Origin of the sequence: Nocardioides daedukensis (genome assembly GCF_013408415.1) — a bacterium.
GTDB classification, from domain to species: Bacteria; Actinomycetota; Actinomycetes; order Propionibacteriales; family Nocardioidaceae; genus Nocardioides; species Nocardioides daedukensis.
Window position 1 is genome coordinate 2999869 of record NZ_JACCAA010000001.1, and the last position, 57671, is coordinate 3057539.

The window sequence follows — 57671 nt, forward strand, 5'->3', positions numbered from 1 at the left end:
TGCCCAGCGACATCGAGCAGAGCCCCAACATGGAGCCCGGATTCACCCGGCTGCTGAAGGCCAACAACCTGGGCCGCGAGCTGGGCATCGACAACCTGTGGGTCAAGGACGACTCGACCAACCCGACCAACTCCTTCAAGGACCGCGTGGTCGCCTGCGCCCTGAGTGCCGCCCGCGAGCTCGACGCGAAGGTCTTCGCCTGCCCCTCCACCGGCAACCTGGCCAACGCCGTCGCCGCAGCCGGTGCCCGGGCCGGCATCAAGACCGTGGTCTTCATCCCGAGCAACCTCGAGCAGCCCAAGCAGGTCAACTCCGCGATCTACACCGAGAACCTGATCGCGGTCGAGGGCAACTACGACGACGTGAACAAGCTCGCCTCCGAGATCGCCGGCGAGGAGGACGGATGGGCGTTCGTGAACGTCAACGTCCGCCCCTACTACGCCGAGGGATCCAAGACCCTGGGCTATGAGATCGCCGAGCAGCTCGGCTGGCGCCTGCCCGACCAGATCGTCATCCCGGTCGCCTCGGGTTCCCAGCTGACCAAGGTCGACAAGGCCTTCCAGGAGCTGATCAAGCTCGGCCTCGTCGAGGACAAGCCCTACCGCGTGTTCGGTGCCCAGGCTGAGGGCTGCTCGCCGGTCTCGGCGGCGTTCAAGGCCGGGGTCGACGCGATCCGCCCGGTCAAGCCCGACACCATCGCCAAGTCGCTCGCGATCGGCAACCCCGCCGACGGCATCTATGTGCTCGACGTCTGCAACCGCACCGGTGGTGCGGTCGAGGACGTCACCGACGACCAGGTCCGCGACGCGATCGTGCTGTTGGCCCGCACCGAGGGTGTCTTCACCGAGACCGCCGGCGGCACCACGGTCGGCGTGCTCAAGAAGCTCGTCGAGACGGGTCAGCTCGACACCTCGCTCGAGACTGTGGTGATCAACACCGGCCACGGACTCAAGACCCTCGACGCGATCTCTGACCGGGTCGGTGCCCGGGCCACGATCGCGCCGTCGTACGACGCCTTCGTCGCCGCCAAAATCATCTGATCACCGCAGCAAAGGAATCCCATGAGCGTCTCCGTCCGCATCCCCACGATCCTGCGCACCTACACCGGTGGTGAGTCCGAGGTGAGCGCCCAGGGCGAGACCCTGTCGGCGGTCCTCGACGACCTCGACGCCAACCACGCCGGCATCAAGGCGCGCATCCTCGACGACAACGGTGCGCTGCGTCGCTTCGTCAACGTCTACGTCGGCAACGAGGACGTCCGCTTCCTCGACAACCTCGACACCCCGACCCCGAACGGCGCGCAGGTGTCAGTGATTCCTGCCGTCGCCGGCGGTTGCTGATCTCGACCTTCGAGCGCCGCTCACCCGGACCGGGTGGGCGGCGCTTCGCATTCCCGGGCGCTCCGGCGCTACGACTAGGCAGGTGCTCGCCGCGTTCGTCCCAGGTCCCGAGGGGCATGAGGACTGCAACCGCGCGACTCAACTGGCCGCGAGGTGCTGGGCGAACCGTCCCGGAGTCTCACCGAACTCGCGGGTGAATGCCGCCACGAACGAGGACGCGCTGGAATAGCCGACGAGGTGAGCGGTCTCGGTGACCGAGTGGCCGTGCAGGAGGGCCGCGGCCGCCTTGAGCCGGATCCGGGTGCGCAGGGCGGTGAACGACGCATCGAACTCGCGCTCGATGTCGCGTTGCAGGGTCTTGGTGCTGACGTGCAGGCGAGCTGCCCAGTCGGCCAGGCCGGTGCAGTCCGCCGGATCCGCAAGCAAGGACCTGGCCACCGAGTGGGCCGGCGACTGCCAGGACCCTGCGTGCTCGATCTCTCCGGCCGGGCAGGCCGCGAGCGCATCGAGAATCGCGACTCGCGCTCGTAGACCCTCCGCCTCGCTGATGCCGGGGCGGGCCAGCGAGAGCAGGGTCGCGCGGGCCTCCTCGCCCGGGGCGAGGACGGCCGCGTTGAGATCCGTCAGTCCGCTCGGAGCCTGCCGCACGCACGTGCGCAGGATGGTCTGCACGCCCAGGCCCCGCACCTCCGCCACGACGCCGCGCCGGAGCCAGAGCATCTCGGTGGGCGCCAGGAACCGTGAGGTGGTGCCTCGCCTGACCATCAGGACCCCGTCGGGCGACCAGAACACCTGGTGCAGGAAGTCGTCGCGATCCTCGGGGAAGTCCGGCACCGTGGAGCTCGCGGGATAGCGAAGGACCAGGATCCCGGTCGGGGGACCGAGGCCATAGCCGAACTCCTCGATCGCGATCTCGCCCGAAGACGTCGCAGTGCGCGGGACCGACAGGGACCGGGCCTGTCCTCTCGGCGACACCATCTGACTCCTTCACGACACAGCGACAACGTCCACTAAGGGTAGCCTCACCTAGCGTCGGACGTGGGGGGATCCCGTCCTGCGAACCACTCTGCCCGCGCTCGGGCAGGAGTCACGGCCGCCCCGGTCGTCGTACTCCCAGAACACGAAGGAACACCGCCATGCGTTCACGCTCCACCCTCCGCCGCGCCACTGCCGCGGCCGCCGCCGCCACCCTCGCCCTTGCCCTGAGCAGTTGCTGGGCAGGGGAGAGCGAGGCAGAGGCCTCCGGTGAGACGGTCACCTTCAGCGCCGACAACGGCGAGGTGGAGATCCCCAAGAACCCCGACCGCGTGATCGCCACAGGCTATGCGGTCCCGGTGCTCCTGGAGGCGGACGCGCCCCTGGTCGGGATCTCGGAGTGGGGCCGCGGCACCGCGATGATGTCCGAGGAGGACCTCGCGACCTATGAGAAGACCGAGAAGATCATGGGCGAGACCGCGGACACGATGAACTACGAGGCCGTCGAAAAGGTCGACCCCGACGTGATCATCCTCGGTGTCCCACTGCCGGTCCTGGGCGATGTGAACATGGACCGCTTGGAGAAGATCGCCCCCGTCGTGGTGCTCGGTCCCTCCCTGCCCGATGACTGGAAGAAACTCGGAGGCCGCCAGGCCGAGGCTGCGGGCGTGCTCACCAACTTCGAGGAGCAGAAGGCGACCTACTATGCCAAGGCCGACGAGCTGAAGGCGAAATATGCAGAGGGCGTCGAGGGTCTCGACTTCGCCCACCTCGGAGCCTACGGGGACGTGGGTGCTGGTGAGTTCCAGCGCGAGTTCGGTGGCTCCTACGGCACCCACATCGTGGGCGACCTCGGCGTCACCTACTACGGCAAGGTCAAGGACGCCAGTGACGGCGGCGCAGCCCAGGTCAGCGAATATTCTTCGATCGAGGAGGTGCCCGAGACCTTTGCGGACGCCGACTACATCACCTACACCCTCGGCACGGACGGCAAGATCTCACCCGAGGTGCAATATGTCCTCGACTCGAAGCTGTGGAAGAACCTGCCCGCGGTAAAGGCCGGTCACGTGATCCCGGTCCAGTTCAGCGAGGCGGCGACCTACGAGTCGGCCCTGATCACCCTCGACGCCATCGACAAGGCCTTTGCCAAGGCCTTCGCCGACGAGCTCAAGTGACCCAGGACCGCGCCAACCCCGGACCACTGGTCCGCGCCCACCAGTCCGGTGGGCGCGGCACCGTCCGGGTGCCCTATCCGGTCGGGATCCGCACCGTTCGGGTGGTCTCGCGCACCGAGGTCACCCCGCGGATGCTGCGGTTGACCCTGTCCGGCCCGGAGATCGCGCATCTGCACTCCCACGCGTGCGACGACCACGTGGGGGTGGTCTTCCCGCTCGGGGACGGCACGCGCAACGACCCGACGTACAACCCCGAGCGACTCATGCTCGACTGGCACCAGCCGATGCCGCCGATGCGGAAATACACCATCCGGCGCCACGATCCGGCCATCGGGGAGCTCGACCTCGACATAGTGCTGCACCCCGGCGGGCTTGCCTCGGACTGGGCCGTCGGCGTGCAGCCCGGCGAGGACGTGGTGCTGGCTGGGCCGCCCGGGTCACTGGCCTTCCCGAACACCTACGGCCACTACGTCTTCGCGCTCGACACCACGGCACTGCCGGCGTTCGCCCGGTGGCTGGACGAGGCTGACTGGCTCGAGGAGCGCGGTGTGACGGTCCAGGTCGTGGTCGACCACGACCACGACGAGGAGACGGCCTACCCACTCGCAGTGCGGGCCGGCGTGAGCATCGAATGGCTCTGTCGCGCAGGTGGATCGCAGCTGGCAGACACGGTCGCCGAGCTCGATCTCGGTGGTCGCGACGCCAGCGACGTGTTCCTCTTCGCCGCCGGAGAGGCCGGTGACATCAAGCCGTTGCGCCGCTGGTCCAAGGAACGCGGGATCGACTCGCTGGTCACTGGCTACTGGAAGCGGGGCGCGGTCGAGCTCGACCACGAGGACGAGGGTGCCCCGGACCATGACCAGGACCACGAGCACGACCACGACCACGACCACGAGCACGACACTGACCACGACGACCACGACCACCGTCACGACGAGTGATCACGACGCCCCACCGGGTCCCGACCCTTGCCCTGGTCGGCGGGCTCGCGCTCCTCGTCGCAGCTCTGCTGCTCAGCCTGACCGTGGGGAAGGGCGATGTCGGCGTTGCCGAGTCGCTGCGGGCCCTCCTCGCGCCTGACCCCACCGACAACGCCCACATCACCGTGCGCACCGTGCGGGTGCCACGGGCGATGCTCGCGGTGTTGGTCGGGGCTGCGCTCGCGCTCTCGGGCGCACTGGTGCAGACACTGACCCGGAACGCCCTGGCAGAGCCCGGCCTGCTGGGTGTCACCGCGGGCGCCTCGTTCGCGGTCGTGGTGGCCACCCAGTTCTTCGATGCTTCCGGCCAGGCAGTCATCCTGGTCGTCGCGTTCGCCGGTGCGACGCTCGCCGCCTTCGCCGTCCAGGCCGTCGGCGGGGCGGACCCGCTCCGCCTGGTGCTGGCCGGGGTCGCCCTGACGGCGGTGCTGGCCGGATTCTCGATCGGGATCCGGCTGATGGACCCCGAGACCTTCGACGTCTATCGGTTCTGGTCGGTGGGATCCCTGGCCGGCCGGGAGCAGGCGCCTCTGCTCGTCCCGTGCGTCGTGCTGCTCGTCGCGCTCGGCGCAGCCCTCCTGCTCGGCCCTGCGTTGAGCGCCGTGATGCTCGGTGACGACGTGGCCCACGGGCTCGGCGTCTCCGTCGCCCAGATCCGGGTGCTGACCCTCCTGGTGGCCACGGTCCTGGCCGCTACGGCAACGGCGGTTGCCGGACCGATCATGTTCGTGGGCCTGATCGTCCCCCACGTCGTACGCCGTGTCGCGCAGGGCTCCATCACCTGGCTGATGGCGCTGTGCCTGATCGTCGGACCGCTGCTGATGATCGTCGCCGACATCCTCTCCCGCGTCCTGCTGGAGACCGGCGAGGTGCCGGTGGCCATCCTCACCGCGGTCATCGGGGGACCGGTCCTGATCTGGGTCGTACGCCGGCACGGGGCGGTGGGCGTGTGAGTTCGCTGTCACTGCCGCTCGGCACCGGTCGCTCGTTGCGCGTCGACGTGCGCACATCCGTGGTCTGCCTTGTCCTGCTCGTGTTCTCGCTCATCGCCGCGATGGCCTCGCTCTGCTATGGCAGCGGCTGGGATCGACCCTCGGACGTACTCGCGGCCCTGCGCGGAGAGGGGCCGATCCAGGTCTCGGTGACCCAGTGGCGGATGCCACGCATCGTGGCCGCGATCTTCTTCGGCGCAGCCCTGGGCCTGGCGGGCGCGATCTTCCAGAACATCACCCGCAACCCGCTCGGAGCCCCCGACATCATCGGCCTCGACGCGGGCGCCTACACCGGTGTGCTGCTGGTCTTCACGATGACCGTCGCCACCGAGGCCTCGATCACGCTGGCCGCCATCTGCGGGGGCCTGATCGCTGCGTTGGTGGTCTATGCGCTCTCCGCCGGCGCCGGTTTCTCCGGACTCCGGCTGATCGTGATCGGCATCGGGGTCCAGGCGGTCCTCACCGCCGTGAACTCGTGGATCATCCTGCGTGCCGAGCTCGACGTGGCGATCTCGGCCAGTGTCTGGCAGGCGGGCTCGCTCAACGGCCTGGACTGGGTGGACATCGACGGCCCGGTGACGATCATCGTGGTGCTCGCCCTCCTCCTGACGCTGCTGTCGCGGCCGATGCACCAGGCAGCCCTGGGGGACGAGCTGGCGATCTCCTCCGGGGTCGGCCTGGGCCGGCTGAGGATCCTGCTGGTGCTGATCGGCGTCGGCCTCTCGGCGACCGTCACCGGCGTCGCCGGCCCGATCGTCTTCATCGCCCTCTCGGCGCCCCAGATCGGGCGCCGCCTGACGGCTGCGGCCGGCGTACCACTTCTGCCTGCGGCGCTCACCGGCGCCTTCCTGCTCACCGGCTCGGACCTGCTGGCCCAGTGGCTCCTGGCACCGACCATGCTGCCCGTGGGGGTGGTGACCACCGGGGTGGGTGGCCTCTACCTGTTGTGGTTGCTGACGAAGGAGATCCGCCGATGAACCGCCTGCGTGCACGCGAACTGAGCCTGGGCTATGGCGACCGCCTGGTCGTGGAGGGCCTCGACCTGGAGCTGCCGGACGGCGCCTTCACCGCCATCGTCGGGCCCAACGCCTGCGGGAAGTCGACGCTGCTGCGATCCCTGGTGCGGCTCCAGCCGGCCCGAACCGGGAACGTCGAGCTCGACCAGCGGCCGATCACGTCGTGGAAGGGCAAGGAGATCGCCCGGGAGCTGGGCTTCCTGCCGCAGTCCACGGTCAGTCCGGAGGGGATCCGCGTCGCAGGCCTCGTGCGGCGCGGGCGCTTCGCGCACCAGGGGCTGCTCGGTGCGTGGACTCCTGCGGACGAGGAGGCGGTCGCGTCGGCAATGCAGTCCGCAGGGGTGGCTGACATTGCCGACCGGCCGCTGGCCGAACTCTCGGGCGGCCAGCGGCAACGGGTCTGGATCGCGATGGTGCTGGCCCAGCAGACGCCCTATCTGTTGCTCGACGAGCCGACCACCTTTCTCGACATCGCTCACCAATATGACCTGCTCCGCCTGCTCCGGCGCCAGGTCGAGGAGGGTCGCACGGTGGTCGTCGTGCTGCACGACCTGAACCAGGCCTGCCGTTTCGCCGACCACGTCGTGGCCATGCGCGCCGGCCGGATCGTGGCCTCGGGTCGGCCGGCCGAGGTGGTCACCGCACCGTTGGTGGAGGAGGTGTTCGGGATGGAGTGCGTCGTGGTTCCCGATCCGGTGACCGGCACGCCGATGGTGGTTCCCGCGCACTGACCCCTGCCCCTGTGACGCGGGGTCCCTGTGGCTGGACACGGCGTGCAGGGGCGAGCCGTCCACAGACCGCACGAGTGGCCCGGTGGGTGAGGATGGGGCCATGGATCACACCTATGTGCTCGACCTGAGTTGGCAGGGCAATCGCGGCACCGGCACCAGCGGCTATCGCGACTACGGCCGTGAGGTGCTGCTGAGGGCCGCGGGCAAGCCCGACCTGGCGGGCTCGGCGGACCCGACCTTCCGTGGTGACGCGTCCCGGTGGAATCCCGAGGAGCTGCTGCTGGCGGCTCTGGCGCAGTGCCACCTGCTGTCCTACCTGCACTCGGCGGTGCAGCACGGCGTCGTGGTGACGGCGTACGACGACTCGCCCGTCGGCGCGATGGTGACCTCAGGCCAGGGCGGTCATTTCACAAGCGTCGTACTGCGTCCGCAGGTCACCGTTGCCTCCGCCGACCAGGTCGAGACCGCGTTGGCCATCCATCGAGAGGCCAGCGAGAACTGCTTCATCGCGGCCTCGGTGAACTTCCCGGTCACCCATGAGCCGAGCGTCCACGTCGTCGCCGGCGCAGAGTAGAACTCGCCGACCCGGCAGTTGTTGACGCCGCAGCGAGGGCTACCCCCGCATATCGATCGCCGACCCGTCAGTTGTTGACGGATTGGGCGTCAACAACTGCCGGGTCGGCGGAGTGCGGGTGTCAACAACTGCCGACTCGGTGGGGTGCGGGTGTCAACAACTGCCGGGTCGGGGGATCAGGTGAGGAGTTCCTTGGCCAGCTTGCTGCTGGCCGGGTAGTCCACCTTGCTGACCGGAGTGCGCGGCACCTCAGGCACGAAGAAGATCGTCTTGGGGACCTTGTAGTTGGAGATCAGCGACCGGCAGTGGGCGCGCAGGTCGTCCTCGGTGACCGTCGAGTCCTCACGGCGCTGGACCAGGGCAGTCACCTGCTGGCCCCACCGCTCGTGGTCGGTGCCGACGACCACAGCGTCGAAGACGTCCTCGTGACGCAGCAGGACCGCCTCGACCTCCTCGGGGTGGACCTTCTCGCCGCCGGTGTTGATGCAGACCGATCCGCGGCCCAGCACGGTGACAGAGCCGTCCTCCTCGCGCCGGGCGAAGTCGCCGGGGATCGACCAACGGACCCCGTCGATGACCTTGAACGTTGCGGCGGACTTCACCTCGTCCTTGTAGTAGCCCAACGGCACCGCGCCGGAACGCCCGAGCATCCCGTCCTCGCCGACCGCGGCCGGCTTGAGGTCGGGGGTGAACACCTCCACGTCCGGGCCGACCCCGAACTTCGGCGCGCCCAGTGGTCCGCCGGTGCCGTCGTCCATCGCCGAGCCGGTCGCGCCGGACTCGGAGGCGCCATAGGAGTCCAGGATGAATCGGCCCGGGAGCGCTCGACGGATCTCCTCGCGCACGCCCTCGGAGAGGGGAGCGGCGCCGTTGGAGACGGCCATCAGTGAGGACAGGTCCCACCGATCCGGCTCGGCAAGGATCGCCTCTGCGACCGGACGGCCCATCGCGTCGCCGAGGAACGTCAGCGAGACCACCTGCGCCTTCTGTACGAGGTCGAGGATCTTGTCGGCCTCGAAGTGCGGCTCGGTGTAGAGCGCGACGGAGAAGCCGGCCACGTGCCCGTTGCCCAGGATCCACTGGCTGCCGCCGTGCATCATCGGGCCGCCGGCGAGCAGCGTCATCGGGTTCTCGTTGGCGGCGGCCTCGGCCGCCAGCTGCTCGACCGAGTCGAAGGGCGCGCCGAACCGGCTGGCGTTCAGCGCCGCCCGAAGGATGTCCTCCTGGCGCCAGACCACGCCCTTGGGGCTGCCGGTGGTGCCACCGGTGTAGATCACGTAGAGGTCGTCGGCCGACCGACCGGCGATCTGACGCTCCGGCGACGCCGCGGCCAGGGCGGCGTCGTACTCGTCGCCGAGCACGATCAGGGTGCGCAGCTGCGGAAGGTCGAGCGCGCGTACGGCGTCCACGTAGTCCGGCGCCACGATCGCGGCCACGCAGTCGGCGTTGTCGTAGAGGTAGGCCAGCTCGTCGTGGAGGTACTTGAAGTTGATGTTGATCGGCACGGCGCGGGCCTTCATCACGCCATAGAAGGCGTCGACCCACTCGATCCGGTTCATCGAGTGCACGGCCACGTGGTCACCCGGCTTGACCCCGATGGAGATGAGGTGGTTGGCCAAGCGGGTGGATCGCTCATCGATCTGCGCAAAGGTGAACTCGTCATCGATCGTCTTGACGGCGACGCGCTCAGGAATCGAGTCGGCCATCGCCTCGAGGACATCGGCGACGTTGATCGGGCGGGCGGCGGTGGTGGCAGTGTTCTGGGTCACACGCACAGGATCGCCCCTAGAACGTGTTCTCGTCCAGCGTTTCCCGATCAATGGATCCCCGAGCCCGTCCGCGGGGAGTCTTCACGCCCGCGCCATCCGCGATTGGCCGCCTCGTCACGTGCGGATGGTTCAACGGAGCGTGGGCGGATCCGCACGCGTGGACGCCGAGGAGAGAGGGTGCGATGTCGAGGAGCAGGCCCGGTGGCGGGGCGATCGTGACGGCGGCGGGCATCGCCGGAGCGGCGGGATTCGTGATCGGCTCACGGCACCTCCTCTCGCGCCAGGCAGCCAAGGCGCGCGCGGTGATCGGCAAGCCGCTCGGGGAACAGGCGCTGCAGGCCGACCGGGTCTACAAGAAGCGCTTCGGGTCCGAGGTGGACCTGCTGATGCTCGGCGACTCGATCGCGGCAGGACTCGGCGCCGACCTGCCCAGTCACACCCTCGGTGCCCGGCTCGCGAAGTATGTCGCCAAGGCCACCGAGCGCTCGGTCCGGCTCAGGAGTGTTGCCGTCGTCGGCTCGGAGAGCAGCGCACTCGCCGGCCAGATCGAGTCCCTGCCGCCGTCGTACCGTCCCGACGTCGCGGTGGTGATCGTCGGCGGCAACGACGTCACCCACCGGATCCCGGTCGCCGACTCGGTCCGCCAGCTCACCGAGGCGATCGTGGCGCTGGCCGAGCGCGGCGCGGCCGTGGTGGTCGGCACCTGCCCGGACCTGGGCATGCTCCGCCCGGTGCCGCAGCCGTTGCGCGCACTGGGCTCACGAGCGTCGAGGCAGCTCGCGTCGGCGCAGCAGGCCGCGGCGCTGGAGCAGGGGGCGTACGCCGTCTCGCTGTCCACCGTGGTCGGTCCGTTCTTCATCACGAACCCGGACGAGATGTTCAGCCTGGACCGCTTCCATCCCTCGTCGACCGGCTACAAGCGCACGGCCAAGGCGATCCTGCCGTCGGTGCTCGTCGCGCTCGGTGTCACCGAGGAGTCCCCGTTGGGCCACCATGCGCCGGTGACTCCCCAACGACCTATCCAGTGACCTGCCGGCGCTGTGGGGACGGGATCACTCGGCAGTGGGCACCGGCAACGTGAGCAGGCAGGCACCCGGCTCGGCGAACGGGACCAGCTCGGTCCCGTTCGCCCGTACGCCGTGCTCGGCGTAGGCGCCCTCGATGATGCCCAGGTGCACTCCGCAGACCACCTCGGGATGCTGGTGTGCCGCCTCGAGCAGGGGGCAGCGGGTGAGGTGCAACAGGTCGGGAGTCTCCGCGTCGGCCTCCGGCGCGAAGCCGAGGTCGCCGAGCAGGCGCACCATCTCCTCCCGGGCGACGGCGCCGGAGGACTCGGTGGCTCCTCGGTCCCGGGCCAGACGTCGGCCCCAGGCGATCCCGGCCTCGGTGCCGGCGCGGGCGGGGTCGTCGCTGTTCGCGGCCAAGGAGGCAGCGAGCACGGAGGCGAGGGCGGCGTACTCGCCGGTGGCCGCCTCCTCGCCGGTCGTCTCGTAGAGCCAGGCCGGCCTGCCCCTGCCCGAGGGCAGTGCGCGATCGCGGCGGACCAGGCCGTCGGCGACGAGCGCGTCGAGGTGCTCGCGCACGGTGTTGGTGTGCAGGCCCGAGAGTCTCACGAGAGCCGCGAGAGTCGTCGGTTCGGGCTGGCCGCGCAGCTGCTCGAGGATGCCTCGTCGCGAGGGCGACATGGGGCGACGGGGGGAGCGGGGCCGAGGGCCGAGACGCCGATTATTTTCCACGGACCTAAGTGTAGTTAATATGAGGCATCGACCGCCAGTCGGGCGGTCCGCATCGAAGGGAACGGCCATGGAAAATCTGGTCCTGGCTTCAACGCAAGCGGATGCGAAGGCTGCCGAGCTGATCGTTCGACACCACGCCGAGATGGACGCGACCCTCGGCCTCAAGACCGAGCTGGTCGCCACTGCCGCCCGCACCGCGGCGCACGACCCGGCCGAGGAGGCCCGGATCGGGTTGCACCGCTGGTGCCGCGACGTCCTGGTCCCGCACGCCATGGCCGCCGAGGCGACGCTGTGCCGCGCTGGCGGAGACCTCCCCGAAGGTCGGCTCCTGGTGGAGGCGATGGTGGTCGAGCACCGGATCATCGGTGACCTCGTCGAGACGATCGCCCAGTCGGACGACGCGATCGACACCGCGCTCGCCGCCTCGGCGCTGCGCCACCTGTTCACCGCGCACCTGACCAAGGTGAACGACCAGCTCGTCCCGCTCCTGGTGCGCGAGCCGAGCACGTCGTTGCGCGAGCTGCTCGACGAGCTCGAGGCGCGCTTCGCAGCGGCTGGCGAGAAGACCGAGAAGGACACCGATGACGGCTACGGTCACCCGGTGCACGCGCCCGGTGAGTGCGGCTGCGGCGAGCGCGACGTCTCCGCTCACCCCGAGCTCGACGCCCGTGCCGTGCCGCACGCGATCCGGCACGCGACGGTGTTCGGTGCCCTGGACGCGGTCCGGCCGGGCAGGTCGATGGTCCTGGTCGCGCCGCACGACCCGCTCCCCTTGCTGCGTCAACTCGAGGGTCGCCAGCCCGGAGTCTTCGAGGTGGACTACCTGCAACGAGGACCGGACGCCTGGCGGCTGCTTCTGACACGTCGGGACAGCTGAGTCCCTGCACGATCCCGACGACTGTGCCAATGTGGTGCCAGCAACACCGTGCCCGACCTGGAGGACCGATGGCATTGAGCTCGACCAAGTTGCCGAACACTGAAGTTCGTGTGGGATCACCCATGCTGATGCTGATCCTGGCAACACTGGGTTTCGCGGTGAACTTCTGGGCCTGGGCACTGCTCAGCCCGTTGGGACCGAAATTCCGCGACACGGGTCAGGTCGGACAGCTCACGGAATCCGACGTCGCGCTGATGGTGGCCGTCCCGGTCCTGGTCGGTTCCATCGGCCGGATCTTCGTCGGGGCACTGACCGACAGGTATGGCGGGCGGGTGATGTTCCCGCTCGTCTCGCTGATCACGGTGCTTCCGGTGCTCTTCCTGGCGTTCTTCGCCCTTGACTCGTTCTCGCTGATCCTGGTCGGGGGCTTCTTCCTCGGCATCGGTGGGACCACCTTCGCGATCGGCGTACCGTTCGTGAACGCGTGGTTCCCCCCGGAGAAGCGGGGCATGGCCACCGGCGTCTTCGGGGCCGGGATGGGTGGCACCGCGATCAGTGCCCTCACCACGGTGCAGATCTGGGACGGACTGGGACAGCGGGCGCCGTTCCTGATCACTGCGGCGATGCTGGCCGTCTATGCCGTGGTGGCCTGGTTGTTCATGCGCGATGCCCCGGGACGGCAGGTGCCGACCACGAGCCTGGCTTCGCGGCTGAAGTCCAACGCGATGCTCCCGATCACTTGGCAGGCGGGCATCCTCTATGCGGTCTCCTTCGGCGGGTACGTCGCCTTCTCCGTCTATCTGCCGGCCTATCTGAAGACTGGACACGGTCTCGCGGCCTCCGACGCGAGCGCCCGGATGGCCGGCTTCGTCGTGGTCGCCGTGATCATGCGCACCGTCGGCGGCATCCTGTGCGACCGGTTCGACGCGATCCACGTCCTGGCCGTCTGCTTCGCACTCGTCACGGTGTGCGCCGCAGTCGCCGCCACCCATCCTCCACTCGACATCCGCGGCACCACGGCGTTCCTGCTGATGGCAGCAGCCCTCGGCGCCGGCAGCGGTGCGACCTTCGGCCTCATCGCCCAAGCCACCGATCCGGCCAAGGTCGGTGGAGTGACCGGCCTGGTCGGTGCCGCCGGTGGCCTGGGCGGGTTCGTGCCCCCGTTGTTGATGGGCTACATCTATGGCCGCACGGACTCCTATGCCATCGGGCTCTTCCTGCTCGCCGGCACGGCACTGCTCACTCTTGTCCTGACCATGACCGTCGTGAAGCGAACCAAGCAGGAGGCAGCAAGTGACCGCTGAGCCCGGACTCGACGACGCCCTGACCAATGCACTGGTCGGAACGCGAAGATTCTTCACCAAGGGAAAGGTGAGCTCGGACCGGCGCACGCTGCAGCTGTCGGGTGGCCGTGACTCCGACAGCTTCTATCGTGATCGTTGGAGCCACGACAAGGTGGTCCGCTCGACGCACGGTGTGAACTGCACGGGATCGTGTTCGTGGAAGGTCTACGTCAAGAACGGGATCATCACCTGGGAGACGCAGCAGACCGACTATCCCTCGACCGGTGCCGACCGTCCGGAGTACGAGCCCCGCGGTTGCCCGCGGGGTGCGGCCTTCTCCTGGTACACCTACTCACCGACCCGGGTCCGCTATCCCTATGTCCGCGGCACGCTTCTGCAGATGTTCCGTGAGGCCAAGTCACAGCACGGTGGTGACCCGGTCAAGGCGTGGGCGCACATCGTGGAGAACCCGCAGCGCGCCGCGGCCTACAAGAAGGCCCGTGGCAAGGGTGGACTGGTCCGCGCGAGCTGGGAGGAAGCGGTCGAGATCGTCGCCGCGGCCCACGTGCACACGATCAAGGAATGGGGCCCGGACCGGGTCGCGGGCTTCTCGCCGATTCCCGCGATGTCCATGGTCTCCCACGCCTCGGGCGCGCGCTTCATGCACCTGATCGGTGGCTCGATGCTGAGCTTCTACGACTGGTACGCCGACCTGCCGGTCGCCTCCCCGCAGGTCTTCGGCGACCAGACGGACGTGCCGGAGTCGGGGGACTGGTGGGACGCCGGCTACCTGGTGATGTGGGGTTCCAACGTCCCGGTCACCCGCACCCCCGACGCCCACTGGATGACCGAGGCCCGTTATCGCGGACAGAAGGTCGTCGCGGTCTCACCGGACTATGCCGACAACGTGAAGTTCGCCGATGACTGGCTGGCGGTGAACCCGGGCACCGATGCCGCGCTGGCACTGTCGATGGGCCACGTGATCCTCAAGGAGTTCTTCCTCGAGCGACAGGTGCCCTACTTCACCGACTACGTGAAGAAGTACACCGACCTGCCGTTCCTGGTGAAGATCGAGGAAGGGCCCGACGGTGCACGGCCCGGCAAGTTCCTCACCGCCGAGGACCTGGTGGAGCAGTCCGGCCAGGAGAACGCAGCCTTCCGCACGGTCCTGCTCGACTCAGCGACCGGTGAGCCGGTCGTGCCCAACGGTTCGCTGGGCCACCGCTACGGCCCGGACGGTGAGGGCAAGTGGAACCTCGACCTCGACGGCGTCGACCCGGCGTTGCGACTCGAGGGCGAGGGCACCGAACAAATCGAGGTCGAGTTGCCCCGATTCGGCGAGATCGACGGTACGCCGACCCACACGATGGCCACCGTGAACGCACGGCGGGTCGGGGGCCACCTGGTCACCACCGTCTTCGAGATGATGATCGCCCAGTTCGCCGACTACACACCGGAGTGGCAGGAGTCGATCACCGGCGTGCCGGCCAAGGCTGCGGCCAGGGTGGGCCGCGAGTTCGCACAGAACGCAGAGGACTCCAAGGGTCGCTCGATGATCCTGATGGGCGCCGGGACCAACCACTGGTTCCACTCCGACACGATCTATCGCGCGTTCCTCACCCTCACCACGCTGACCGGTTGCCAGGGCGTCAACGGAGGTGGTTGGGCGCACTACGTGGGTCAGGAGAAGGTCCGTCCGCTCACCGGCTACAACCAGGTCGCCAACGCCCTGGACTGGAGCCGTCCGCCGCGCAACATGAACCAGACCGCCTACTGGTACCTGCACACCGACCAGTTCCGCTACGACCAGTTCGGCGCGGACACGCTCTCGGCCACGACGGGCCAGGGCCAGCTGGCCGGACTCTCCACGGCCGACGTGATCGCGAAGACTGCCCGGATGGGCTGGTCGCCGTCGTTCCCGACCTTCGACCGCAACCCACTCGAGATCACCGATGAGGCCGAGGCCGCAGGCAAGGCGGTCGCCGACCACATCGTCTCCGAACTGAAGGAAGGTCGCCTCGGCTTCGCAGGGGAGGACCCAGATGCGCCGGAGAACTTCCCGCGGATCCTCTCGATCTGGCGTGCGAACCTGCTCGGCTCGTCCTCGAAGGGCAACGAATACTTCCTCAAGCACCTGCTCGGCACCGACTCCTCGGTGCGCGCCGAGGAGACGCCCGAGGCGGTGCGGCCGCGTGACGTGGTCTGGAAGGAGAAGGCGCCCGAGGGAAAGCTCGACCTGCTGCTGACACTCGACTTCCGGCAGACCTCCACCACACTCTTCTCCGACGTCGTGCTGCCCGCTGCCACTTGGTATGAGAAGCACGACCTGTCGACCACGGACATGCACCCGTTCGTGAACTCGTTCAACCCGGCGATCGCGCCGCCTTGGCAGACGCGCACCGACTGGGAGATCTGGAAGACGATCGCGGCGAAGTTCAGCGAGCTCGCGGCCGAGCGACTCGGCGTACGTCGTGACGTGGTGGCGGTGCCGCTCTCGCACGACACTCCCGACGCGATGGCCAACCCCCATGGGGTGGTCCGTGACTGGCGTGCGGGTGAGTGCGAGCCGGTGCCCGGCGTGACCATGCCGAAGCTGGTCGAGGTGGAACGCGACTACGGCGCGATCTACTCCAAGATGACCTCGCTGGGTCCGTTGGCCAGCAAGCTCGGCGCCACCACCAAGGGAATCACCTTCGACCTGACCAAGCCCCTGGAATACCTTGCCCGCAAGAACGGTGCAGTGCGCAGCGGGCCGGGCGCCGGACGCCCGGCGCTGGTCAGCGACGTACACATGTGCGAGGCGATCCTGGCGATGTCCGGCACCACCAACGGACACCTCGCCACGGAGGGTTTCAAGCAGCTCGAGAAGCGGGTCGGCAAGATGCTGCACGACCTCGCCGCCGAGCACGAGGGCAAGCAGGTCACCTTCGCCGACACCCAGGCGGCCCCGACTCCGGTGATCACCTCACCGGAGTGGTCCGGCTCCGAGTCGGGTGGGCGTCGCTACTCGCCGTTCACCGTCAACATCGAGCGGCTCAAGCCCTTCCACACGCTCACCGGGCGCCAGCACTTCTACCTCGACCATGACTGGATGCTCGAGCTGGGCGAGGGACTCCCGGTCTATCGACCACCGTTGAACATGGCGGCGCTCTTCGACGAACCGACGATCGGTGACGTCTCCGACGGCACCGGTCCGCGGGTCGAGGGGGTGACGGTGCGCTACCTGACCCCGCACAACAAGTGGTCGATCCACTCCGAGTACCAGGACAACCTGTTCATGCTCTCGCTTTCGCGTGGTGGGCAGAACATCTGGATGAGCGAGGCGGACGCCGCCAAGGTCGGGGTCAAGGACAACGACTGGATCGAGGCGGTCAACCGCAACGGTGTCGTGGCTGCCCGCGCCATCGTCTCCCACCGAATGCCGGAGGGCACCGTCTACATGCACCACGCACAGGACAGGTTGATCGACGTGCCGATCACCGAGACGTCCGGCAAGCGTGGCGGCATCCACAACTCCCTGACCCGATTGTTGATCAAGCCCAGCCACCTGATCGGTGGCTACGCCCAATTGACGTGGGCGTTCAACTACATCGGCCCGACCGGCAACCAGCGTGACGAGGTGACCGTGATCCGCAAGCGGTCGCAGGAGGTTCAGTACTGATGAAGGTCATGGCCCAGATGGCGATGGTGATGAACCTCGACAAGTGCATCGGGTGTCACACCTGCTCGGTGACGTGCAAGCAGGCCTGGACGAACCGGGCCGGCACCGAATACGTGTGGTTCAACAATGTCGAGACCCGGCCCGGCCAGGGCTACCCGCGGCGCTATGAGGACCAGGAGACCTGGAAGGGCGGCTGGAAGCTCAACAAGCGCGGCAAGCTCACCCTCAAGGCAGGTGGCCGGACCAAGAAGCTCTTCACCATCTTCTCCAACCCGAAGATGCCCTCGATCGACGACTACTACGAGCCGTGGACCTATGACTACGCCACGCTCACCGATGCCCCGGCCCAGGAGCACACCCCGGTAGCGCGGCCGCGGTCGCTGATCAGCGGCAAGACGATGAAGATCACCTGGTCGGCCAACTGGGACGACAACCTGGGTGGTTCGGAGGCGGTCTACGCCAACGACCCGATCCTGCAGAAGGAGAGCCTGGGCAAGGTGTCGAGTGAGGTGAAGCGCTCACTCGAGGACACGTTCATGTTCTACCTGCCGCGGATCTGTGAGCACTGCCTCAACCCCTCGTGCGCTGCCTCCTGCCCCAGCGGCGCGATCTACAAGCGCAGTGAGGACGGCATCGTCCTGGTCGACCAGGACAAGTGCCGCGGTTGGCGGATGTGCATCTCGGGCTGCCCCTACAAGAAGATCTACTTCAACCACCGCACCGGCAAGGCCGAGAAGTGCACGTTCTGCTACCCGCGGATCGAGGTCGGCCTGCCGACCGTCTGCTCGGAGACGTGCGTCGGCCGACTGCGCTACCTCGGCCTCGTGCTCTACGACGCGGACGCGGTGCTCGAGGCTGCCTCGACCGAGGACGACAAGGATCTCTACGAGGCGCAGCGCTCGGTCCTCCTCGACCCGAACGACCCCGAGGTGATCAAGGCCGCCGAGCGCGACGGCATCCCGCACGACTGGATCGAGGCGGCCCAGAAGTCACCGATCCATGCGCTGATCAACGTGTTCAAGGTGGCGCTCCCGCTGCACCCGGAATATCGCACGATGCCGATGGTCTGGTACATCCCGCCGCTCTCCCCGGTCATCGACGTGGTCCGCGAGACCGGCGAGGACGCGGAGGACGACACCAACCTGTTCGCCGCCATCGACGCGTTGCGGATCCCGGTCGAATACCTCGCCGAGCTCTTCACCGCGGGGGACACGGTGATCGTGGACCGGGTGCTCAAGAAGCTGGCCGCGATGCGCTCCTACATGCGAGACATCAACATGGGCCGCGAACCGAACGCCAGCATCCCCGAGGCCGTCGGCATGACCGAGGAGGAGATGTATGACATGTATCGCCTCCTCGCGCTCGCAAAGTACGACGAGCGCTACGTCATCCCGGCCGCTCACGTCGAGCAGGCGCACTCCCTCGAGGAACTCGCCACCGAGTGCTCGCTCGACTTCGACGGGGGCCCCGGCATGGGCGGCTCCGGTCCGTTCGGTGAGGGCTCCGGCGGCCAGGTGGTGCCGGTGGCGGTGGAGAACTTCGCGGTCCTCCAGGCCCGCCAGACCAGTGACTCGGTCGCGGCGCCACCGGACAAGGGCAGCCGGGTCAACCTGCTCAACTGGGACGGCAAGGGGGCGCCCGACGGGCTCTTCCCGCCACGCGAGGAGAACCAGCCATGAAGTTCTGGCGGCGCGACGCCCGCCTCGATGACGACGCGGTCCGGGCGACCTGGCAGTGCGTCTCGCTGCTGCTGGACTACCCGGCCGACGACATCGGGTCCGTCATGGAGGTGGTGCCCCGGTTGCCGGCGCGGTTGCGTGCTCCGCTCGAGGAGTTCCTCGCCCACCGTGCCGCCACCGGGCTGGAGGAGCTGCGCGCCGACTATGTCGAGACCTTCGACACCCGTCGCCGCGGGAACCTGTTCCTGACCTACTTCGTGCACGGGGACACCCGCCAGCGCGGCATGGCGCTGCTCCGGTTCCAGGAGACCTTCCAGGCCGCGGGCGTCGACCTCGATCCGGGCGAGCTGCCCGACCACCTGTGCGTGGTGCTGGAGTTCGCAGCCACGGTCGACCTCGAGTCCGGCCGGAACCTGCTGCTCGACCACCGGGCCGGCTTCGAGGTCCTCCGGCTCCACCTGCGCAACACCGGATCGCCGTGGGGTCCGCTGCTCGACGCGGTCGCCGAGACCCTGCCCCAACTGGCCGGGGACGAGCAGGACGCCGTACGCCGCCTGGTCGCCGCCGGGCCACCGAAGGAGGAGGTTGGCCTGACCCCCTATGGCACGCCTGCCTTCGACGCCAAGTTGATGGAGCGCACGGCTGCTGGAGCCGTCGACCTGCCGATGCCGACAGTGAGGGGAGCCTGAGATGGAAGCAGGGACGATGGACACACTGCTGTGGGTGGTCATTCCGTATGTCTGCCTGACCACGTTCGTGCTCGGCCACGTGTGGCGCTACACCTATGACAAGTTCGGTTGGACCACGCGCTCCTCACAGCTCTATGAGTCGCGGTTGTTGCGGCTGGGTTCGCCGCTCTTCCACTTCGGCATGATCGGAGTCTTCTTCGGCCACGTGATGGGACTCGGCATTCCGCAGTCGTGGACCGACGCGGTCGGGATCAGTGACGAGATCTACCACGCGTTCGCCGTCGGCGGTGGTGTGCTGGCCGGTGCCGCCACCCTCGTCGGTCTGGCGATCCTGGTCTATCGACGACGCACGGTCGGCCCCGTCTTCTCGGCGACCACGGTGATGGACAAGGTCATGTACGCCGTCTTGGCCGTGGTGATTCTGTTGGGTATCTGGAACACGATTGCCGGGGGAATCCTCAACCTTGGCGGACACTACAACTACCGCGAGGGCGTCTCGGTCTGGTTCCGCGGCATCTTCCGCTTCGACCTGCACCCCGCCCTGATGGGTGAGGCGCCGCTCGGTTTCCAGATCCACGGGATGGCGGCGATGTTGCTCTTCGCGCTGTGGCCCTTCACCCGACTGGTCCACGTGTTCAGCGCGCCGCTGGGTTACCTGACCCGGCCCTACATCGTCTATCGCTCACGCGACCAGAAGCGGTCGGGAGCGCGGGTCACGCCACGCGGTTGGTGAGCCGGAATGAGTGACCGAAATGAGTGAGCCCGAATGAGTGAGCCCGGGCATGTGTGAACACTGCGGCTGTCGCGGAGTGCCGCCGATCGCGGAGCTGATGGACGAGCACTACGCGCTGCTCGAGGACGCCCACGCGATCCGGCGAGCACTGGCCACCGGCGACCGCGCCGGCGCGATGGAGCTGGTACGCCGACTGGCCGGTCACCTCGAGGTGCACACCCGGCGCGAGGAAATCGGCATCTTCGCCGCGATGCGCGAGCAGGGCGACTTCGTCGACGAGGTGGACCTGCTAGAAGGGGAGCATCGTGATCTCGACGGTGCGATCGAGGACGTCGACCCTGCGTCACCCGAGTTCGACGACCGGCTCCGGGAGCTGCTCCGCGACCTCTCCGAGCACATCGACCGGGAGAACCTGGGCATCTTCCCGGTCTCGGTGGTCTCGCTCGGTGGTCGTGGCTGGGACCTGGTCGAGGAGGCCCGCACCGCACTGCCGACCTTCATGACGGGTGCGCCCGACACCGGGCCCGGGGCACCCCGGTAAGCACCCGGGTGATGCGCCGCCGGGAACATTGCCCGGCAGTAGGCTCGGCCACGTGACCGACGTACTCCTCGCCAGCTTCTCCCTCCTGCCCGACGGTGAGCCGGGAGGTGAGGTCCTCGTCAGGGCGCTGGCCGAGCGGGGCGTCACCGCGCGTTGGGTGAGCTGGGACGACCCCGAGGTCGACTGGGCATCGGCCGACCTGGTCTGCGTGCGGGCCACCTGGGACTACCACCGCCGGCTCGAGGAGTTCCTTGCCTGGGCCCGGGAGGTGGACCGGGCGGGCGGGATGCTCAACGGCGCGGAGGTGTTCGCATGGAACGCGGACAAGTCCTACCTGATCGAGCTGGCCGCGCACGTGGACGTCGTTCCCACCAAGCTCCTGGACGACGCCGGCCTGGTCGCCGGACTGAGTGAGGCGATCGAGGACTACGGCAGCGTCGTGGTGAAGTCGCGAGTGGGGGCTGCGGGCCTGGGCGTGGTGGTCGCCGAGAGCACCGATGACCACCGTCTTGCCGGGCTGACCGCCGGACCGTGGATCGTGCAACCGCTGGTGGGCTCGGTCCGCACCGAGGGTGAGACGAGTGTCTTCGTGATCGATGGCGAGGTCGTCGCCCAGGTGCACAAGCTTCCCTCAGGTGGCGAGATCCGGGTGCACGAGCAGTTCGGCGGGGCATCGCGCGCGGTGGCCGTGGCCGAGGAGCACGCCGCTCTCGCCGGGCGTGCGGTGCGGGCGGCCGCCGAGATCGTCGGCGTGCCACTCGACTATGCCCGGGTCGACATGATGCGGTTGGCCGACGGCACCTTGGCGGTCAGCGAGGTCGAGCTGATCGAGCCCGGCCTCTATCTCGACGTGAGGCCCGCCAACGCCGCCCCGTTCGCCGACCTGGTCGTTGCCCGACTGGCCTGAACGGCTTGCACTCTCAGGGGTCGAGTGCTAAACATGAGGCTGGCACTCTCGACATGAGAGTGACAACAACGGGACCGGTGAGTTGAGGTCCGAAGCGTCGGCGGGAAGGGTCCGTCGGGTCAGCCGGATCGTCCGTCGCGGGCAGCTCTCCGACTCCGTCCAAACTCTTAGCATCAAGGAATCGCAGGAGTTATGCCGAAGCTGATTGCTTTCAATGAAGAGGCGCGCCGCGGTCTCGAGCGGGGCATGAACACCCTCGCCGACGCCGTCAAGGTGACGCTTGGTCCCAAGGGCCGCAACGTCGTCCTGGAGAAGAAGTGGGGCGCCCCCACGATCACCAATGACGGTGTCTCGATCGCCAAGGAGATCGAGCTCGAGGACCCCTACGAGAAGATCGGTGCCGAGCTCGTCAAGGAGGTCGCCAAGAAGACTGACGACGTCGCTGGCGACGGCACCACCACGGCGACCGTGCTCGCCCAGGCGATGGTCCGCGAGGGCCTCCGCAACGTGGCCGCGGGTGCGAACCCGATGGGCCTCAAGCGGGGCATCGAGGCCGCCGTGGCGTCCGTCTCCGAGCAGCTGCTCTCGATGGCCAAGGACATCGAGACCAAGGAGCAGATCGCCTCTGCCGCCACGATCTCCGCCGGTGGCGACACCACCGTCGGTGACGCCATCGCCGAGGCGATGGACAAGGTCGGCAAGGAAGGTGTCATCACCGTCGAGGAGTCGAACACCTTCGGGATCGACCTCGAGCTGACCGAGGGCATGCGGTTCGACAAGGGCTACATCTCGGCCTACTTCGTGACCGACCCCGAGCGCATGGAGACGGTTCTCGAGGACGCCTACGTCCTGATCGCGAACCAGAAGATCTCCAACGTCAAGGACCTGCTGCCGGTCCTCGAGAAGGTCATGCAGTCCGGCAAGCCGCTCGTCATCCTCGCCGAGGACGTCGACGGTGAGGCCCTCTCGACCCTGGTCGTGAACAAGATCCGTGGCACCTTCAAGTCCGTCGCCGTCAAGGCTCCGGGCTTCGGTGACCGCCGCAAGGCCATGCTGCAGGACATCGCGATCCTGACCGGTGGCCAGGTCATCTCCGAGGAGGTCGGCCTGAAGCTCGAGTCGACCGGCATCGAGCTGCTCGGCCAGGCCCGCAAGGTCGTCATCACCAAGGACGAGACCACCATCGTCGAGGGCGCTGGCGACCAGGCCCAGATCGAGGGTCGGGTCAACCAGATCCGTGCCGAGATCGAGAAGTCGGACTCCGACTACGACCGCGAGAAGCTGCAGGAGCGCCTGGCCAAGCTGGCCGGTGGCGTTGCAGTGATCAAGGTCGGCGCGGCCACCGAGGTCGAGCTCAAGGAGCGCAAGCACCGCATCGAGGACGCCGTTCGCAACGCGAAGGCCGCCGTCGAGGAGGGCATCGTCGCCGGAGGTGGCGTGGCGCTGGTTCAGGCTGCCGCCACCGCGTTCGACAAGCTCGAGCTCGAGGGTGACGAGGCCACCGGTGCGAACATCGTTCGCGTCGCGACCGAGGCCCCGCTCAAGCAGATCGCCATCAACGCCGGCCTCGAAGGCGGCGTCGTGTCGGAGAAGGTCCGCAACCTCACCTCGGGTCACGGCCTCAACGCCGCGACCGGTGAGTACGTCGACATGATCGCCGCCGGCATCATCGACCCGGCCAAGGTGACCCGCTCTGCCCTGCAGAACGCGGCCTCCATCGCGGCCCTGTTCCTCACCACCGAGGCTGTCATTGCCGACAAGCCGGAGAAGGCCGCCCCGATGGGCGACCCGACCGGTGGCATGGGCGGCATGGGTGGCATGGACTTCTGATCCGGAGCGACGAGGGCGCCCCGCGAGGAACGAGCGGGAGTGCCTGAGGAGTGAAGGGGAAGAAGTCCGATGAAGAGGGACTTCTGATCCACCGCACCACAACTGAACGGCCTCGGGCGACTGCCCGGGGCCGTTCGGCGTTCCGGGATACGGATTGGCTGTTCTGGGCTCGAAAACCAGCCAATCCGTATCCCGGAAGGTCCTGGTTCGAAGCCCGGCGAACGTTGGGGGCACCGACCTACACTCAATCCATGCGCAAGTCACTCGCGGTTGCTCCACTGCTCCTGATGGTCCTCGTCGGCGGTTGTGGGGACAAGAACACCCAGATCGACGCCACCTCCGCCGAGCCGACGCCGACCACTTCCGGCTCGGGCACTCCAGCGCCGGAGCAGAGCTCCGCGATCACCGAGCAGGACTTCTGCGACAACATCGTCGAGATCTTCAGCATGCACGACAAGAAGAGCGGCACGGACCCGCTCACCGACCTGATGGCGGACGGCGTACCGGCCGAGATGCCGCAGGACGCCAAGGACGGCGTCCAAGTGATCATCGACAACTCCGCCAAGCTGAACGACCCCAAGGCGATGGTGGAGGCCTACCGTGCGCTTCCCGAGGCCGACCGGGCGTCGGTCAACGCGCTCGTGACGTACGTCGGCACCGCGTGTGGCACCGACATCGTCAAGGGGCTCGTGGCGTTCCTGCCCGAGACCGTTCCTGAGGGGCTGAGGTCGCTCGGCCCCGAGGACCTTCCCTCCGAGCTGCGTGACCTGCTGCCCTCCGAGCTCCCCTCGGCCCTCGAGGGAGTCATCCCCGACGACCTCGCCTCGCTGATCCCCGAGGAGTGGCGCTCGCTCATCCCTGAGGAATACCAAGGTCTCTTCGAGTCCCCGAGCGCCTCACCCAGCGTCTGAACCGCGCCCGTCGAGCCCGCCCAGCGGGGCGATGACGGTCCCGGAGTGCTCGCAGACCCAGTGCGGGTCGGGGCCACCCAGCTCGGGCTGGATGTAGAGCGGGTGGGTGTCGTCGTCCTCGCACTGCGTGCACAGCGGCCAGCGCCCGACCTTCTCCAGGAGCGCGTCCTGCACGTCCTGGGCGACCAGGCCGCCGACGTACACCGCGCCCTGGGGCCACTGCTCGGCCCACCATCGACGCTCGGAGACGGCGTCCTCGAGGAGGGAGACGATCTCGGCGGAGGCGATTCCGGTGGCCTCGAGATCGCGCATCACGGTGGCGCGGGCAGAGAGGAGTTGGTCGGTCACTCTCTCATTGTGCGTCGGGCGTGGTTGCCCGCCTTACCGGTGGAGTGGTCGCAGTCGTGGCCACGACGACCATCACCAGCCCGCCGCCGAGGAGACCAGCCGGGACTGACCAGGGCAGTGTCGCGAGCAGGGTCAGTGGCAGGGCGAGCAGCACGGTCACCAGTGCGATCACCCGGTTGGCCGCCAGGACCCGGCGCAACGAGCGGAGCAGCGTGAACGTGTCTGCGACCAGCGAGACGTCGAGGTCGCGCATGGTGAGGTCGGCCTCGGGGCCGTCGCCGACGCTGAGGTCTGCCTGGGCGTGCGCCTCGGGTTGGGGTGCGCTGGGACCGACCATGGCGATCACCCGGCCCTGCTCCTGCAGTTCGGCCACCAGTCGGCCGCGCTTCTCCGGCGCGGTCGCACCCCAGCGCGACGCGATGCCGGCCGCATCGGCGAGACGGTCGGTGTCGCGGCTGGGCTCGTCGGCGACCAGGAAGCTCTCGATGCCGAGGTCTACAAGGCGGCGTACGGCGTCCGCAGCGTCGTCACGCACGCTGGCCGCGACGGTGATCCGGCCAAGAAGCCGTTGATCGACCTCGACCGCGACCCGGTGGCCGAGGCCGCCGGTGTCCTCGACGCCGATCCAGTCCGGGTGCCCTACTCGCACCGGGTGCCTGTCGACGGACCCGGCGATGCCTTCTGCGCGGATCTCGACGTTGCTCAACCGTCCGCGTGCGGCCAGTTGCGCCACGGCACGCCCGACCGGGTCGGGCAGGGCGTGGGCCAGCGCGCCGGCGAACCAACGCAGGTTCTGTTCGTGCTCGGGCTCCACCGGGTCCAGGCCGATCACATCGAGCTCGCCGTCGGTGACGGTTCCGACGGCGTCGAGGAGCACGGAGTCGATTCGGTGAGCGGCGCGCCGGGCGCGAGTCGTGCCGAGGTCGACTCCCCGGGCGGATGCCCAGCGGGAGGCGAGGAAACGGGGGGCGAGTTCGCCGATCCCGGCCAACAGGAGGAGGCCGAGCAGGACGAGCAGGACGGTCATGGTCATCCGCCCTCGTTGGCCCGGAAGCGCTCGAAGTCACTCTGGTCGCCGGCGATCCACATCGGGACGCTGGCCTTGAGCAGCATCGTCATCTGCAGCACGAACTCCGGATCGTGCAGGTCCTCGCCGAAGAGCTCGTTGATCCTCTTCCAGCGATAGCGCACGGTCTGTGGGTGGACGCCCAGGCGGGCGGCGATGGCCGGCGCACTGTCGCGTGTCTCGAGCCAGACCAGCAGCGTCTCGGAGAGGATGTCGCGCGAGTTCGGGGTTTCGTTGAAGAGCGGCTCGAGAAGCTCCTGGGCCAGCTGGCGCCGGAGCACTGGCTCGGCGTGCAACCAGATCTCCGAGCGATGCCGTAGGCACTCGATCACCGGGCGGGCCGGGATGATGCCTGCATCGACCAGCGCCAGGGCCCGGTTGACCCACACCCAGGCCGACGGCACGTCGGCGGCCGGCACGGGCCAGCAGGCCACCACCCGAGGCGCCGGTGAGAGTGCCTTCAGGGCGTCGATCACTGCTGCCGCGCGCTCGGAGGCGCAGAGGACGACCATCGGTGAGCGACCGGTCCGGGCCAGGGCGTCAGGCCCGGCCATGGCGGCCTCGAGCGCGGCGCCGGCAGCCGGTTGTACGGCGAGCACGGTGACCAGGGCAGGCACGGGCCACTGGGCGATGGCTGCCTGGGTCTCGATCTCGTCGTCGTCCGCACCGGCCAGGAGATGATCCAGGAGGCGGGCCCGTGCCACGCCCTGGTCCTGGTCGCGCTCGGCTGAGCCGGTGGCGAAGCCGATCCGCACCTGACCCTCGAGGTGTGCCACGAAACCGGTCAAGGCCTCACTCAGCGAGTTGAGGGCACTGGCGGACAGCTCGTTCTCCGCGGCACGCACGCGCAGCTCGTCCCAGACCTCGGAGAGCGCGATCGCCACGGCGCCGTCGATCACCTCGTGGTTGCGACCGCGTGCCGCCTGCCGATAGCCCAGCCTGCGGAAGTGGTCGTCGACCAGGGAGGGGGACGTCGGCCGGTCGAGGGCGCGGTCGAGGAACAGTCGCATCGCGTTGTGGGTGGCGGTGAGGATCAGCTGGTGCAGACTCACGTCGCGCGGCTCGTCGGGAGCACTGGTCGAGGTCTGGATCTTGTGGGCGATCCGCTCGGCAACCGGTCGTACCTGGGTCTCGAGGCTCTTCAGCATCCACACGGCCGAGCCGGGCAGGTTGAGGGCTTGGGGGACCACGTCTCCCGCCGCGTCTCCGCGGGAGGCGGCGTCCTTGGCTGCCGCGCCGGTCACAGTCTCACCTTCAGGGCCTTCCCTCACTCGTCATCGTCGGCTCGTCGTGCGCCGCGGAGGATCCGGGACCCGTCCGGTTGCCGAGCCCGACGATCGGGAGTGCACTGACCCCTCGACCCGTCACGCTCATATGCTCCAGAAGACCACGACACAAGTTTGTTCGACTGATTGCACCCGGGACTGGCGATGGACGGCAAGGGTATCCCGCGACCGGGGGCCCTCGGAGACCGAAGTTGTCACCCCGGTGACAACTTCGAAGCACTCGTGCCGGGCAGCGCCCCACATCGATTGACAGTGCTCGGGCCAGGTCCCATGTTCATGATCATGCCTAACCGATTCCGTGCCGCCGCGCTGAGCGTCGTGCTCCTGCTCCTGGGCCTGTTCCTGTCCCCGCAGGTCGCTGCGGAGGAGGATCCCACTTGGCCCGGCCTGCCCAAGCTGAGGGAGCCGACCGACGGTGGCGCGCTGTGGCTCGGGCTGTCGGTCTCCGGCGCACAGGAGATCGCGATGGCCAAGCAATGGTTCCAGATCCCCAAGACCATCATCGCTGCTCAGTCGCTGGTCAGTTCGGACCCTGTCAACCAGGTGATGGAGAACTTTGCCTACGTGGTCTCCCCGGAAGGGGCGCCGGCCCCCTACGGCTACTTCGCGCCGATCCGCGTGCGCACCGTAGCGTTCGGAGTGATCCCGGCGTCCTTCACCGTCCACCTGAGTCAGCCGCGCGACGCGGAGGACCTTCCGATGCCGCTCTACTCCAAGACTGACCAGACAGTGCTCCCCGGGTACGTGTTCAAGTTCGAGGACTCGACCATCACCGGTGAGCTTCAGGCGCGGATCTCTGACATGACCGTCGACGGTGTGCCGATCCCGCTGGGCGAGAACTGCCGCACGGCCGAGAACATCGAAGTCGTCCTCGACGGGCGCGGCTACACGAGCGAGATGCCGCCCAACCCGATCCATCCCGAGCCCGAACTGAACACCTGGCACACGAGCGAGTTCTACACGTCGATCAACGGCGGCAAGATGGTCGGCAACTCATCGATGCCTCAGTTCGTGGGCTGCGGTGCAGGCGCCGAGGACCTGAGCGCCCTGATCTCGGGGATGTCCTCCTCGCCGGAGAACAAGACCATCCAGAGACAGAGCGGAACCATGTCGTGCTGGGGTTGGTACCTGTTCTACCCCTGCGATGACCACGAGGTCCCTCTGCCGACACGTCCCTGATCAACCTGCCTGGGTCCACGGCACAGGGCCATCGGGCCCGTGGCCCGGAGGACCAGCACGCCTGCACTACTTCATCTCCAGCTTCAGTCACGTCATCACGAACCCGACCGGGTTCACCCCGATTCCACGAGGGAGCAAGCATGGGCGGAACAGTCGAAGTCACCGGCCTCACCAAGAGCTTCGGTCGCCAGAACATCTGGCAGGACGTCACCATGACGTTGCCCCCGGGGGAGATCACTGCCCTGCTCGGGCCATCCGGCACCGGCAAGTCGGTCTTCCTCAAGTCGGTGATGGGGCTGATCGATCCCGAAGCCGGCTCCATCCTGATCGACGGCGTCGACATGGTGACCGCGAAGGAGTCGAGGCGACTGGCCCTGCGCAAGAAGTTCGGCGTGCTGTTCCAGGACGGTGCACTGTTCGGGTCGATGAACGTCTATGACAACGTCGCGTTCCCGCTGCGTGAGCACACCAGGCTCAGCGAGGCGCAGATCCGCGACATCGTCTTCGAGAAGCTCGACCTGGTCGGCCTCCTTGGCACCGAGCACAAGCTCCCCGGGGAGATCTCGGGCGGCATGAAGAAGCGCGCCGGCCTGGCCCGCGCCATGGTCACCAACCCCGAGATCATCCTCATCGATGAGCCCGACTCCGGCCTTGACCCGGTCCGCACGTCCAACCTCGCCCAGCTCCTGGTCGAGGTCAACACCGCCACCGATGCCACCATGCTCGTGGTCACCCACAACATCGAGCTGGCCCGCACCCTGCCCGACAACCTCGGCATGCTCTATCGCCGAGAGCTGGTCATGTTCGGCCCGCGCGAGGAGTTCCTACTCACCGATCACCCGGTGGTCTCCCAGTTCATGAGCGGCGACCCGATGGGACCGATCGGGATGAGCGAGGAGACCGACCACGGTCGCAACGACCCGGCCGGCTACGACGACTACGTTGCGGGCCCCGACGGTGGCACCTCGGTGATGACGCGACACTCGGGCGCCCGCGCCATCGAAGTGCTGCCCCGCCAGCTGGTGCCGCACTCGGGAGCGGTCCGGGCCGGCGGCATGCGGCATCGTGAACGAGTTACCCAGGGCGGGAGCCACCTCTACGTCGCCGACGACGAGGATCGGCACCGAGTCCCACCAGTTCCCCGGCCCAACCCACTCACCCGTGCGCTCCGCGCCACCGGCGACCTGTTCGCCCTGGGCATGGACACCGTCAGCCTCAGCTTCAAGCGGCCCTTCGCGCTGAAGGAGGCAATCGAGCAGTTTTGGTTCGTCGTCAGCATCTCATGGCTCCCCGCCCTGCTCGTGGCGATTCCCTTCGGGGCAGTGATCGCGCTGCAACTCGGCACGCTCACCGTCCAGATCGGAGCACAGTCCTTCACCGGAGCAGCCAGCGTGCTCGCCGTCGTGCAACAGGCCGCACCGATCGTCACCACCCTGGTCATCGCCGGGGCAGGTGGTGCCGCGATCTGTGCGGAGATCGGCTCACGGCGTATCCGCGACGAGATCGACGCCCTGCGGGTCATCGGGATCTCACCCGTGCAACGGCTCGTCGTGCCCAGGGTGCTGGCCTGCATGGCCGCAGCCGCACTCCTCAACGGACTGGTCTCCGTGGTCGGCGTACTGGGTGGGTATTTCTTCAACGTCGTCGTCCAGGGCGGGACCCCGGGTGCCTACCTGGCCAGCTTCACCGCACTCGCGCAGATCGAGGACCTCTGGGTCGGCGAGATCAAGGCCGTCATCTTCGGCTTCCTCGCCGGCGTCATCGCCTGCTATCGCGGGCTCAACACGGCGCCCGGTCCCAAGGGCGTGGGCGATGCGGTCAACCAGTCCGTGGTGATCACCTTCCTGCTGCTCTTCTTCGTCAACTTCGTGATCACCACGCTCTATCTCCAGCTCTTCCCCGGAAAGGGGGCCTGAGATGACCTCGGTTCCGAGACAGTCGCCCAGCGACCAGCTCAACCAGCGGGGTGGCTCACGACGTCGTACGCCGTTGCCCGAACCTCGCGGCAGCCGTTGGTATGACCGCGTCCTGGCGCCGATTGCCAACGCCGGCGCCGACCTGCGCTTCCACGCGAAGGTGCTCGGCTGGATCCCGGCCACGCTCAAGCGCTATCCCCGCGACGTGCTCCGGTTGCTCTCCGAGGTGAGCTTCGGCTCCGGTGCGCTCGCCGTCATCGGCGGCACCATCGGCGTGATGCTCGGGATGACCCTCTTCGTCGGCAGCGTCGTCGGCATGCAGGGCTATGCGGCCCTGGACCAGATCGGCACCTCGACCCTCAACGGGTTCATCTCGGCCTACTTCAACACCCGCGAGATCGCGCCGCTGGTCGCTGCACTGGCCCTGTCTGCCACCGTCGGCTCCGGCTTCACCGCCCAGCTCGGCGCCATGCAGATCAACGAGGAGGTCGACGCGCTGACCGTGATGGCGGTGCCGAGCGTGCCCTACTTGGTCACCACCCGGGTGATCGCCGGCTTCATCGCGATCCTGCCGCTCTACACGATCGGGCTGCTCACCTCATATGCCGGATCGCGGATGATCACGGTGCTGTTCTACGGCCAGTCCGCGGGCACCTATGACCACTACTTCCACCTGTTCCTGCCCCCGATCGACATCCTGCTGTCGTTCGTGAAGGTGATGATCTTCTCGGTGATGATCATCCTGATCCACTGCCGACTGGGCTTCACCGCCAAGGGCGGCCCGTCCGGAGTCGGGATGGCCGTCGGCACCGCCGTACGCCGCTCCATCGTCAGCGTCGCCGTCCTCGACCTGGTGCTCTCGATGGCGATGTGGGGCACTAGCACAACAGTGAGGATCGCCGGATGAAGCGCCCCTACAAGGTCGTCGACGTGTTCCTCGGGCTCGCGTCGGTCGCACTCGCCCTGGCCCTGGTCGCAGTCGCCCTGATGACCTTCAACAAGGCCTTCGACGACACCGTCGAGGTCAGCCTGGAGACGGGCGCCGTGGGCAACGCGCTGCAGAAGGGCTCCGACGTGAAGCTCAACGGCGTACCGGTCGGGCGGGTGACCGCGATCGACAACACCTCCACCGGCGCCCGCCTCACCCTGGCCCTCGACCCGGACACCGCTGAGGCGCTGCCCGTCGAGACCACCGCACGCCTGCTGCCCAAGACCCTCTTCGGTGAGCGGTACGTCGTCCTCGTGCCGCCGGCAGACGGTGCCACCTCGGCTGGCCTCGAGGCCGGTGACAGCATCAACCAGGACGGCTCGGCCGAGGCCGTCGAGCTCCAGGAGCTCTTCGACCAGCTGCTGCCGGTGCTGCAGAGCATCGAGCCGGGCAAGCTCACCGCTGCCCTGGGGGAGCTGGCTGCGATGCTGCGCGGGCAGGGGACCGCGATCGGTGACTCGATCACCCAGTGGGGCGCCTATCTGGAGAAGCTCAATCCACTGGTGCCCCAGATGACCGAGGGCATCGAGAAGCTCGCCCTGGTGGCGAACGACTTCGACGCGATGGCGCCGGACCTGCTGGAGGCCCTGGACACGATGAGCACCACGTCGGCGACCCTGGTCGAGGAGCAGGACAACTTCGGTGACGTCTTCACCAACGTCATCACCGCCGCCGACTCCACCCGTGGCTTCGTGGCGAAGAACCAGGACACGATCATCGTGCTCTCGGAGGAGTCCCGGGCCGCGCTCGAGGCAGTGCGGCCCTACGCCGGTCAGTTCCCGTGCATCTTCAAGGCGGTGCGCACGTTCATCCCGGTGATGGACCGCACCCTGGGCAAGGGCAGCGACGAGCCGGGCATCCACGTGCGTCTCAACGTGGTCGAGTCCCGCGGCAAGTACCTGGCCGGCAAGGATGCGCCGCGCTACAGCACGAACGGCAAGACCCGTTGCCCCTACGTGACCGGTCAGGCCCGACGCAGCGCCCCGGGCGCAGGGGAGCCGGCGACCATCGCACCTCCGGCCAGCAACCTGCTGGACCAGAGGCTCACCCGCACGGTGGTCAACGGACTCGGTGACGCGAACTCCCCGGCCGAGAACCAGCTGGTCGCCGAGCTGATGGCGCCGACGCTGGGGATGGCCCCGGCCGACTTCCCCGAATGGGGCAGCCTCCTGGTCGGTCCCACGCTGCGCAACACGAAGGTGGAACTGCGATGAGCAAGAAACGAGACCTTCGCTTCACTGCCACGGTCGTCAAGAGCATCGTCTTCGTCGTGGTCACCGTCCTGGCCACCACGGTGCTGGCGGGGACCATCCGCAACAGCTCCAGCGGCGCGAAGACCGAGTACCGCGCCCTGTTCAGCGACGCGACCAGCCTCAACGAGGGCGACGACGTACGCGTCTCGGGGGTGAAGGTCGGCACCGTCACCGGTGTCGAGGTCGCCAAGGATCGCCTCGCCGAGGTCACCTTCACGGTCTCGCGCGACGTCGACCTGACCGAGGGGACCAGCGCCGAGCTCCGGTTCCGCAACGTGGTGGGACAGCGCTACCTCAACATCGAGCTGCCGCAACGAGAAGGCACCACCCTCGAGCCGGGTCACACCTTCGAGCTCGCCGACACCACGCCGGCCCTCGACCTGACGGTCCTGTTCAACGGGTTCCAGCCGCTGTTCAAGTTCCTCGACCCCGAGGACGTCAACGACCTCAGTGCGCAGATCATCGCGGTCTTCCAGGGCGAGGGCGCCACGGTGGACGGGCTGCTGTCCAACACCGCCAGCCTGACCTCCGCGATCGCCGAGAAGGACCAGGTGATCGGTGAGCTGATCACCAACCTCAACACGGTCCTGACCACGATCAGCAACCCGTCCGACCAGCTCGACACCACCATCACCACGCTCCAGCAGCTGGTCAGCGGCCTCGCCGAGGACCGCAAGGTGATCGGCGGAACGCTCGAGGGGCTCGGAGACCTGACCGTCAGCGTGGCCGACCTGCTCGAGGAGGGGCGGGCGCCGCTGAAGGGCTCCATCGCCGCGCTGGGTGACCTGTCGGGGAACCTGGCCGACTCGGAGGAGGTCATCGACGACTTCCTCGCCACCCTGCCCACCAAGCTGGACCGGCTGGGCCGAGTGGCCAGCTATGGCTCGTGGCTCAACTTCTATGTCTGCTCGATCGATGGCCGGATCCCCATGCCCGAGGGCTACATGGGCGAACTCGGGGTCAAGCCGATCGCAGAAAGGTGCTTGTGATGACGCGCTATCGCACAGCGTTCGCGGAACGGAACAAGGTCGTCATCGCCCTCGTCGGGCTCGCGGCCATGGTGCTGGTCTTCCTGGCCACCTTCAACGCCAGCTCGATGCCCGGGCTGCGCGGGGACACCTACACCGCCAACTTCGCCGAAGCAGGCGGGATTCGTGCCGGCAACGAGGTACGGGTCGCCGGCGTCAAGGTCGGTGAGGTCACCGAGGTGCGCCTCGAGGGCGCGGTGGTCAAGGTCCAGTTCCGGGTCAAGGACGTCAGGATCGGCGACCAGAGCACGGCAGCCGTCAAGGTGAAGACCCTGCTCGGCCAGAAGTACCTCGCCGTCGACCCGCTAGGGCGCGATGACCTGGAAGGCGCCATCCCGATGGCGAACACGTCGGTGCCCTATGACGTCAACGCCGCGTTCTCCGACCTCTCCAGCAACGTCGACGAGATCGACACCGAGCAGCTGGAGACCAGCTTCGAGGTCCTCTCCGACACCTTCAAGGAGACGCCGGAGTCGGTGCAGGCCATCGTCACCGGGCTGACCAGCCTGTCGCGGACGATCTCGTCCCGGGACACCGAGCTGGCCGACCTCCTCGAGGAGGCAGACACGGTGACCACGACGCTGGCCGAGCGCAACGAGGAGTTCGCCAAGGTGATCACCGACGGCTCGGACCTGCTCGGCGAGCTTGAGCAACGGCGTGAGGCCGTGCACGACATGCTCACCGGGACCGCCAGCCTGGCCACCCAGCTCGAGGGCCTGGTCACCGACAACGAGAAGACGCTCAAGCCCGCGCTGGCGAAGCTGGACGTGGTCTCGCGGATCCTCACCGACAACCAGAAGAACCTCGACTCGGCGCTGAAGAAGCTCGGGCCCTACTACCGGGTGCTGACCTCTGCCACCGGCAACGGCCACTGGATCGACTCCTACATCTGCGGTCTCTTCGACGCCTCCGGCGCCCCGGTGCTGGAGAACGACGCCGAACGGAACTGCTCTCCGAAGAAGGGTGGCGGACGATGAGTCGCCGACTCCTGGCCGCACTGGCGGCCCTCCTGGTGATCGCCGCAGCCGCCTTCGCCATCAACCGGTGGATCCTCGACGAGGACCGCACCGAGGTCGTGGCGCTCTTCGACTCGACGGTCGGGCTCTACCCGGGATCCGACGTACAGATCCTCGGCGTCCCGGTCGGCACGGTCACCAAGGTGGAGCCCAAGGACGACCACGTCCGGGTCACCATGGAGCTCGACCCGGGCCAGCAGGTCGCTGCCGACACCGGCGCGGTCCTGGTTGCACCCACCCTGGTCAGCGACCGGTTCGTGCAGCTGACCAAGGCTTATGACGGTGGCGCCAAGCTGGCCTCGGGAACCGTGCTTGCCGCCGAGCGGACCGCCGTGCCGGTCGAGATCGACCAGCTCTACGAGAGCCTGCTGGACGTCAGCACCAAGCTCGGGCCCGAGGGCGCCAACAAGAACGGCGCGCTCTCCGACCTGCTCCAGGTCGCCGCCGACAACCTCGACGGGCAGGGGCGCAACCTCAACGTCATGCTCGAGGAGTTCAGCAAGGCGACCGCGACGTTGAGCGACACCGGCGGGGACTTCTTCTCGGTGGTCGAGAACCTCGACACGTTCTCCGAGATGCTGCTCGCCAACGACGGCACCGTCGCCCTGGCGAACAAGCAGTTCGCCACCGTCGCGGGCTACCTCGCCGACGATCGGGACGAGCTGGCCTCCGCGGTGACCAACCTGGCCGACGCGATGGTCATCCTCGACGACTTCATCCGTGACAACCGAGGAAACCTCAAGACCAGCGTGGACCAGCTGATCGCCCCCACCGAGGTGCTGGTCAAGCAGAAGACCTCGCTGGAGGAGTCGGTGCGACTGATCCCGCTGCTGCTGCAGAACTTCCTCAACACCTATGACGAGGGCGGCAACACCCTGGACGGGCGAGGCAACCTCAACGAGCTGACCATCTGGTCCCGTGACGGGCTCAACGCCCGCACGTCCCCCGACGCGCCGCCGGCGCTGCTGCCCGCCACAGGAGGCGAACGATGAGACGCCTGTTCAGCACCGCAGGACTCGGTGCCGGCATTCTGGCCCTGAGCAGCTGTGGACTCCTCGGTGGTGGTGTCTATGAGATGCCGCTCCCGGGTGGCGCCGACCTCGGTGACGACCCGATCTCGATCAGTGCGGACTTCGAGGACGCCCTCGACCTGGTGCCGCAGTCGACGGTGAAGGTCGACAACGTCCCGGTCGGCCGGGTCTCCAAGATCACCCTCAACGACGACGGCCACAGTGCCCACGTCGAGCTGAAGGTCAACGACGACGTCGACCTGCCCGGTGGGACCTCGGCGCGGCTGAGGCAGACCTCGCTGCTCGGCGAGAAGTACGTCGAGTTGGTCCGGCCGGTGGCATCCCCGGGAGGTCCGTCGCTGACGGACGGGGACAACCTGGGACTGGCCCAGACCTCGCAGGCCGCCGAGGTCGAGCAGGTGCTCGGTGCACTGTCCCTGGTCCTCAACGGTGGCGGCATCGCCCAGTTCCAGGAGATCTCCCGGGAGCTCCAGAACGTCTCGACCGGTCGACCCGGCGAGATCAAGGCGTTCCTGGGCCAGATGGAGGAGTTCGTCACCGGCCTGGAGAGCCGCAAGGGCTCGATCACGGCCGCGATCGACGGGCTGGCCGACCTGTCCGAGACCCTCGAGGGTGACAAGGAGAAGATCTCCACCGCGCTCACGGAGCTGAGCCCCGGGATGAAGGTCATCGTCGACCAACGTGCCCAGCTGACCGCGATGCTCTCCTCGTTGGACAAGCTCTCCACCGTCACCGTCTCGACGCTGGATGCCGCGCAGGACGACATCGTCGCGGACTTCAAGGTGCTGGCGCCGATCCTCGAGCAGCTGGCCAAGGCCGGCAGCGACCTGCCCAACTCACTGCAGATGTTGCTCACCTACCCGTTCCCGGACTCGGTGCTGGGCGCGATCAAGGGCGACTACCTCAACGTCTTCATCACCACGAACTTCCGCACGCTGCCCAATGACTGCAAGGTGAAGGGCTGCACCTGGCCCCAGCCGACGGCTGCCATCCCGGGGACCTCGATGCGGCGGGGCGCCATACCGGCTCCGACGTTGTTGCCGCCGACCAGCTCGCCGGCTCCGGGGATGATCGAGTCGTCACTCACCGTGCCGTCGCCCTCGACCTCACCCTCGAGCAAGCCGAGCGTGAAGCCGTCCGAGAAGCCCAGCGCGACGCCGTCCTCCGGCGGTGCCAGCCCCAAGCCCTCGGACAGCACCTCGACGACGGCTCCTGCCGCTCCGCAGGGCAGCGCGAGTTCCTCCCCGACGGCACCCGCACCCACCCAGAACGGACGTGATGAGCGATGATCACCGCACGCATACGCATCCAGCTGGTGCTCTTCGTGATCATCGCGCTCGGCGCGACGACCTGGCTCAGCGCCCGCTACGTCGGGCTGGACCCGTTCCGCGCCTCGTACGACGTGACCGTCGAGCTGCCCGAGGCGGGCGGTGCGTTCAAGAACGGCGAGGTGACCTATCGAGGGGTGCCCGTGGGCCGGGTCAAGGACCTGCGCGCGACCTCGGCGGGCACCGAGCTGGTGATCCGGATCGACTCGGACGCACCCGCCATCCCGGCCGACGTCACCGCGCGAGTGGCGAACAGGTCGGCGATCGGTGAGCAATACCTCGACCTGCGCAGCGAGTCCGGCGGCGACGAGGCAACCCTCGCGGACGGCGACCGGATCGTCGGCGACGCCGACTCCCTGCCCCCGCCGATCGACGAGCTGCTGCGCTCCGGCTACGACTTCGTCGAGTCGGTTCCCAAGGACGCCCTGTCCACGGTGATCGACGAGACCTACGAGCTCTCCAGAGGTGCATCGGGGCACATCCCCAGGCTGGTGGAGACCTCGAGCGAGTTCGCCGAGATCGCGGATCGCAACTTCCTGGTCACCAAGTCCCTGATCGAGTCCTCGACCCAGGTGCTCGAGACCCAGCACGAGGCGGCCGCGAGCATGCGGGCCTACAGCTCGGACCTGAAGACGCTGGCCACGACGCTTGCCGAGACCGACCAGCCGCTGCGGAGCCTGATCAAGCACACCCCGGCAGCTGCGCGTGAGGTCAGCACGTTGATGCACGACGTGGGTGGGCCGCTCGGTGAGCTGATGGCCAACCTGGTCACCACCGCGCAGATCTTCGGGATCAACTCCGACGGTGTCGAGGATGCCCTGATCCGGCTGCCCGATGCGATCTCCGCGGGTTATGCGGTGACCAACTCCCAGGGCCTGAACCTGGGTCTGGTGCAGACCTACTTCGACCCGTTGCCGTGCACCTCCGGCTATGGGGGGACCGAGGTCCGCCAGGGCCTCAAGTCCAATCCGGGCAAGCCGTTCAACACCCAGGCGGGCTGCACGCTCGACCCGTCCAGCGGCGCCAACGTGCGCGGACCGCGCAGCGTGCGCGTGGCCAGCGAGCTCTCCGACCTGCTCGGAGGAGACCAGTGAGGCTTGAGATGACGAGATCAACTCGCACAGATGACAGGATCGGCGCCATGGAAACGGACGCCGATGACGAGACTTCCTCCCATCCCCTCCCCTTGGTGGAGGAAGAGGTCGAGCCGGCGACGCCGACGGGTGGTCGCCGGCTCGGCACCCACGAGTGGATCGCCCTGGCGATCGGCGTGCTGGCGATGTGTGCCGGGCTCTTCGCCCTCCTCGCCGCCGATGACGACACCGCGAACCCCCTGGACGCTGCTCGCGACTCGGCGCTGATCGCGGCGCACCGTCACATCACGACGATGAACACGATGGACTATCGCCAGGTCGACGACGGGCTGGCCGCGTGGGAGGAAGCCACCACCGGTCTGCTCCACGACCAGACGGTCGCGATCTCCGAGGCCGAGCGCGAGGGCCTGGCCGACGCGAAGAAGATCACCGCCGGGAAGGTCGTGGACGCCGCCGTCCTCGACGTCACCGAGGACACCGCATCGGTGATCGCAGCGGTAGAGATCACCGTGCAGGACGACCTGGACAAGGGCTCGGAGCCGAGCCTGAAGCGCAACCGGTTCGCCGCGGACCTGGTCCGCGTCGACGGTGAGTGGAAGCTGGAGAACCTGCAGCAGGTGGCGGTGAAGCTGTCATGACGATCCTTCGCAAGCACGGCATCCTGCTGCTCGCAGCCGCGATGGTCCTGATCGGCCTCGGCGCCTTCGTGCTCAGCCGGGGCGAGCAGACCTCACCGTCGGAGAACCTCGCCGTCGTGGACAAGGACCTGACCTCACAGGTGCAGACCTCGGTCGCGGCGACCCTGGTGGGTGTGCTCAGCTATGACTTCGCCGACCCGGGCCGCTCCGAGCAGGTCGCCGACGACAAGCTCGCGGGTGAGGCGCGCAAGGAGTACGACACCCTCGTCGCCTCGCTGCGCGAGAAGGCAGCCGGGCAGGAGCTGGTGCTCTCGGCACAGGTCACCGCGTCCGCGGTCAAGGAGCTGAGCTCGTCCAAGGCGAAGCTGCTGGTCTTCCTCGACCAGACCAGCAAGCGTGCTGCCGACGACGAGGCGAGTGTCTCCGCGGCACAGCTGTCGATCACTGCCGAGCTCGTTCGAGGCGACTGGGTGGTCACCGGCCTGGCACCCCTGTGAGGTGTGCCCGCTGCTGAACGGCCGGAGCGCTGGCCGTGACGGTGCCGGGGCTGCAGCAGCGCGCGTCCTAGAGTGGCTCGGGTGAGGGTGCACGGACTGTTGCTCGCCGCCGGTGCAGGGCGCCGGATGGGGACCCCGAAGGCGCTGGTCGACGACTGGCTCCTGCGCAGCATCGGCGTGCTCGAGGACGGTGGCTGCGACCAGGTCACCGTGGTCCTCGGGGCCGCCGCCGACCGGGCGCGTGAGCTCCTCGACGGCACCGATGTCGCCATCGTCGAGGCAGCCGACTGGGCCCAGGGCATGGGCGCCTCGCTGCGTACGGGACTGGCGGCGCTGGCCGGCGGAGACGCTGCGCTGGTCAGCCTGGTCGACCTTCCGGACGTCGGCCCCGAGGTGGTACGCCGGGTGCTCGCCGCCCCGTTCACGCGCACCACCTTGCGCCGAGCGGCGTACGACGCTGTCCCCGGCCATCCCGTCCTGCTCGGCCGCGGGCACTGGGACGGAGTGATCGACGCAGCCCGCGGGGACCGCGGCGCGCGCGACTACCTGTCCGCGCACGAGGTCGAGCTGATCGAGTGTGCGGACCTGGCGACCGGCCGGGACGTGGACTCCCGCTGAGGACGCCGCAGACCGAGCGGACCGGACGGGGGTCGGCCCACTCGGTGTGCAGTGTCCTCAGTTGGGGACCGTCGACACTGGGCCGTCGACACTGGCCTGACAATCCGGGCCTCGGCCCAACCGCGGACCAACGTCGTGCTGGGTAGGGTCGCCGACATGGCCGCCTTGAACAGTCCGGACGACGTGGGTCGCATCGAGGAGCTGCTCGCCGGCACGGGCTACGTCTGCGACGAGTCCCTGGCCACCGTCGTCTTCCTGGCCCTGCGGATGCAGCGCCCCGTGCTGCTCGAGGGAGAGCCCGGCACCGGGAAGACCGCGCTCGCCGAGGCGATCGCCGAGTCGCTCGACCTGCCCCTGATCCGGCTGCAGTGCTATGAGGGCATCGACTCGACTCAGGCCCTCTATGACTGGGACTTCCCGCGCCAGATCCTGCACCTGCGTGCGCTCGAGGCCACCGGCAACACCGACGCCGCCGAAGCCGAGCGGGGCCTGTTCGACGAGCGTTTCCTGCTGGCACGCCCGGTCCTGGCCGCGCTGCGACAGAGCCCCGCGGTGCTGCTGGTCGACGAGGTCGACCGCGCCGACGACGAGTTCGAGGCGTTCCTGCTCGAGGTGCTCTCCACCTATCAGGTGACGATCCCGGAGATCGGCACCGTGAAGGCCACCACCCCGCCGATCGTGGTGCTCACCTCCAACCGGACGCGTGAGCTCCACGACGCGCTCAAGCGCCGCTGCCTCTACCACTGGATCGACCACCCCGGCCTGGAGCGCGAGGTCGAGATCCTGCGCTCGAGGGCCCCGGAGGTCAGCGCCGACCTGGCCCGCCAGATCACCACCGTCGTGCAGCAGCTCCGCGCCCGCGACGACCTGCTCAAGGTGCCGGGTGTGGCCGAGACCCTGGACTGGGCGAGAGCCCTGCACGCACTCGGGACCACCGAGCTCGACCTCGAGACCGCGTCGCGCACCTTGGGCGCCCTGGTGAAATATCGCGAGGACGGCGAGCGGGTCCGCCATGCCCTCGACCGGATGCTGGCGGGGTAGCAGCCCGTGACGTCGAGCGCCGGAGCACCGCACAGCGCCGAGGAGATCCTGCTCGGGTTCGCCCGGGCGCTGCGCGCGGCCGGAGTGGGCGTCACCCAGGACCGGGCCCGGGAGTTCGCCGCCGCCGCGGCCCTGGTCGGGATCGGCGATCCGCGCGCCACCTACTGGGCGGGACAGGCCACCCTCTGCTCGGGCCCCGACGACCTGGAGCGCTATGACCAGGTATTCCATGCCTGGTTCACCGAGCGCGGCTCACTGCCGTCGCCCGCACCGGCCACGGCCGTGCGGCCGTTCGACACCGGCCTGATGGAGGACGACGCCGGCGGCAGCGCCAGCGAGGAGGGTGATCCAGTGCGCGCCGCGGCCAGCGCCGCCGAAGTCCTGCGGCACCGCGACCTGGCCACCCTGACCGCCTCGGAACGCGCACTGCTGGCGGCTCTCTTCGGTGCCCTGCGCCCGCGCCTGCCGCAACGTCGTACCCCCCGGCAGCGGCCGTGGCACCGCGGAAGGGTGGACGCCGCGCGGACGTTGCGCAACAGCCTGCGCCGGATGGGGGAGCCCGCCGACCTCGCCTGGCGCCGTCGGGGGCGCCGGCATCGCCGCGTCGTACTGCTCATCGACGTCTCCGGCTCGATGAGCGGGTACGCCGACCCGTTGCTGCGCCTTGCCCACCGATTCGTGCTCGCTGCAGCCGCGGCCGGCGCCCGCCGTGAGGTCGAGGTGTTCACCATCGGCACCCGGCTGACCCACCTGAGGAGTGCGCTGGCGCAGCGCGACCCCGAGCGGGCCCTGCTCGCCGCAGGTCGAGCCGTGCCCGACTGGTCCGGTGGCACCCGACTGGGTGAGGTGCTGCAGGTCTTCCTCGATCGGTGGGGAGCACGTGGGCTGGTCCGCGGTGCTGTGGCAGTGGTCTTCAGTGACGGCTGGGAACGTGGGGACGCCGCCCTGCTGGGGGAGCAGATGGCGCGCCTGCACCGACTCGCGCACCGGGTGGTCTGGGTGAACCCGCACCGTGGCAAGGAGGGCTACCTGCCCCTCCAGCAGGGCGTGGTCGCTGCCCTGCCCCACATCGATGAGTTCCTGGCCGGTCATTCACTGGCGACCTACGCTGAACTCGTGGAGGTGATCGCGGATGCGTGAGGTGCTGCCCGAGCTGCTCGCCTGGTGGCGGGCCGGGGAGAGCGTCGGGATGGGCACGGTCATCGCGACCTTCCGCTCCGCCCCGCGACCGCCCGGAGCCTCGATGCTGGTCGGTCCCGACGGTACGGCGGTCGGGTCCGTCTCCGGAGGCTGCGTGGAGGGTGCGGTCTATGAGCTCGCCCAGGAGGTGGTGGAACGCCGGGAGCCCGTGCTGCAGCGCTATGGCATCTCCGACGACGACGCCTTCGCGGTCGGCCTGACCTGTGGCGGCATCCTGGACGTCTATGTCGAGACGGTGAACCGGGAGACCTGGCCGGAGCTGGAGGCCATCGCGGCCGACCTCGACGCGGGTCACCCGGTGGCCGTGGCGACGGTCGCCGAGCACCCCGACCCGGCTTGGGTGGGACGCCGGATGGTCGTCCGTGCGCCGGCGGGGACGGATCTCGGTTCGGATGCCGTGCCCGATGCCGGATCTGATGTCGGGGTCACTGCTGGGCCCACCGCCGGGCAGGCATGCCAGGTCGAGGGCTCACTGGGCAGCGCGCGCGCCGACGCCGCGGTCCGCGACGACGCGCTCGGCCTGCTCGCCCTGGGGCACAGCGAGGCATTGACCTACGGACCCGACGGCGAACGGCGCGGGGAGGGGATGCGGGTCTTCGTCTGGGCCTTCGCCCCCAAGCCCCGGATGCTGGTCTTCGGCGCCATCGACTTCGCCGCGGCAGTGGCCCGGGTCGGGAGCTTCCTCGGCTACCACGTCACCGTGTGCGACGCCCGGCCCGTCTTCGCCACCAACACTCGCTTCCCGCACGCCGACGAGGTGGTGGTCGACTGGCCGCACCGCTACCTCGCCGCCGAGCAGGAGGCCGGGCGGATCGACCCTCGGACCGTGCTCTGCGTGCTCACCCACGACCCGAAGTTCGACGTACCCCTGCTCGAGGTCGCGCTGCGCATCGACGACGTGGCCTACATCGGGGCGATGGGCTCACGACGTACCCACGACGACCGGCTCGACCGACTGCGCGAGGCCGGGCTCACCGAGGCCGAGCTCGCCCGGTTGTCGAGCCCGATCGGCCTCGACCTCGGGGCGCGCACTCCGGAGGAGACCGCGATCAGCGTGGCTGCCGAGATCATCGCCCGCCGGTGGGGCGGTTCGGGCGAGCCGCTGGCGGCGACCGAGGGGCGCATCCACGGGGAGTGACGGGCGCCACACCGCGGTGTATCTTCGTGGCGTATCGGGCCCGCAGCCCGCCAGGGCGCCGGGCGTGCAGGACAGGAGCCTGATGGTGCGCAGCAAGCTGGAGGCACGTCGACTGCAGACGATGCGCGCGTGGACCAGCTTCGTCGAGCAGGGCGACCGTGCGGCACCGCAGGTGCGTCCCGAGATCCTGACCAGCTGGACCCGCTCCGAGGCGACGGTGCGTCCCGATGTTCCCCAAGCGCCGTTGGCCGACGAGGGCGAGACTCGATCGATCTGGTGTGACTCACCGCTGCAGGTCGCGGTCGAGCGGGTCGAGGACGACCTACGTCGTACTGCCGAGGACGGGGACCTCGTGCTCGCGGTGACCGACTCCGAGACCCGGGTGTTGTGGACCTGCGGCGGTCGGGTGATGCGCAGCAAGGCCGAATCGGTGAACTTCGTGCCCGGCGGCCGCTGGGACGACCAGTCGGTCGGGACCAACGCGCTCGACCTGGCCAACCGCCTCGGTCGGCCGGCGATGGTCTTCAGTGCCGAGCACTACGCCCCGATCGTGCACAACTGGGTGTGCTGGGCCGCTCCTGTCTTCGACCCGCACAGCGGGCGCAAGCTCGGGGTGATCGACCTGTCCACGACCTGGGACCGCAGCCACCCGATCGGGCTGGCCACCGCACGGGTGATGGCCCGCTTGATCGAGTCGGCGATGCCTCGATCGGCCCACCACCCCTCCGCGATCGAGGAGACCAGCGACCCGGGACTGGTGCTGACCCTGCTCGGCACCGCCGAGGTGCGCCTGGACGGGCAGCGGCTCCTGCTGAACCGGCGCCAGACCGAGATCCTCTCCTTGCTGGCGTTGCACCCTGCCGGGCTCTCGCTCGACCAGCTGCATGCGCTGCTCTACGGCGACCAGGCAATCACCTTCTCCACCCTCAAGGCGGAGGTCTCCCACCTGCGAGCTGCACTGGGGGGCCAGCTCGGCTCGCGGCCCTACCGATTGTTGATGCCGGTCGCGACCGACGTCGAGCACGTGCTGGCAATGGTGCGCGCCGGTCAGGTGGCGGCGGCCGTCGACGGCTATGGGGGCGACCTCCTGCCGGGCACCAACTCGCCGGCGCTGACCGAGTTGGCCGACTACGTCGCGGTGGCGGTGCGCGAGGCGCTGCTCGTCGATCCCCAGCCCGACGCGGTCCTGCGCTACCACGAGCTGGTGCCGCACGACGTGGCCGTGCTGGAGCGCGCGGTGGCCGCACTCGCCACCGCTCCGGCGCACTCAGCCCTGCCGCTGCTCAAGGGGAAGCTGGCCGCCGCGCGCAACTCCCGCTGAGCGCCGCAGTGCCCCCGGTGTGTCTCCGCAGTGTCCCCGCACTGCCCCCGGTGTGTCCCCTGTGTGTCCCTGCGCGCAGGGCCAACCTTTGCCCAACCAGCGGCTCCTAGTGTGAGCTGGGTCACCCCCTCCGCAGAGCGTTCCAGGGAGATCACATGACCAAGATCCAGATGACCGTCGACGGGGCCACGGTGTCCGACGACGTCGAACCCCGCATGCTGCTGGTGCACTACCTCCGGGAGAAGGTCGGCAAGACCGGCACCGTGATCGGCTGCGACACCAGCAACTGCGGCGCCTGCACGGTGCACCTCGACGGCCGGAGCGTGAAGTCGTGCAACGTGCTGGCCGTCCAGGCCGACGGACACGAGGTGACCACCGTCGAGGGGCTCGCCAAGGATGGTGAGCTGCACCCGATGCAGGCCGCGTTCCACGAGTGCCATGCACTGCAGTGCGGGTTCTGCACCCCCGGCATGATCATGCAGTCCATCGACCTGCTCAACGACAACCCCAAGCCGTCCGAGGACGAGATCCGGTTGGGGCTCGAGGGCAACCTGTGCCGCTGCACCGGCTACCACAACATCGTGCGCGCCGTGCAGACGGCGTCGGGCCAGGAGGTCGGGTCATGACCGTCACCGAGCAGCCGGCAGCGGAGATCGGCAAGGATCGGCGCCGCAAGGAGGACCAGCGGCTGATCACCGGCCGCACCCGCTGGACCGACAACCTGACCCTGCCCGGGATGTTGCACATGAGCATGGTGCGCAGCCCGTTCGCGCACGCCAGGATCACCTCGATCGACACCACCGAGGCGAAGGCCGCGCCCAACGTGGTCGCCGTGATCACCGGCAAGGACATCGCCGAGGAACAGGGCAGCCTGCCGAACGCGTGGCCGATCACCCCCGACCAGGTCACCCCTGCGCACCCGCCGGTCGCGATCGACCGGGCCACCTTCGCCGGCGAGATCGTCGCTGTCGTGGTGGCACGCAGTGCGGCCGCTGCCCGCGACGCGGCCGAGCTGGTCGACGTCGACTACGAGGAGCTCCCGGCAGCACTCGACCTCAAGGAGTCGGCCGAGGACACAGTGCTGGCACACCCCGACCTGGGCACGAACAAGTCGGCGCTGTGGGTCTTCGACTCCGCCGACGCGGGCACCGGCGGCAACGTCGAGGAGGCGATCGCCAAGGCCCGCCAGGACGGCATCGTCATCGAGCGCGAATATCGCCAGCAACGGTTGATCCCCGCCTTCATGGAGCCCCGTTCCGTGGTGGTGGACCCGACCGGTGAGCAGATCACGATGTGGTCGGCCACCCAGGTCCCGCACATCCTGCGGTTCCTGCTCGCCGCGGTCCTGGGCGTCTCGGAGTCCAAGGTGCGCGTGATCGCCCCGGATGTCGGAGGTGGGTTCGGCGGCAAGCTGCAGACCACTCCCGAGGAGTTCATCGCGATGGTGATGGCTCGGCGCCTGGGCAAGCCGGTGAAGTTCACCGAGACCCGCTCGGAGTCGATGATGGCGGCCCACCACGGGCGCGACCAGTGGCAGCGGCTGACCCTCTCGGCCGAGAAGGACGGCACGGTCACCGGGTTCAAGGTCGACCTGCTCGCCGACCTCGGCTCGCACGTGGCGCTGATCGGCGGCGGCGTACCGGTGCTGGGCGCGTTCATGTACAACGCGATCTACAAGTTCCCCAGCTATCGCTTCCAGGTCCAGACGGTGCTCACCAACAAGGCCTGGACGGATGCCTATCGCGGTGCCGGACGTCCGGAGGCGACGTTCGCCATCGAGCGGATGATGACCGAGCTGGCCGTCGAGCTCGGCGTCGACCCCCTCGAGATCCGGGAGAAGAACTGGATCAAGCACGAGGAGTTCCCGTTCACCTCGGTGGCCGGGCTCGAATATGACTCCGGCAACTACGAGGCGGCCACCGCGCTGGCCAAGGAGCACTTCGGCTATGACGAGCTGCGTGCGGAGCAGGCGCGGCGCCGCGAGGCCAAGGACCCGGTCCAGCTGGGCATCGGGGTCTCGACGTTCACCGAGATGTGCGGATTGGCGCCCTCGCGGGTGCTCGGCTCGCTCGACTACGGCGCCGGCGGCTGGGAGCACGCGAGCGTACGGATGCTGCCCACCGGCAAGGTGGAGGTGCTCACCGGCGCCTCGGCGCACGGTCAGGGGCACGAAACCGCGTTCAGCCAGATCGTCGCCGACCGGCTCGGAGTGCCGTTCGAGGACGTCGAGGTGCTGCACGGCGACACCCAGGTGACGCCGAAGGGCCTGGACACCTATGGCTCCAGGTCGCTGGTGGTCGGCGGTGAGGCACTGGTCCGGGCCGCGGACAAGGTGGTCGAGAAGGCGAAGCCGATCGCGGCCCACCTGCTCGAGGCGTCTGCGGACGACCTCGACTTCGCGGGCGGACGGTTCACCGTGCGTGGCACCGACCAGGGGATGGGGATCGGCGAGATCGCCCTGGCGACCTTCGCGGCCCACAACCTGCCCGATGGTGTCGAGCCGTCGCTGGACAGCGATGCCACCTTCGACCCGGTGAACTTCAACTATCCCCACGGCACTCACCTGTGTGCGGTGGAGATCGACACCGAGACCGGTGCGGTGAAGATGCGCAAGTACACCTGCGTCGACGACATCGGCAACGTGATCAACCCGCTGATCGTCGCCGGTCAGGTGCACGGCGGGCTGGTCCAGGGAATCGCCCAAGCGCTCTGGGAGGAGGCGGTCTACGACGAGTCCGGCACCTTGGTCTCGGCGTCCTTCGTGGACTACCTGGTCCCCACCGCGGCGGACACGATCAGCTTCGACGTGGACCACACCACCACGCCGGCCACCACGAACACGCTCGGCACCAAGGGCGTGGGCGAGGCCGGCACCATCGCCTCGACCCCGGCCGTGGTCAACGCCGTGGTCGACGCCATTCGCCACTTCGGCATCAACGACATCCAGATGCCGTGCACTCCCGAACGCGTCTGGCGCGCGATCCACGACTCCGGTGGGGGTGGTGGCGAACCGACCACGGAGGCGGCCGCGCCGCACTTCGATCCCGCGTCCGGGAACCAGGGCACCGCTGACCGCACGGACGGAGCAGACTCATGATCCCGGCCCAGTTCGACTACCTGGCCCCGGCCACCCTGGAGGAGGCCCTGGCGGCGCTCGCCGAGCACGGTGACGAGGCCAAGATCATCGCCGGCGGCCAGAGCCTGCTGCCGGTGCTGCGGATGCGGCTCAACGCGCCGGAGTGGGTGATCGACCTCGGTCGCATCGAGAGCCTGCGCGGCGTGCGCGACGAGGGCGACTCCCTGGTCGTCGGCGCGATGACCACGCATGCCGACGTACGCACGGATCCGCTGATCGCCGAGCACGCGAACCTCATCCAGCGGGCGGTCGAGCACCTCGCCGACGCCCAGATCCGACACCGCGGCACGTTCGGCGGTGCGTTGGCCCACGCCGACCCGGCCGGCGACCTGGGGGCGCCGGCACTCGCGTTGCAGGCCGAGTTCGTGATCACCGGGGCCGGCGGGGAGCGTACGGTCGCTGCGGCCGACTTCTTCGAGGACTTCATGACCACCGCGATCGGTGACGACGAGATCCTCACCGCGGTCCGGATCCCGAAGCACACCGGCTGGGGTGCGCACTACGAGAAGTTCGTCCGGGTGGTCCACCAGTGGCCCATCGTTGCCGTGGCCGCGACGGTGCGCACCGAGGGCGACACGATCGCCGAGGCGCGCATCGGGCTGACCAACATGGGGTCGGTGCCGCTGCGGGCGCAGGGGGTGGAGTCGGCGCTGGCAGGTCAGCCGGCGACCGAGGACGCCGTACGCCGTGCCGTTGCGGGCGTCGCGGAGGGCACCAACCCGCCCTCGGACCTCAACGGGGACGCCGACTATCGCCGGCACCTCGCCGTCGTGCTCACCCGTCGCGCGGTGCTCGCCGCGATCGGAGGCTGAGCCGTGGACCTGACCCACGAGTTCACCGTGCCGGCCTCGATCGACGAGACCTGGCTGGCCTTCAACGACCTCGAGTCGGTGGCCGGGTGCTTCCCGGGGGCGACGGTCACCTCGATCGAGGGCGACACCTTCACAGGCAGCTGCAAGGTGAAGCTGGGGCCGATCGCCCTGGTCTACAACGGCACCGGCAGCTTCACCGAGAAGGACGAAGCCGCCCACGTCATGAAGATCACCGCGAAGGGCAAGGACAAGCGTGGCAACGGGACAGCCGGGGCCGACGTCGTTGCCACGATGGTCGCCGTCAGTGATGCGGAGACCCGGGTGACGGTGGTGACCGACCTCAACATCACCGGCAAGCCCGCCCAGTTCGGGCGCGGCGTGATCCAGGACATCAGCGACAAGCTGCTCGGTCAGTTCGTCGAGTGCCTGAAGACGAAGGTCGGCGGTGCTGGCGAGGCGGATGTCGATGCCGGGCCGGCATCGGTGCCCACCGGTGCGCCTGCGTCGGTCGCGCCGGGAGGTGATCCGGACTCCGGTCCTTCGTCGGCCTCCGGGCCGGGACCGGTGCCGTCCGCGGCTGCCCCGGGCTCGTCAGCCGCTGGCTCGTCCACCTCGCCACCGGCCGCCTCGGGCTCGTCGGGTGCTGGCTCGTCCGCCCCGCCCGCCCCCGATCAGGCGCTCGACCTGGGGGCGACCGTGCTCCCGATCCTGCTCAAGTCCTACGGCAAGCAGATCGCCGCGGGCCTGGGCGTGCTGGCCGTGGTGGTCTGGATCCGCAGGCGTCGCCGTTGCTGTCGCTGCTGTCGCGACTGACTTCGCAACCAGGCCTGTCGCTCAGAAGACGTTGCGCGGCCGGAACTGCACCGAGATCCGGGGACCGGCGTGCGCGGTCTTCGGCACGGCGTGCTCCCAGGTGCGCTGGCACGATCCGCCCATCACCAGCAGGTCGCCGTGGCCCATCGTGAACGAGACCGACGTCCCGCCGCCGCGCGGGCGCAGCTGGAGCCGTCGCGGATCGCCGAAGGAGACGATCGCGACCATGGTGTCCTGGTGCCGTCCGCGACCCAGGTCGTCACCGTGCCAGGCCACCGAGTCACGGCCATCGCGGTAGTAGCAGCATCCAGCTGACACGAACGGTTCGCCCAGCTCGTCGGCGTAGTGGTCCGAGAGCGCGTCGCGCGCGTCGTCGAGCAGGGCGTGGGGGAGCGGGTCGCCGGGCATGTAGGTGTGCACGAGTCGCGGGACGTCGACCACCTTGTCCCACATCTGGCGTTGCTCGGCGCGCCATGGCACGTCGTCGACCAGGGCGGCGAAGACGTCGTCGGCACCGCTCACCCAGTTCGGCCGGATGTCGATCCACGCGCCGGCGGACAGCGGCGTACGCCGGGTGCTCGCCAGGCCGGTCAGCGCCGGCGTCGTGGTCTGTGCGGCATCGAAGAGGCTTGCCTGGAACTGCACGCTCATGTGCGACAGCCTAGCAGTTGATCGAACACGCGTTCGATCAATATTGCCGGTGTCGGGGTTCACCCTGAGTCGCCCCGGAACCGGTGGCAAAGCACTTGCCCCGCACCGGTCCGGATCGCCTAGGTTTGTCGCCATGACAACTCGCGCATCGACCGGGACGGCCGCGCCGGCAGCCCGGGTGCAGAACCTGGTCAAGACCTACGGCGTGGGGCAGGCCGAGGTCCGGGCCCTCGACGACGTCACCCTCGACATCCACGCCGGCGAGTTCACCGCCGTGATGGGCCCCAGCGGGTCCGGAAAGTCCACCCTGATGCACTGCTGCGCAGCCCTCGACCGCGCCGACAGTGGGTCGGTCCAGATCGGCGAGCACCAGCTGTCCGGGATGAACGACAAGGCGCTGACCCGGCTGCGCCGCGACGAGATCGGCTTCGTCTTCCAGTCCTTCAACCTGGTCCCCACGCTGACCGCGGAGGAGAACATCACCCTGCCGATCTCGATCGCGGGGAAGAAGCCGGACCGCGCGTGGTTCGACCAGGTGATCGCCACCGTCGACCTCGGCTCGCGACTGGCGCACAAGCCCAACGAGCTCTCCGGAGGCCAGCAGCAGCGCGTCGCCGTCGCCCGCGCCCTGGTCAGCCGCCCGAGCATCGTGTTCGCCGACGAGCCGACCGGCAACCTCGACTCCCGCTCGGGTGCCGAGGTGCTGCAACTGCTCCGCAGCAGCGTCGACGAGCACGGACAGACCATCGTCATGGTCACCCACGACCCGGTCGCCGCCGCCTGGACCGACCGCGTCGTCTTCCTCGCCGACGGCAAGATCGTCGACGAGCTGCGCAACCCCGACCGCGACCAGATCCTGGCCAAGATGCAGGAGCTCGCGAACGAGGCACCTGTGCCCACAGGGCCGGCATCCTCCGATGCCGCCGCCCCGCGGTCAGCGCGAGGCTGAGCGCCATGTGGAAGGTGACCTGGCGCAACCTGCTTGCCCGCAAGGTCCGGCTCGCGCTCTCCGGCTTCGCGATCGTCCTAGGCGTCGCGTTCGTGGCCGGGACGCTGATCTTCACCGACGCCATGGGCGGCACGTTCGACGACATCATCGAGGGCTCCACCGCGGACGTCGAGATCGCCTACGACGGGGCAGGGGACTTCGACTCCGCCCAGGACAACCGCACGATCCCGGCCTCCGTGGTCGCCGAGCTGGAGCAGCTCGAGGGCGTCGAGTCGGTGCACCCGATGATCTCGCTCCAGTCGGTCTTCGTGCTCGACACGAAGGGCAAGGTGATCGGTGGCAACGGCCCGCCCGGACTCGCCTTCAACCCCACCTCGGCCCGGTCGATGACCGGCAAGCCGATCCTCACCGTCGACCGGGGCCGGATGCCCGACGGACCGAAGCAGGTGGCGCTCGACGTCGACACCGCCGACAAGGCCGGCTACGAGATCGGTGACACCGTCACCCTGGTCACCGGCGCCACGCCCCCCAAGGTCGAGGCCGAGCTCGTGGGTCTGGTGGAGTTCGGCGCCGGCGGCACCAACGGCGCCACGCTCTCTCTGCTCGAGGCGACGTACATGCAGGACCTCTTCCTCGACGGCAAGGACGCCTACAACGCGATCTCGCTCAACGCCGAGGACGGGGTGAGCCAGCGCGAGCTGGCCGACCGGGCCCAGGCGGTGCTGCCCGAGGGCGTCAAGGCGTGGACCGGCGACGAGTACGTCGAGAAGAACAAGGCCAGCCTGGACGAGATCATGGGCTTCCTGACCACCTTCCTGCTGGTCTTCGCCGGGGTCTCCCTGGTCGTCGGGATCTTCCTGATCATCAACACCTTCTCGATCCTGATCGCGCAGCGCAGCCGTGAGCTCGCGCTGCTGAGGGCACTGGGCGCATCCCGCAAGCAGGTCAACCGCTCGGTGATCGCCGAGGCGCTCGCGGTCGGGGTGGTCGGCTCCACCTTCGGCCTGGGACTGGGCTATCTCCTCGCGATGGGGCTGCGCGAGCTCTTCGCGACGTTCGGGCTCGACCTCGGCTCGGCGGTCTTCTCGATCTCGCCGTCCACGATCTTCTGGGCCTACGCCGTGGGCCTGGTCGTCACCGCCGTCGCCGCGGTGACCCCGGCGATCCGGGCCTCGCGGATCCCGCCGATGGCCGCGTTGCGTGACGACGTGGCGATGCCGGAGTCGACCCTGCGCCGGCGCCTGGTGGTCGGCACCGTGCTGGTGCTGGCCGGCGCCGCCTCGATGGTCTTCGGGTTCATGGGCGAGGGCAGCCTCGGCCTCTCCCTGATCGGTCTCGGTGCACTGCTGGTCCTGGTCGGTGTCTCCCTGATGAGCGCGATCCTCGGGCGGCCGCTGCTCAACCTGTTCGGCGTCATCTATCGCCGGCTCTTCGGCACAGTGGGCAACCTCGCCGCACAGAACACGCTGCGCAACCCACGACGTACGGCGGCCACCGCCAGCGCGCTGATGATCGGGCTGGCCCTGATGTCGATGATGTCGATCTTCGGTGCGTCGGCCTCGGCCAGCACCGACGAGGCCATCAAGGAGACGCTGACCTCCCAGTTCGTGATCTCGAACGTCGTCGGCCAGCCGTTCTCGCCCGACATCGCCGCCCAGGTGCGCAAGGTCGACGGCGTCGAGGGCGTCACCTCGATGCGCACCGGTTATCCGGAGATCGGCAACGGGTCGGCGTTCGTGCTCGGGATCGATCCCAAGGACATGGCCAGCGCCTTCAACCTCGAGGTCATCGACGGGTCGGTCTCCGACCTGGGGCCCGGCAAGGTGGCCGTCAGCGAGAACCAGGCAGAGAAGTACGGCTATCGGGTCGGCAAGAGCTTCCCGATGACCTTCCAGGCCGGCGCCCAGGAGCTGGAGGTGGCGGTGATCTTCGCGGCCGGGGGAGTCCCGGGTGACTTCATCGTCTCCCCGGACACCCTGGAGAAGGGCGGCCAGGTCCCGCTTGACGCGATGGTCTTCGTGAACCTCGCCGACAATGCCGACAACGACGCGGTCCGCAAGGACATCGAGGCGATCACCGACGAGCTGCCCACGGTCACCGTGAAGGACCCGGAAGGTTTCGCCGAGGAGCAGAAGGCGCAGATCAACCAGTTCCTCTACATGATCTATGGTCTGCTCGGCCTCTCGGTGGTGATTGCCATCCTGGGCGTGGTCAACACGCTCAGCCTCTCCGTCATCGAGCGGACCCGCGAGGTCGGGCTGCTCCGGGCGGTCGGTCTCGGGCGACGCCAGCTGCGCACGATGATCCGGCTCGAATCGGTCGTCGTTGCCGTGTTCGGCGCGGTGCTCGGGCTGGTGATGGGTGTGATCTTCGGGTCCACCCTGGTCAAGGCGCTGACCGACCAGGGCCTCACCGAGCTGTCGATCCCGTGGGGACTGCTCGCCGGGTTCGTGATCGGCTCGGCCGTGCTCGGTGTGCTGGCCGCGGTCTTCCCGGCCCGGCGTGCGGCCCGATTGGACGTGCTGACGGCGATCGCGACCGAGTAGTCACCGCGGGCGGATTCGCAGAACCGCGGACCGCCGGCCCTCGAGATCCCTACACTTTTCCCGTGACAGGATCCGTGGGGGATCGGCGTACAACGACGCTGAAGCACGTAGTCGTGCGCGACTACTTGCGCGAGTTCATCGCCGATCGTCCGATCGGTGCGCCCGCGCCGTCCGAGCGTCACCTGGTGTCCCGCTTCGGGGTGGCCCGAATGACGGTCCGCCAAGCGATCGAGTCGCTGGTCGCCGAGGGCCTGCTGGTGCGGGTGCGCGGCAAGGGAACGTTCGTGGCCGAGCCCCGGGCGCACGTGGGGCAGCTGCGCGGCTTCACCGATGAGATGGGAGCACGCGGCCTCGAGCCCGGTTCGCGCACGCTCGTGGCACGCCGCGAGAAGGCGGGCCCGGGCGTGGCCCGCGCGCTCGGGCTGACCGAGGGCGACGCGGTCCTGCGCTGGCGCAGGGTCCGCACCGCGGACGGCGTACCGATCGCGGTCGAGAACACCTGGCTCAGTGAGGTCCTGGTGCCCGGCTTCCTGGAGACGGGGCTGCCGGAGAGCCTGTACGACGCACTCGCGCAACGTGGTCTGCGACCGACCTGGGCCGAGGACGCGATCAGCGCCGAGCTCTTCGGTGCCGAGGACGCCGCCGTCCTCGACGTACCGGTCGGGTCGGCGGCGCTGCGGGTGAGTCGTCGCGCGGTCAGGGACGACAAGACCCTCGGCGTCTCGCGCACCCTGTATCGCTCGGACCGCTACACGCTCTGGGCGCAGTTCGAGGATCGCTGATCGATCGCGGCTCGTGTTGAGCGGATGCTGGCTTGGAATGCAGTGCCCGGAAGGCCGTGCTCGGAATGCTGTGTGCGGAATGCCGTGTCCGGGCGCGGGCTGCACATAGGGTTCGACCATGAGCCTGCTGCTCGAGATCGCGGTCCACGGCCCGCGCGACGTGTTCGGTGCCCAGGAGGGTGGCGCGGACCGGCTGCTGCTCACCGGCGCCAAAGGCATGTCGCCCGACCTGACCGAGGCCTCGGCGCTGCTGCGCGAGAGCGACCTGCCGGTGCGGGTGATGCTCCGGCTCAACGACTCCTGGACCACGACCGGTGGCGAGTTCACCCGACTGGTCGGGCTGGCCCAGGAATACGTCGCTCTGGGTGCGGAGGGGGTCGCGTTCGGCTTCCTCGACTCCGATCTCGAGGTCGACACCGGCACCTGCACGGCCCTGGCCGAGGCGATCACCGGAATCCCGTGGACGTTCCACGAGGCCGTCGATGCGTGCCTCGACTCGCGTCGGGCCTGGCGCCGGCTGCACGGCATCCCGGGGCTGGACGCCGTACTCGCCTCCGGTTCGCCGCAGGGTCTCTCGCACGGCTATGAGGACCTGCTCGCCCAGGCCCAGGCCTCGCCGGAGAGTGCCGCCCTGATGCTGCCCGGGCACGGACTGCTGCCCGAGCACGTGCCGTGGTTGGCGCGGGCGGGGGTGCGCCAGGTGCACGTCGGTCGGCAGGTGCGCCCGGGTGCGTCGTACAAGGCCTATGTCGACGCCGGGCACGTGCGCTCCTGGCGACTCCTCCTCGACTCCTGACCCCGACCCGTCGTGAATTCACATTCCGCGGGCCCCACCTTGCGCTGACCCGTCGCGAATTCACCGTCTGCGGGCCACCCCCTGCGCCGACCCGTCGTGAATTCACCCCGTCTGCCCCGCTCAGAACGTGAATTCACGACGGGTCAGCGAGAGCGGGGGGTGGCGTGGAGCGAGGGGAGTTACTGGCAGGTGGTTGCCAGCTCCTGGATCCGCCCCATCACCTCGGGATCTCCGACGCCGAACTCGGGGTCGGTCAGCTGCTCGACGGAGTACTCGGTGGCCAGGGCAGCCGAGTAGCACTGCGCCATCGCTGCCGGAGCGCCCGACTGCAGCAGCTGGGCGCCGAGCGAGGACCGCACGGTGACCAGCTGCAGAGCCTCCTGGGAGGAGTCCGAGCCCAGGCGCGAGTCGTCACCGGAGTCGCAGGACTCGAGCCGCACCGTCTTGCCATTCCTGGTCACCTGCGCAGCACCGTCCGGAAGCGCCTTGCTCCAGCTGGTCAGCGCCGAGTCGATCTCGGCGGTGTCCTTGTCGGAGTCACCGATGAAGTCGGAGGTGATGCAGGTCTTGTCGTCCTTCTCGAACGCGACGTAGTGGTCACCGCCCCAACCGTCAGCGGCCTCGAGCGCGTCGGTGAGCGGAAGGTGCTCGGCGAGCACCAGGTAGAGGAAGAGCGCGCCGAACTCACCGGAGTCGAACTCCTTCTCGCCCGTGGGGACCTTGGGCTCGTCGACCTTGATCGCCGGCTCCTGGTCGTTGACCCACGTCCACGGGTCGAGCAGGTGCTCCTCGGTGCTCGGCGGGTCACCGAACATCTTGTCGACGGACTTGTTGCCCTCCTCGGCGGCCGCCAAGGTGACCAGCGGCTGCCCGAGGGCGTACGGCGTGCTCATCAGGACCACGAGGATCTGCGGGATCTTGTCCAGCTTCTTGAGCATCTCGCCCTGATCGGTCTCCTGGGACTTCTGCAGGGACTCCTGTTCCTTGGCCGGCAAGGAGGCGACGTATGCCGACTCGATCCGGGAGGCGTCACCCTCGACGAGCCCGCGATAGACGGCCGCGGCGGTGCCCTCCTTGTCCTCGTCCAGCTCATCGAACTTCTTGCCGAGGTCGAAGTGCTGGTCCTGCAGGGCGTGGGTCAGCTCGTGCACCAGGGTCTTGGTGACCGCCGGCGTCATCTTGTCGCCGCGCACCCGGATCCGCTTGTCCTCGAAGGAGTAGAACCCCAGGGTTCCGTCGCCGGTGAGCGCGTTCATCTCCTTGAACAGGTCGACGTCGCTCTTCAGCAGGCCCAACGCACGCAGCAGCCCGGAGGTCTGGTCGAGCTCGTCCTTGTCCTCCTGGGTCAGATCGCCCTCATCGGCGGTCATGTCCTTGCGGAAGTCCTTCTCGGAACGGAAGTCGACGTGGACCGGGTGCTCGAACTCCAGGCCACGCTCCTTCTCCACGATCGGGATCAGGTCGGCCACCCGGGAGTCCCACTCGTCGGGGTGGTCCGAGTCGCGATCGAGGAGGACGAACACCACGGCGGCGGCTCCGAGCAGCACGAGGGCGACACCCACGATCAGGATCAGCAGGCCTCGGCGGGGTCGCTTGCGCGCGGGGTGCGCCACGGGGGCGTCGTACGGGGTCACCGGGCGAGCCTACAGACGACACATCGGTGCGATCAGAGGTCGTCCTCGTCGATGATCCGATAGGCGTAGCCCTGCTCGGCAAGGAACCGCTGCCGGTTCTGCGCGAAGTCCGCGTCGACCGTGTCGCGCGAGACGATCGTGTAGAAGTGCGCCGACTTTCCCTCCGACTTCGGGCGCAGCAGGCGACCCAAACGCTGCGCCTCCTCCTGCCGTGAGCCGAAGGACCCGGAGACCTGGATCGCGACCTCGGCAGAGGGCAGGTCGATGGAGAAGTTCGCGACCTTGGAGACCACGAGCAGGTCGAGCTGACCCGAACGGAACTCCTCGAAGAGCCGCTGACGCTCCTTCACCGAGGTCTCGCCCTTGATCACCGGTGCATCGAGCGCGGCGGCGAGCTCGTCGAGCTGGTCGATGTACTGCCCGATCACCAGCGTGGGCTGACCCTTGTGCTGCGCCACCAGACGGCGTACGACGTCGATCTTGTGGTGGGTGCACGCGGCCAACCGATAGCGCTCCTCGGGCTCCGCGGTGGCATAGGCCAGCCGCTCCGAGGATGGCAGGGTCACCCGCACCTCGACACAGTCGGCAGGCGCGATCCAGCCCTGCGACTCGATGTCCTTCCACGGGGCGTCATAGCGCTTGGGGCCGATCAGCGAGAACACGTCGCCCTCGCGGCCGTCCTCGCGCACCAGCGTCGCGGTCAGGCCGAGCCGGCGCCGCGCCTGCAGGTCGGCGGTCATCCGGAAGATCGGCGCGGGCAGCAGGTGCACCTCGTCATAGACGATGAGGCCCCAGTCGCGGGCGTCGAGGAGCTCGAGGTGCGGATAGGCGCCCTTCCGCTTCAGCGTGAGCACCTGGTACGTCGCGATGGTGACCGGTCGGATCTCCTTCATCGCGCCGGAGTACTCGCCGATCTCGTCCTCGGTCAGCGAGGTCCGCTTGATCAGCTCGTTCTTCCACTGCCGCGCGGAGACGGTGTTGGTGACCAGGATCAGGGTGGTGGCCTGGGCGTGGCCCATGGCCGCGGCGCCGACGATGGTCTTGCCGGCGCCACAGGGGAGTACGACGACCCCGGAGCCGCCGTGCCAGAAGGACTCGGCTGCCTCGGACTGGTAGGGACGCAGCTCCCAGCCGTCCTCGGCGAGGGAGATCGGGTGTGCCTCGCCG

Annotated in this window: 52 protein-coding genes and 1 pseudogene (2 of these 53 only partly in view); 44 read left to right on the plus strand and 9 right to left on the minus strand. The window is 68.6% G+C overall.

Going from position 1 to position 57671, the window contains the following annotated elements; genetic code table 11:
• Positions 1 to 1040, plus strand: partial view of a threonine synthase gene (gene thrC / locus BJ980_RS14715; protein WP_179502985.1) — the 3' portion only. 229 nt of this gene lie to the left of the window's left edge; the window shows 1040 of its 1269 coding nt (coding positions 230-1269); its start codon lies off the left edge, out of view; the stop codon is at positions 1038 to 1040.
• Between the two features lie 21 nt (positions 1041 to 1061).
• Positions 1062 to 1340 carry a MoaD/ThiS family protein gene (locus BJ980_RS14720; protein WP_179502986.1) on the plus strand — a complete coding sequence of 93 codons (279 nt, stop codon included), beginning with the start codon at positions 1062 to 1064 and terminating at the stop codon, positions 1338 to 1340.
• A 138-nt stretch (positions 1341 to 1478) separates the two neighbouring features.
• Here BJ980_RS14720 and BJ980_RS14725 read toward each other — a convergent pair whose 3' ends face one another.
• Positions 1479 to 2318: an AraC family transcriptional regulator gene (locus BJ980_RS14725; protein ID WP_218855530.1), complete on the minus strand. Its 840-nt coding sequence runs from the start codon at positions 2316 to 2318 to the stop codon at positions 1479 to 1481.
• A gap of 158 nt (positions 2319 to 2476) precedes the next feature.
• Between BJ980_RS14725 and BJ980_RS14730 the strand changes: the two genes are divergently transcribed.
• From BJ980_RS14730 to BJ980_RS14755, 6 genes are all read left to right on the plus strand, one after another.
• Positions 2477 to 3490: an ABC transporter substrate-binding protein gene (locus BJ980_RS14730; RefSeq protein ID WP_179502988.1), complete on the plus strand. Its 1014-nt coding sequence runs from the start codon at positions 2477 to 2479 to the stop codon at positions 3488 to 3490.
• Positions 3487 to 4431: a siderophore-interacting protein gene (locus tag BJ980_RS14735; protein WP_179502989.1), complete on the plus strand. Its 945-nt coding sequence runs from the start codon at positions 3487 to 3489 to the stop codon at positions 4429 to 4431. Before BJ980_RS14730 ends, BJ980_RS14735 begins: the two co-directional genes overlap by 4 nt.
• Positions 4428 to 5423: an iron chelate uptake ABC transporter family permease subunit gene (locus BJ980_RS14740; RefSeq protein ID WP_218855531.1), complete on the plus strand. Its 996-nt coding sequence runs from the start codon at positions 4428 to 4430 to the stop codon at positions 5421 to 5423. The genes BJ980_RS14735 and BJ980_RS14740 overlap by 4 nt, the downstream gene beginning before the upstream one ends.
• Positions 5420 to 6439, plus strand: a complete 1020-nt coding sequence (locus BJ980_RS14745; RefSeq protein ID WP_218855532.1) for an iron chelate uptake ABC transporter family permease subunit — start codon at positions 5420 to 5422, stop codon at positions 6437 to 6439. The genes BJ980_RS14740 and BJ980_RS14745 overlap by 4 nt, the downstream gene beginning before the upstream one ends.
• The gene (locus BJ980_RS14750; protein ID WP_179502990.1) at positions 6436 to 7209 is read left to right on the plus strand and encodes an ABC transporter ATP-binding protein; all 774 of its coding nucleotides are present in this window, start codon (positions 6436 to 6438) and stop codon (positions 7207 to 7209) included. Before BJ980_RS14745 ends, BJ980_RS14750 begins: the two co-directional genes overlap by 4 nt.
• Before the next feature lie 100 nt (positions 7210 to 7309).
• On the plus strand, positions 7310 to 7783 hold the full coding sequence (locus tag BJ980_RS14755; protein WP_179502991.1) for an OsmC family protein: 474 nt from the start codon (positions 7310 to 7312) through the stop codon (positions 7781 to 7783).
• Positions 7784 to 7959: 176 nt separating this feature from the next.
• Here BJ980_RS14755 and BJ980_RS14760 read toward each other — a convergent pair whose 3' ends face one another.
• Positions 7960 to 9552, minus strand: coding sequence for an AMP-binding protein (locus BJ980_RS14760; RefSeq protein ID WP_179502992.1), 1593 nt, complete (start codon positions 9550 to 9552; stop codon positions 7960 to 7962).
• 182 nt (positions 9553 to 9734) lie between these two features.
• On the opposite strand from BJ980_RS14760, the gene BJ980_RS14765 reads away from it, so the two are divergent.
• Positions 9735 to 10580, plus strand: a complete 846-nt coding sequence (locus tag BJ980_RS14765; protein WP_179502993.1) for an SGNH/GDSL hydrolase family protein — start codon at positions 9735 to 9737, stop codon at positions 10578 to 10580.
• Positions 10581 to 10604: 24 nt separating this feature from the next.
• Here BJ980_RS14765 and BJ980_RS14770 read toward each other — a convergent pair whose 3' ends face one another.
• On the minus strand, positions 10605 to 11237 hold the full coding sequence (locus tag BJ980_RS14770) for a helix-turn-helix transcriptional regulator (protein ID WP_179502994.1): 633 nt from the start codon (positions 11235 to 11237) through the stop codon (positions 10605 to 10607).
• Positions 11238 to 11355: 118 nt separating this feature from the next.
• Here BJ980_RS14770 and BJ980_RS19605 point away from each other — a divergent pair.
• From BJ980_RS19605 to BJ980_RS14820, 11 genes and pseudogenes are all read left to right on the plus strand, one after another.
• A pseudogene (locus tag BJ980_RS19605) lies at positions 11356 to 11766 on the plus strand (DUF2249 domain-containing protein); the annotation flags it as partial.
• Positions 11767 to 11889: 123 nt separating this feature from the next.
• Positions 11890 to 12165: a DUF2249 domain-containing protein gene (locus tag BJ980_RS19610; RefSeq protein ID WP_425490361.1), complete on the plus strand. Its 276-nt coding sequence runs from the start codon at positions 11890 to 11892 to the stop codon at positions 12163 to 12165.
• A 122-nt stretch (positions 12166 to 12287) separates the two neighbouring features.
• A complete protein-coding gene (locus tag BJ980_RS14780; protein ID WP_246279983.1) occupies positions 12288 to 13469 on the plus strand; it encodes an MFS transporter in 1182 nt (393 codons plus the stop codon).
• The gene (locus tag BJ980_RS14785; RefSeq protein WP_179502996.1) at positions 13459 to 17109 is read left to right on the plus strand and encodes a nitrate reductase subunit alpha; all 3651 of its coding nucleotides are present in this window, start codon (positions 13459 to 13461) and stop codon (positions 17107 to 17109) included. Before BJ980_RS14780 ends, BJ980_RS14785 begins: the two co-directional genes overlap by 11 nt.
• The gene (gene narH / locus BJ980_RS14790) at positions 17109 to 18788 is read left to right on the plus strand and encodes a nitrate reductase subunit beta (protein ID WP_179502997.1); all 1680 of its coding nucleotides are present in this window, start codon (positions 17109 to 17111) and stop codon (positions 18786 to 18788) included. Before BJ980_RS14785 ends, narH begins: the two co-directional genes overlap by 1 nt.
• A complete protein-coding gene (narJ, locus tag BJ980_RS14795; RefSeq protein WP_179502998.1) occupies positions 18785 to 19477 on the plus strand; it encodes a nitrate reductase molybdenum cofactor assembly chaperone in 693 nt (230 codons plus the stop codon). Before narH ends, narJ begins: the two co-directional genes overlap by 4 nt.
• A gap of 16 nt (positions 19478 to 19493) precedes the next feature.
• Positions 19494 to 20210: a respiratory nitrate reductase subunit gamma gene (gene narI, locus BJ980_RS14800; protein WP_179502999.1), complete on the plus strand. Its 717-nt coding sequence runs from the start codon at positions 19494 to 19496 to the stop codon at positions 20208 to 20210.
• A 49-nt stretch (positions 20211 to 20259) separates the two neighbouring features.
• The gene (locus BJ980_RS14805; RefSeq protein ID WP_179503000.1) at positions 20260 to 20751 is read left to right on the plus strand and encodes a hemerythrin domain-containing protein; all 492 of its coding nucleotides are present in this window, start codon (positions 20260 to 20262) and stop codon (positions 20749 to 20751) included.
• A gap of 52 nt (positions 20752 to 20803) precedes the next feature.
• Positions 20804 to 21658: an ATP-grasp domain-containing protein gene (locus tag BJ980_RS14810; protein WP_179503001.1), complete on the plus strand. Its 855-nt coding sequence runs from the start codon at positions 20804 to 20806 to the stop codon at positions 21656 to 21658.
• A 192-nt stretch (positions 21659 to 21850) separates the two neighbouring features.
• On the plus strand, positions 21851 to 23488 hold the full coding sequence (groL, locus tag BJ980_RS14815; protein WP_179503002.1) for a chaperonin GroEL: 1638 nt from the start codon (positions 21851 to 21853) through the stop codon (positions 23486 to 23488).
• Positions 23489 to 23739: 251 nt separating this feature from the next.
• Positions 23740 to 24399, plus strand: a complete 660-nt coding sequence (locus BJ980_RS14820; RefSeq protein WP_179503003.1) for a hypothetical protein — start codon at positions 23740 to 23742, stop codon at positions 24397 to 24399.
• Here the strand turns inward: BJ980_RS14820 and BJ980_RS14825 are convergent.
• From BJ980_RS14825 to BJ980_RS19510, 3 genes are read right to left on the minus strand one after another with little or no spacing between them, the layout of a single operon-like run.
• Entirely contained in the window at positions 24385 to 24747 is a 363-nt protein-coding gene (locus tag BJ980_RS14825) for a hypothetical protein (RefSeq protein WP_343047822.1), read from the minus strand. The genes BJ980_RS14820 and BJ980_RS14825 overlap by 15 nt on opposite strands.
• A gap of 4 nt (positions 24748 to 24751) precedes the next feature.
• Complete coding sequence (locus BJ980_RS14830; protein ID WP_179503004.1) at positions 24752 to 25780, minus strand: HAD family hydrolase; 1029 nt, start codon at positions 25778 to 25780, stop codon at positions 24752 to 24754.
• A complete protein-coding gene (locus BJ980_RS19510; protein WP_179503005.1) occupies positions 25777 to 27057 on the minus strand; it encodes a helix-turn-helix domain-containing protein in 1281 nt (426 codons plus the stop codon). Before BJ980_RS19510 ends, BJ980_RS14830 begins: the two co-directional genes overlap by 4 nt.
• Before the next feature lie 324 nt (positions 27058 to 27381).
• Here BJ980_RS19510 and BJ980_RS14840 point away from each other — a divergent pair, with 324 nt between their 5' ends.
• The 20 genes from BJ980_RS14840 to BJ980_RS14940 all read left to right on the plus strand — a co-directional run bounded on the left by BJ980_RS14840 (position 27382) and on the right by BJ980_RS14940 (position 49146).
• Positions 27382 to 28278 (plus strand): hypothetical protein, encoded by an 897-nt coding sequence (locus BJ980_RS14840; RefSeq protein ID WP_179503006.1) that lies wholly within the window; start codon positions 27382 to 27384, stop codon positions 28276 to 28278.
• 140 nt (positions 28279 to 28418) lie between these two features.
• Positions 28419 to 30194: an ABC transporter permease gene (locus tag BJ980_RS19615; protein ID WP_425490331.1), complete on the plus strand. Its 1776-nt coding sequence runs from the start codon at positions 28419 to 28421 to the stop codon at positions 30192 to 30194.
• Between the two features lies 1 nt (position 30195).
• Positions 30196 to 31101 (plus strand): MlaE family ABC transporter permease, encoded by a 906-nt coding sequence (locus BJ980_RS14855; RefSeq protein WP_179503007.1) that lies wholly within the window; start codon positions 30196 to 30198, stop codon positions 31099 to 31101.
• Complete coding sequence (locus BJ980_RS14860) at positions 31098 to 32396, plus strand: MCE family protein (RefSeq protein WP_179503008.1); 1299 nt, start codon at positions 31098 to 31100, stop codon at positions 32394 to 32396. Before BJ980_RS14855 ends, BJ980_RS14860 begins: the two co-directional genes overlap by 4 nt.
• The gene (locus BJ980_RS14865; RefSeq protein WP_179503009.1) at positions 32393 to 33424 is read left to right on the plus strand and encodes an MCE family protein; all 1032 of its coding nucleotides are present in this window, start codon (positions 32393 to 32395) and stop codon (positions 33422 to 33424) included. Before BJ980_RS14860 ends, BJ980_RS14865 begins: the two co-directional genes overlap by 4 nt.
• Positions 33424 to 34440: an MCE family protein gene (locus BJ980_RS14870; RefSeq protein WP_218855534.1), complete on the plus strand. Its 1017-nt coding sequence runs from the start codon at positions 33424 to 33426 to the stop codon at positions 34438 to 34440. Before BJ980_RS14865 ends, BJ980_RS14870 begins: the two co-directional genes overlap by 1 nt.
• Entirely contained in the window at positions 34437 to 35471 is a 1035-nt protein-coding gene (locus BJ980_RS14875; protein WP_179503011.1) for an MCE family protein, read from the plus strand. The genes BJ980_RS14870 and BJ980_RS14875 overlap by 4 nt, the downstream gene beginning before the upstream one ends.
• Positions 35468 to 36799 carry an MCE family protein gene (locus tag BJ980_RS14880; RefSeq protein ID WP_179503012.1) on the plus strand — a complete coding sequence of 444 codons (1332 nt, stop codon included), beginning with the start codon at positions 35468 to 35470 and terminating at the stop codon, positions 36797 to 36799. The genes BJ980_RS14875 and BJ980_RS14880 overlap by 4 nt, the downstream gene beginning before the upstream one ends.
• Complete coding sequence (locus BJ980_RS14885; RefSeq protein ID WP_179503013.1) at positions 36796 to 37932, plus strand: MlaD family protein; 1137 nt, start codon at positions 36796 to 36798, stop codon at positions 37930 to 37932. The genes BJ980_RS14880 and BJ980_RS14885 overlap by 4 nt, the downstream gene beginning before the upstream one ends.
• Before the next feature lie 47 nt (positions 37933 to 37979).
• Positions 37980 to 38570, plus strand: coding sequence for a nuclear transport factor 2 family protein (locus BJ980_RS14890; RefSeq protein ID WP_179503014.1), 591 nt, complete (start codon positions 37980 to 37982; stop codon positions 38568 to 38570).
• Positions 38567 to 39067, plus strand: coding sequence for a hypothetical protein (locus BJ980_RS14895; RefSeq protein ID WP_179503015.1), 501 nt, complete (start codon positions 38567 to 38569; stop codon positions 39065 to 39067). Before BJ980_RS14890 ends, BJ980_RS14895 begins: the two co-directional genes overlap by 4 nt.
• A gap of 81 nt (positions 39068 to 39148) precedes the next feature.
• On the plus strand, positions 39149 to 39685 hold the full coding sequence (locus BJ980_RS14900; protein ID WP_179503016.1) for an NTP transferase domain-containing protein: 537 nt from the start codon (positions 39149 to 39151) through the stop codon (positions 39683 to 39685).
• Positions 39686 to 39841: 156 nt separating this feature from the next.
• Positions 39842 to 40726, plus strand: a complete 885-nt coding sequence (locus BJ980_RS14905; protein ID WP_179503017.1) for an AAA family ATPase — start codon at positions 39842 to 39844, stop codon at positions 40724 to 40726.
• A 6-nt stretch (positions 40727 to 40732) separates the two neighbouring features.
• Positions 40733 to 41866, plus strand: a complete 1134-nt coding sequence (locus BJ980_RS14910) for a VWA domain-containing protein (RefSeq protein ID WP_179503018.1) — start codon at positions 40733 to 40735, stop codon at positions 41864 to 41866.
• On the plus strand, positions 41859 to 43064 hold the full coding sequence (locus tag BJ980_RS14915; RefSeq protein WP_179503019.1) for an XdhC family protein: 1206 nt from the start codon (positions 41859 to 41861) through the stop codon (positions 43062 to 43064). The genes BJ980_RS14910 and BJ980_RS14915 overlap by 8 nt, the downstream gene beginning before the upstream one ends.
• A 64-nt stretch (positions 43065 to 43128) precedes the next feature.
• A complete protein-coding gene (locus BJ980_RS14920) occupies positions 43129 to 44385 on the plus strand; it encodes a sigma-54-dependent transcriptional regulator family protein (RefSeq protein ID WP_343047823.1) in 1257 nt (418 codons plus the stop codon).
• A 155-nt stretch (positions 44386 to 44540) separates the two neighbouring features.
• Positions 44541 to 45011, plus strand: coding sequence for a (2Fe-2S)-binding protein (locus BJ980_RS14925; protein ID WP_179503020.1), 471 nt, complete (start codon positions 44541 to 44543; stop codon positions 45009 to 45011).
• Complete coding sequence (locus BJ980_RS14930; RefSeq protein WP_179503021.1) at positions 45008 to 47482, plus strand: xanthine dehydrogenase family protein molybdopterin-binding subunit; 2475 nt, start codon at positions 45008 to 45010, stop codon at positions 47480 to 47482. The genes BJ980_RS14925 and BJ980_RS14930 overlap by 4 nt, the downstream gene beginning before the upstream one ends.
• Complete coding sequence (locus BJ980_RS14935; RefSeq protein WP_179503022.1) at positions 47479 to 48333, plus strand: FAD binding domain-containing protein; 855 nt, start codon at positions 47479 to 47481, stop codon at positions 48331 to 48333. The genes BJ980_RS14930 and BJ980_RS14935 overlap by 4 nt, the downstream gene beginning before the upstream one ends.
• Positions 48334 to 48336: 3 nt before the next feature.
• Positions 48337 to 49146 (plus strand): SRPBCC domain-containing protein, encoded by an 810-nt coding sequence (locus BJ980_RS14940; protein ID WP_179503023.1) that lies wholly within the window; start codon positions 48337 to 48339, stop codon positions 49144 to 49146.
• 21 nt (positions 49147 to 49167) lie between these two features.
• On the opposite strand, the gene BJ980_RS14945 is transcribed toward BJ980_RS14940, so the two are convergent.
• Positions 49168 to 49797: an alpha-ketoglutarate-dependent dioxygenase AlkB gene (locus BJ980_RS14945; RefSeq protein WP_179503024.1), complete on the minus strand. Its 630-nt coding sequence runs from the start codon at positions 49795 to 49797 to the stop codon at positions 49168 to 49170.
• Positions 49798 to 49930: 133 nt separating this feature from the next.
• Here BJ980_RS14945 and BJ980_RS14950 point away from each other — a divergent pair, with 133 nt between their 5' ends.
• From BJ980_RS14950 to BJ980_RS14965, 4 genes are all read left to right on the plus strand, one after another.
• Entirely contained in the window at positions 49931 to 50746 is an 816-nt protein-coding gene (locus tag BJ980_RS14950) for an ABC transporter ATP-binding protein (protein WP_179503025.1), read from the plus strand.
• A 5-nt stretch (positions 50747 to 50751) separates the two neighbouring features.
• Positions 50752 to 53292 carry an ABC transporter permease gene (locus BJ980_RS14955; RefSeq protein ID WP_179503026.1) on the plus strand — a complete coding sequence of 847 codons (2541 nt, stop codon included), beginning with the start codon at positions 50752 to 50754 and terminating at the stop codon, positions 53290 to 53292.
• 62 nt (positions 53293 to 53354) lie between these two features.
• Positions 53355 to 54074, plus strand: a complete 720-nt coding sequence (locus tag BJ980_RS14960; RefSeq protein ID WP_343047824.1) for a GntR family transcriptional regulator — start codon at positions 53355 to 53357, stop codon at positions 54072 to 54074.
• Positions 54075 to 54192: 118 nt separating this feature from the next.
• The gene (locus BJ980_RS14965; protein WP_179503027.1) at positions 54193 to 54870 is read left to right on the plus strand and encodes a copper homeostasis protein CutC; all 678 of its coding nucleotides are present in this window, start codon (positions 54193 to 54195) and stop codon (positions 54868 to 54870) included.
• Positions 54871 to 55049: 179 nt separating this feature from the next.
• Here the strand turns inward: BJ980_RS14965 and BJ980_RS14970 are convergent, their stop codons facing one another.
• Together BJ980_RS14970 and BJ980_RS14975 are read right to left on the minus strand one after the other, a co-directional pair.
• Positions 55050 to 56504, minus strand: a complete 1455-nt coding sequence (locus BJ980_RS14970; protein ID WP_179503028.1) for a hypothetical protein — start codon at positions 56502 to 56504, stop codon at positions 55050 to 55052.
• Positions 56505 to 56536: 32 nt separating this feature from the next.
• Positions 56537 to 57671: the 3' portion of a DNA repair helicase XPB gene (locus BJ980_RS14975; protein WP_179503029.1), read on the minus strand. It continues 497 nt past the right edge of the window; the window shows 1135 of its 1632 coding nt (coding positions 498-1632); the start codon falls outside the window, past its right edge — the gene reads right to left on this strand; its stop codon occupies positions 56537 to 56539.

What these genes read in the sequence shown, in the direction of transcription:
- BJ980_RS14720 (WP_179502986.1), top strand. Translation starts at nt 1,062, where the DNA reads ATGAGCGTCTCCGTCCGCATCCCCACGATCCTGCGCACCTACACCGGT.
- BJ980_RS14725 (WP_218855530.1), bottom strand. Translation starts at nt 2,318, where the DNA reads ATGGTGTCGCCGAGAGGACAGGCCCGGTCCCTGTCGGTCCCGCGCACT.
- BJ980_RS14730 (WP_179502988.1), top strand. Translation starts at nt 2,477, where the DNA reads ATGCGTTCACGCTCCACCCTCCGCCGCGCCACTGCCGCGGCCGCCGCC.
- BJ980_RS14750 (WP_179502990.1), top strand. Translation starts at nt 6,436, where the DNA reads ATGAACCGCCTGCGTGCACGCGAACTGAGCCTGGGCTATGGCGACCGC.
- BJ980_RS14755 (WP_179502991.1), top strand. Translation starts at nt 7,310, where the DNA reads ATGGATCACACCTATGTGCTCGACCTGAGTTGGCAGGGCAATCGCGGC.
- BJ980_RS14765 (WP_179502993.1), top strand. Translation starts at nt 9,735, where the DNA reads ATGTCGAGGAGCAGGCCCGGTGGCGGGGCGATCGTGACGGCGGCGGGC.
- BJ980_RS14770 (WP_179502994.1), bottom strand. Translation starts at nt 11,237, where the DNA reads ATGTCGCCCTCGCGACGAGGCATCCTCGAGCAGCTGCGCGGCCAGCCC.
- BJ980_RS14780 (WP_246279983.1), top strand. Translation starts at nt 12,288, where the DNA reads ATGCTGATGCTGATCCTGGCAACACTGGGTTTCGCGGTGAACTTCTGG.
- narH (WP_179502997.1), top strand. Translation starts at nt 17,109, where the DNA reads ATGAAGGTCATGGCCCAGATGGCGATGGTGATGAACCTCGACAAGTGC.
- narJ (WP_179502998.1), top strand. Translation starts at nt 18,785, where the DNA reads ATGAAGTTCTGGCGGCGCGACGCCCGCCTCGATGACGACGCGGTCCGG.
- narI (WP_179502999.1), top strand. Translation starts at nt 19,494, where the DNA reads ATGGACACACTGCTGTGGGTGGTCATTCCGTATGTCTGCCTGACCACG.
- BJ980_RS14805 (WP_179503000.1), top strand. Translation starts at nt 20,260, where the DNA reads ATGTGTGAACACTGCGGCTGTCGCGGAGTGCCGCCGATCGCGGAGCTG.
- groL (WP_179503002.1), top strand. Translation starts at nt 21,851, where the DNA reads ATGCCGAAGCTGATTGCTTTCAATGAAGAGGCGCGCCGCGGTCTCGAG.
- BJ980_RS14820 (WP_179503003.1), top strand. Translation starts at nt 23,740, where the DNA reads ATGCGCAAGTCACTCGCGGTTGCTCCACTGCTCCTGATGGTCCTCGTC.
- BJ980_RS14830 (WP_179503004.1), bottom strand. Translation starts at nt 25,780, where the DNA reads ATGACCATGACCGTCCTGCTCGTCCTGCTCGGCCTCCTCCTGTTGGCC.
- BJ980_RS14840 (WP_179503006.1), top strand. Translation starts at nt 27,382, where the DNA reads ATGCCTAACCGATTCCGTGCCGCCGCGCTGAGCGTCGTGCTCCTGCTC.
- BJ980_RS19615 (WP_425490331.1), top strand. Translation starts at nt 28,419, where the DNA reads ATGGGCGGAACAGTCGAAGTCACCGGCCTCACCAAGAGCTTCGGTCGC.
- BJ980_RS14855 (WP_179503007.1), top strand. Translation starts at nt 30,196, where the DNA reads ATGACCTCGGTTCCGAGACAGTCGCCCAGCGACCAGCTCAACCAGCGG.
- BJ980_RS14860 (WP_179503008.1), top strand. Translation starts at nt 31,098, where the DNA reads ATGAAGCGCCCCTACAAGGTCGTCGACGTGTTCCTCGGGCTCGCGTCG.
- BJ980_RS14865 (WP_179503009.1), top strand. Translation starts at nt 32,393, where the DNA reads ATGAGCAAGAAACGAGACCTTCGCTTCACTGCCACGGTCGTCAAGAGC.
- BJ980_RS14870 (WP_218855534.1), top strand. Translation starts at nt 33,424, where the DNA reads ATGACGCGCTATCGCACAGCGTTCGCGGAACGGAACAAGGTCGTCATC.
- BJ980_RS14875 (WP_179503011.1), top strand. Translation starts at nt 34,437, where the DNA reads ATGAGTCGCCGACTCCTGGCCGCACTGGCGGCCCTCCTGGTGATCGCC.
- BJ980_RS14880 (WP_179503012.1), top strand. Translation starts at nt 35,468, where the DNA reads ATGAGACGCCTGTTCAGCACCGCAGGACTCGGTGCCGGCATTCTGGCC.
- BJ980_RS14885 (WP_179503013.1), top strand. Translation starts at nt 36,796, where the DNA reads ATGATCACCGCACGCATACGCATCCAGCTGGTGCTCTTCGTGATCATC.
- BJ980_RS14890 (WP_179503014.1), top strand. Translation starts at nt 37,980, where the DNA reads ATGGAAACGGACGCCGATGACGAGACTTCCTCCCATCCCCTCCCCTTG.
- BJ980_RS14895 (WP_179503015.1), top strand. Translation starts at nt 38,567, where the DNA reads ATGACGATCCTTCGCAAGCACGGCATCCTGCTGCTCGCAGCCGCGATG.
- BJ980_RS14905 (WP_179503017.1), top strand. Translation starts at nt 39,842, where the DNA reads ATGGCCGCCTTGAACAGTCCGGACGACGTGGGTCGCATCGAGGAGCTG.
- BJ980_RS14915 (WP_179503019.1), top strand. Translation starts at nt 41,859, where the DNA reads ATGCGTGAGGTGCTGCCCGAGCTGCTCGCCTGGTGGCGGGCCGGGGAG.
- BJ980_RS14925 (WP_179503020.1), top strand. Translation starts at nt 44,541, where the DNA reads ATGACCAAGATCCAGATGACCGTCGACGGGGCCACGGTGTCCGACGAC.
- BJ980_RS14930 (WP_179503021.1), top strand. Translation starts at nt 45,008, where the DNA reads ATGACCGTCACCGAGCAGCCGGCAGCGGAGATCGGCAAGGATCGGCGC.
- BJ980_RS14935 (WP_179503022.1), top strand. Translation starts at nt 47,479, where the DNA reads ATGATCCCGGCCCAGTTCGACTACCTGGCCCCGGCCACCCTGGAGGAG.
- BJ980_RS14945 (WP_179503024.1), bottom strand. Translation starts at nt 49,797, where the DNA reads ATGAGCGTGCAGTTCCAGGCAAGCCTCTTCGATGCCGCACAGACCACG.
- BJ980_RS14950 (WP_179503025.1), top strand. Translation starts at nt 49,931, where the DNA reads ATGACAACTCGCGCATCGACCGGGACGGCCGCGCCGGCAGCCCGGGTG.
- BJ980_RS14955 (WP_179503026.1), top strand. Translation starts at nt 50,752, where the DNA reads ATGTGGAAGGTGACCTGGCGCAACCTGCTTGCCCGCAAGGTCCGGCTC.
- BJ980_RS14965 (WP_179503027.1), top strand. Translation starts at nt 54,193, where the DNA reads ATGAGCCTGCTGCTCGAGATCGCGGTCCACGGCCCGCGCGACGTGTTC.